The sequence below is a fragment of the Segatella copri genome (assembly GCF_026015295.1).
GTDB classification, from domain to species: Bacteria; Bacteroidota; Bacteroidia; order Bacteroidales; family Bacteroidaceae; genus Prevotella; species Prevotella copri_C.
Window position 1 is genome coordinate 519,043 of sequence record NZ_JAPDUW010000001.1, and the last position, 57,671, is coordinate 576,713.

At 44.0% G+C, this 57,671-nt stretch carries 54 protein-coding genes (2 of these 54 only partly in view); 37 read left to right on the top strand and 17 right to left on the bottom strand.

The annotated features are described in order from the left end of the window. From ONT18_RS02020 to ONT18_RS02050, 7 genes are all read left to right on the top strand, one after another. Positions 1-1,541, top strand: the 3' portion of a protein-coding gene (locus ONT18_RS02020) for an RNA-binding domain-containing protein (RefSeq protein ID WP_264903819.1). The gene continues 136 nt to the left of window position 1, outside the view; 1,541 of the gene's 1,677 nt are visible here — the last part of the coding sequence; the start codon falls outside the window, past its left edge; it ends in the stop codon at positions 1,539-1,541. Between the two features lie 5 nt (positions 1,542-1,546). Further along, a complete protein-coding gene (locus ONT18_RS02025) occupies positions 1,547-2,695 on the top strand; it encodes a helix-turn-helix domain-containing protein (protein ID WP_264903820.1) in 1,149 nt (382 codons plus the stop codon). A 116-nt stretch (positions 2,696-2,811) separates the two neighbouring features. Beyond that, a complete protein-coding gene (locus ONT18_RS02030; protein ID WP_234563777.1) occupies positions 2,812-3,075 on the top strand; it encodes a hypothetical protein in 264 nt (87 codons plus the stop codon). Between the two features lie 101 nt (positions 3,076-3,176). Then, the gene (locus ONT18_RS02035; protein WP_264903821.1) at positions 3,177-6,716 is read left to right on the top strand and encodes a hypothetical protein; all 3,540 of its coding nucleotides are present in this window, start codon (positions 3,177-3,179) and stop codon (positions 6,714-6,716) included. 12 nt (positions 6,717-6,728) lie between these two features. Beyond that, positions 6,729-6,854 carry a hypothetical protein gene (locus tag ONT18_RS02040; protein ID WP_264903822.1) on the top strand — a complete coding sequence of 42 codons (126 nt, stop codon included), beginning with the start codon at positions 6,729-6,731 and terminating at the stop codon, positions 6,852-6,854. Positions 6,855-7,163: 309 nt separating this feature from the next. Further along, the gene (locus tag ONT18_RS02045; RefSeq protein ID WP_119238345.1) at positions 7,164-7,346 is read left to right on the top strand and encodes an RteC domain-containing protein; all 183 of its coding nucleotides are present in this window, start codon (positions 7,164-7,166) and stop codon (positions 7,344-7,346) included. 133 nt (positions 7,347-7,479) lie between these two features. Then, positions 7,480-7,641 (top strand): hypothetical protein, encoded by a 162-nt coding sequence (locus ONT18_RS02050; protein WP_171479883.1) that lies wholly within the window; start codon positions 7,480-7,482, stop codon positions 7,639-7,641. Between the two features lie 272 nt (positions 7,642-7,913). Here the strand turns inward: ONT18_RS02050 and ONT18_RS02055 are convergent, their stop codons facing one another. Together ONT18_RS02055 and ONT18_RS02060 are read right to left on the bottom strand one after the other, a co-directional pair. Beyond that, positions 7,914-8,123 carry a DUF4248 domain-containing protein gene (locus ONT18_RS02055; RefSeq protein ID WP_006846942.1) on the bottom strand — a complete coding sequence of 70 codons (210 nt, stop codon included), beginning with the start codon at positions 8,121-8,123 and terminating at the stop codon, positions 7,914-7,916. A gap of 304 nt (positions 8,124-8,427) precedes the next feature. Beyond that, a complete protein-coding gene (locus tag ONT18_RS02060; RefSeq protein ID WP_264903823.1) occupies positions 8,428-10,476 on the bottom strand; it encodes a VapE domain-containing protein in 2,049 nt (682 codons plus the stop codon). A 177-nt stretch (positions 10,477-10,653) separates the two neighbouring features. On the opposite strand from ONT18_RS02060, the gene ONT18_RS02065 reads away from it, so the two are divergent. Beyond that, entirely contained in the window at positions 10,654-10,791 is a 138-nt protein-coding gene (locus tag ONT18_RS02065) for a hypothetical protein (protein WP_264903824.1), read from the top strand. Positions 10,792-11,160: 369 nt separating this feature from the next. After that, positions 11,161-11,382, top strand: a complete 222-nt coding sequence (locus tag ONT18_RS02070; protein WP_117727012.1) for a hypothetical protein — start codon at positions 11,161-11,163, stop codon at positions 11,380-11,382. Positions 11,383-11,904: 522 nt separating this feature from the next. Here the strand turns inward: ONT18_RS02070 and ONT18_RS02075 are convergent. Then, on the bottom strand, positions 11,905-12,711 hold the full coding sequence (locus ONT18_RS02075; protein ID WP_264903825.1) for a tyrosine-type recombinase/integrase: 807 nt from the start codon (positions 12,709-12,711) through the stop codon (positions 11,905-11,907). Positions 12,712-12,772: 61 nt separating this feature from the next. Between ONT18_RS02075 and ONT18_RS02080 the strand changes: the two genes are divergently transcribed. After that, positions 12,773-14,161: a restriction endonuclease subunit S gene (locus ONT18_RS02080; protein WP_264903826.1), complete on the top strand. Its 1,389-nt coding sequence runs from the start codon at positions 12,773-12,775 to the stop codon at positions 14,159-14,161. On the opposite strand, the gene ONT18_RS02085 is transcribed toward ONT18_RS02080, so the two are convergent. The 4 genes from ONT18_RS02085 to hsdR all read right to left on the bottom strand — a co-directional run bounded on the left by ONT18_RS02085 (position 14,141) and on the right by hsdR (position 20,874). Continuing rightward, positions 14,141-15,706 carry a restriction endonuclease subunit S gene (locus tag ONT18_RS02085; protein ID WP_264903827.1) on the bottom strand — a complete coding sequence of 522 codons (1,566 nt, stop codon included), beginning with the start codon at positions 15,704-15,706 and terminating at the stop codon, positions 14,141-14,143. The genes ONT18_RS02080 and ONT18_RS02085 overlap by 21 nt on opposite strands. A gap of 70 nt (positions 15,707-15,776) precedes the next feature. Further along, the gene (locus tag ONT18_RS02090) at positions 15,777-16,874 is read right to left on the bottom strand and encodes a PDDEXK nuclease domain-containing protein (RefSeq protein ID WP_119229385.1); all 1,098 of its coding nucleotides are present in this window, start codon (positions 16,872-16,874) and stop codon (positions 15,777-15,779) included. Between the two features lie 117 nt (positions 16,875-16,991). Next, positions 16,992-18,503, bottom strand: coding sequence for an N-6 DNA methylase (locus tag ONT18_RS02095; protein WP_218458434.1), 1,512 nt, complete (start codon positions 18,501-18,503; stop codon positions 16,992-16,994). Between the two features lie 16 nt (positions 18,504-18,519). Next, positions 18,520-20,874, bottom strand: a complete 2,355-nt coding sequence (hsdR, locus tag ONT18_RS02100; RefSeq protein WP_264903828.1) for an EcoAI/FtnUII family type I restriction enzme subunit R — start codon at positions 20,872-20,874, stop codon at positions 18,520-18,522. Between the two features lie 92 nt (positions 20,875-20,966). Here hsdR and ONT18_RS02105 point away from each other — a divergent pair, with 92 nt between their 5' ends. After that, entirely contained in the window at positions 20,967-21,383 is a 417-nt protein-coding gene (locus ONT18_RS02105; RefSeq protein WP_106812837.1) for a helix-turn-helix domain-containing protein, read from the top strand. After that, positions 21,380-21,976 (top strand): IS630 family transposase, encoded by a 597-nt coding sequence (locus ONT18_RS02110; RefSeq protein ID WP_232823346.1) that lies wholly within the window; start codon positions 21,380-21,382, stop codon positions 21,974-21,976. Before ONT18_RS02105 ends, ONT18_RS02110 begins: the two co-directional genes overlap by 4 nt. 209 nt (positions 21,977-22,185) lie before the next feature. Here ONT18_RS02110 and uvrA read toward each other — a convergent pair whose 3' ends face one another. The 3 genes from uvrA to ONT18_RS02125 are packed head-to-tail and all read right to left on the bottom strand — an operon-like array spanning position 22,186 to position 25,936. Then, positions 22,186-25,083: an excinuclease ABC subunit UvrA gene (gene uvrA, locus ONT18_RS02115; protein WP_264903829.1), complete on the bottom strand. Its 2,898-nt coding sequence runs from the start codon at positions 25,081-25,083 to the stop codon at positions 22,186-22,188. Between the two features lie 25 nt (positions 25,084-25,108). Next, positions 25,109-25,579: a 23S rRNA (pseudouridine(1915)-N(3))-methyltransferase RlmH gene (gene rlmH / locus ONT18_RS02120; RefSeq protein WP_022120940.1), complete on the bottom strand. Its 471-nt coding sequence runs from the start codon at positions 25,577-25,579 to the stop codon at positions 25,109-25,111. Between the two features lie 18 nt (positions 25,580-25,597). Next, entirely contained in the window at positions 25,598-25,936 is a 339-nt protein-coding gene (locus ONT18_RS02125; protein ID WP_118189898.1) for a DUF4491 family protein, read from the bottom strand. 242 nt (positions 25,937-26,178) lie between these two features. Between ONT18_RS02125 and ONT18_RS02130 the strand changes: the two genes are divergently transcribed. Then, positions 26,179-27,930, top strand: a complete 1,752-nt coding sequence (locus ONT18_RS02130) for a phospho-sugar mutase (RefSeq protein ID WP_264903830.1) — start codon at positions 26,179-26,181, stop codon at positions 27,928-27,930. A 65-nt stretch (positions 27,931-27,995) separates the two neighbouring features. Here the strand turns inward: ONT18_RS02130 and ONT18_RS02135 are convergent, their stop codons facing one another. Then, entirely contained in the window at positions 27,996-29,264 is a 1,269-nt protein-coding gene (locus tag ONT18_RS02135) for a ComEC/Rec2 family competence protein (RefSeq protein ID WP_264903831.1), read from the bottom strand. Between the two features lie 134 nt (positions 29,265-29,398). Between ONT18_RS02135 and ONT18_RS02140 the strand changes: the two genes are divergently transcribed. From ONT18_RS02140 to ONT18_RS02205, 14 genes are all read left to right on the top strand, one after another. Further along, a complete protein-coding gene (locus ONT18_RS02140; RefSeq protein WP_264903832.1) occupies positions 29,399-30,838 on the top strand; it encodes an amidophosphoribosyltransferase in 1,440 nt (479 codons plus the stop codon). Positions 30,839-31,038: 200 nt separating this feature from the next. Beyond that, a complete protein-coding gene (locus tag ONT18_RS02145; RefSeq protein WP_264903833.1) occupies positions 31,039-31,329 on the top strand; it encodes a hypothetical protein in 291 nt (96 codons plus the stop codon). Further along, positions 31,320-31,649, top strand: a complete 330-nt coding sequence (locus tag ONT18_RS02150; protein WP_264903834.1) for a type II toxin-antitoxin system RelE/ParE family toxin — start codon at positions 31,320-31,322, stop codon at positions 31,647-31,649. The genes ONT18_RS02145 and ONT18_RS02150 overlap by 10 nt, the downstream gene beginning before the upstream one ends. A 79-nt stretch (positions 31,650-31,728) precedes the next feature. Beyond that, complete coding sequence (locus ONT18_RS02155; RefSeq protein WP_264903835.1) at positions 31,729-31,986, top strand: DUF3791 domain-containing protein; 258 nt, start codon at positions 31,729-31,731, stop codon at positions 31,984-31,986. 22 nt (positions 31,987-32,008) lie between these two features. After that, positions 32,009-32,458, top strand: coding sequence for a Fic family protein (locus ONT18_RS02160; RefSeq protein WP_264903836.1), 450 nt, complete (start codon positions 32,009-32,011; stop codon positions 32,456-32,458). Positions 32,459-32,465: 7 nt separating this feature from the next. After that, a complete protein-coding gene (locus ONT18_RS02165) occupies positions 32,466-33,233 on the top strand; it encodes a hypothetical protein (RefSeq protein WP_264903837.1) in 768 nt (255 codons plus the stop codon). Further along, on the top strand, positions 33,211-33,654 hold the full coding sequence (locus ONT18_RS02170) for a helix-turn-helix domain-containing protein (protein WP_217327183.1): 444 nt from the start codon (positions 33,211-33,213) through the stop codon (positions 33,652-33,654). The genes ONT18_RS02165 and ONT18_RS02170 overlap by 23 nt, the downstream gene beginning before the upstream one ends. A 181-nt stretch (positions 33,655-33,835) precedes the next feature. Then, positions 33,836-34,060 carry a hypothetical protein gene (locus ONT18_RS02175; RefSeq protein ID WP_225451492.1) on the top strand — a complete coding sequence of 75 codons (225 nt, stop codon included), beginning with the start codon at positions 33,836-33,838 and terminating at the stop codon, positions 34,058-34,060. A 96-nt stretch (positions 34,061-34,156) separates the two neighbouring features. Then, positions 34,157-34,927: a hypothetical protein gene (locus ONT18_RS02180; RefSeq protein ID WP_264903838.1), complete on the top strand. Its 771-nt coding sequence runs from the start codon at positions 34,157-34,159 to the stop codon at positions 34,925-34,927. Positions 34,928-34,947: 20 nt separating this feature from the next. Further along, on the top strand, positions 34,948-35,841 hold the full coding sequence (locus ONT18_RS02185) for a FimB/Mfa2 family fimbrial subunit (RefSeq protein ID WP_264903839.1): 894 nt from the start codon (positions 34,948-34,950) through the stop codon (positions 35,839-35,841). Between the two features lie 28 nt (positions 35,842-35,869). Beyond that, complete coding sequence (locus ONT18_RS02190) at positions 35,870-36,763, top strand: fimbrillin family protein (RefSeq protein WP_264903840.1); 894 nt, start codon at positions 35,870-35,872, stop codon at positions 36,761-36,763. A 22-nt stretch (positions 36,764-36,785) separates the two neighbouring features. After that, positions 36,786-37,721, top strand: coding sequence for a fimbrillin family protein (locus ONT18_RS02195; protein WP_264903841.1), 936 nt, complete (start codon positions 36,786-36,788; stop codon positions 37,719-37,721). A gap of 75 nt (positions 37,722-37,796) precedes the next feature. Next, positions 37,797-38,690: a fimbrillin family protein gene (locus tag ONT18_RS02200; RefSeq protein WP_264903842.1), complete on the top strand. Its 894-nt coding sequence runs from the start codon at positions 37,797-37,799 to the stop codon at positions 38,688-38,690. Positions 38,691-38,693: 3 nt separating this feature from the next. Next, the gene (locus tag ONT18_RS02205) at positions 38,694-40,076 is read left to right on the top strand and encodes a leucine-rich repeat domain-containing protein (RefSeq protein WP_264903843.1); all 1,383 of its coding nucleotides are present in this window, start codon (positions 38,694-38,696) and stop codon (positions 40,074-40,076) included. A gap of 179 nt (positions 40,077-40,255) precedes the next feature. Here the strand turns inward: ONT18_RS02205 and ONT18_RS02210 are convergent, their stop codons facing one another. Beyond that, a complete protein-coding gene (locus ONT18_RS02210) occupies positions 40,256-41,203 on the bottom strand; it encodes an Rpn family recombination-promoting nuclease/putative transposase (RefSeq protein WP_264903581.1) in 948 nt (315 codons plus the stop codon). Positions 41,204-41,504: 301 nt separating this feature from the next. Between ONT18_RS02210 and ONT18_RS02215 the strand changes: the two genes are divergently transcribed. Beyond that, positions 41,505-41,648: a hypothetical protein gene (locus tag ONT18_RS02215; protein WP_153082491.1), complete on the top strand. Its 144-nt coding sequence runs from the start codon at positions 41,505-41,507 to the stop codon at positions 41,646-41,648. Further along, positions 41,635-42,132, top strand: coding sequence for a DUF6169 family protein (locus ONT18_RS02220; RefSeq protein ID WP_118117046.1), 498 nt, complete (start codon positions 41,635-41,637; stop codon positions 42,130-42,132). Before ONT18_RS02215 ends, ONT18_RS02220 begins: the two co-directional genes overlap by 14 nt. Positions 42,133-42,238: 106 nt before the next feature. On the opposite strand, the gene ONT18_RS02225 is transcribed toward ONT18_RS02220, so the two are convergent. Beyond that, a complete protein-coding gene (locus tag ONT18_RS02225) occupies positions 42,239-42,904 on the bottom strand; it encodes an ATP-binding protein (RefSeq protein WP_264903844.1) in 666 nt (221 codons plus the stop codon). 509 nt (positions 42,905-43,413) lie between these two features. Further along, entirely contained in the window at positions 43,414-44,721 is a 1,308-nt protein-coding gene (locus ONT18_RS02230) for a carcinine hydrolase/isopenicillin-N N-acyltransferase family protein (protein WP_264903845.1), read from the bottom strand. A gap of 272 nt (positions 44,722-44,993) precedes the next feature. Here ONT18_RS02230 and ONT18_RS02235 point away from each other — a divergent pair, with 272 nt between their 5' ends. The 5 genes from ONT18_RS02235 to ONT18_RS02255 all read left to right on the top strand — a co-directional run bounded on the left by ONT18_RS02235 (position 44,994) and on the right by ONT18_RS02255 (position 51,391). After that, entirely contained in the window at positions 44,994-46,007 is a 1,014-nt protein-coding gene (locus ONT18_RS02235; RefSeq protein ID WP_147347233.1) for a helix-turn-helix transcriptional regulator, read from the top strand. 153 nt (positions 46,008-46,160) lie between these two features. Next, positions 46,161-47,489, top strand: a complete 1,329-nt coding sequence (locus ONT18_RS02240; RefSeq protein ID WP_264903846.1) for a TolC family protein — start codon at positions 46,161-46,163, stop codon at positions 47,487-47,489. 98 nt (positions 47,490-47,587) lie between these two features. Beyond that, positions 47,588-48,700 (top strand): HlyD family secretion protein, encoded by a 1,113-nt coding sequence (locus ONT18_RS02245; protein ID WP_153137673.1) that lies wholly within the window; start codon positions 47,588-47,590, stop codon positions 48,698-48,700. Between the two features lie 29 nt (positions 48,701-48,729). Further along, positions 48,730-50,424: an MFS transporter gene (locus ONT18_RS02250; protein WP_264903847.1), complete on the top strand. Its 1,695-nt coding sequence runs from the start codon at positions 48,730-48,732 to the stop codon at positions 50,422-50,424. A gap of 103 nt (positions 50,425-50,527) precedes the next feature. Then, positions 50,528-51,391, top strand: a complete 864-nt coding sequence (locus ONT18_RS02255) for a helix-turn-helix domain-containing protein (protein ID WP_181976423.1) — start codon at positions 50,528-50,530, stop codon at positions 51,389-51,391. A 77-nt stretch (positions 51,392-51,468) separates the two neighbouring features. On the opposite strand, the gene ONT18_RS02260 is transcribed toward ONT18_RS02255, so the two are convergent. From ONT18_RS02260 to proS, 3 genes are all read right to left on the bottom strand, one after another. After that, positions 51,469-51,861 (bottom strand): hypothetical protein, encoded by a 393-nt coding sequence (locus ONT18_RS02260; protein ID WP_118085548.1) that lies wholly within the window; start codon positions 51,859-51,861, stop codon positions 51,469-51,471. A gap of 156 nt (positions 51,862-52,017) precedes the next feature. Beyond that, positions 52,018-52,440 carry a hypothetical protein gene (locus ONT18_RS02265; RefSeq protein WP_147347025.1) on the bottom strand — a complete coding sequence of 141 codons (423 nt, stop codon included), beginning with the start codon at positions 52,438-52,440 and terminating at the stop codon, positions 52,018-52,020. Positions 52,441-52,487: 47 nt separating this feature from the next. Continuing rightward, positions 52,488-53,969 (bottom strand): proline--tRNA ligase, encoded by a 1,482-nt coding sequence (gene proS, locus ONT18_RS02270; RefSeq protein ID WP_022120928.1) that lies wholly within the window; start codon positions 53,967-53,969, stop codon positions 52,488-52,490. 286 nt (positions 53,970-54,255) lie between these two features. Here proS and ONT18_RS02275 point away from each other — a divergent pair, with 286 nt between their 5' ends. The 3 genes from ONT18_RS02275 to ONT18_RS02285 all read left to right on the top strand — a co-directional run. Then, positions 54,256-54,945, top strand: coding sequence for an OmpA family protein (locus ONT18_RS02275; RefSeq protein ID WP_153082016.1), 690 nt, complete (start codon positions 54,256-54,258; stop codon positions 54,943-54,945). A 36-nt stretch (positions 54,946-54,981) separates the two neighbouring features. Continuing rightward, the gene (gene mtgA / locus ONT18_RS02280) at positions 54,982-55,716 is read left to right on the top strand and encodes a monofunctional biosynthetic peptidoglycan transglycosylase (RefSeq protein ID WP_022120926.1); all 735 of its coding nucleotides are present in this window, start codon (positions 54,982-54,984) and stop codon (positions 55,714-55,716) included. 75 nt (positions 55,717-55,791) lie between these two features. Next, positions 55,792-57,671 carry the 5' portion of an ATP-dependent helicase gene (locus tag ONT18_RS02285; protein WP_264903848.1) on the top strand. 631 nt of this gene lie beyond the right edge of the window, so only the first 1,880 of its 2,511 coding nucleotides appear in the window; it begins with the start codon at positions 55,792-55,794; its stop codon lies off the right edge, out of view.

Sequence of the window (57,671 nt, forward strand, 5' to 3'; positions counted from 1 at the left end):
TTGGTATAAAGGATAAGACCGGAGAAACCAATGCCTTGTCGTATTCTGAGGTACAAGAAACTACCAACTTATTGAGTGACATTGCTTCAGAAAACGTAGTGCCATCCATTCTGATAAAGATAGATACTGTTGAGGTCGAGGATGGCAACTTGGTTATTGCTACTGTGAAGGAAGGACTCAATAAGCCTTATCATGATAATAAGGGAATCGTATGGGTGAAGAATGGTGCCGACAAGCGTAAAGTGTTCGACAATGCTGAACTTGCAGAAATGATGACCGACTGCGGTAGTTTTGCACCAGACGAGGCTGGTGTTAGGGATGCAACTGTCAACGACCTTGATGCAACGACCATCAAGCAGTTTCTTGGCAACCGTTTTGATAGAGTGTTGGAAAAGAAAGGCTTGACAGGTGACGCTTTTAATGAAGCATCACTTGATATGATATGCTCTGCCATAGCTAAGGGGCATGACTGTGAGAAGATTCTTCGCAATCTGCGATTTATCCGTCCTGATGGTACACTAACCGTTGCTGCCATGCTTCTGTTTGGCAAATACACCCAACGTTGGTTGCCAATGATGACAGCCAAATGTATCTGTTTTGCAGGCAACAGTGTCGGCAGCAAGGTGTTCCGTGATAAGGTGAATGATGCAGATATGGAGGGGAATCTGCTTCATCAATATGACACGATCATGGATTTCTTCACTCGTAACCTGCATAATGTGCAAGTAGGAGATGAATTCAACAGCATGGGTAAGTTGGAAATACCTTACACAAGCTTGGTTGAGTTCACGGTAAACAGCCTTGTACATCGCTCGTTGAACATGAAAGCCCCTGTTCGCATTTTCATTTTCGACAATCGTGTTGAGATTCACAGTCCTGGTGCATTGCCTAACGGACTCACTATTGATGACATCAAAGCAGGAACTTCCATGCCTCGCAATATGTTCCTTTTTAACAATGCTATATACTTGCTGCCATACACTGGTGTAGGTAGTGGCATCACTCGTGCACTGGACGAAGATATCAATGTCACATTTATGAATAATGACAAGGCACAGGAATTCGTCATCACGGTTTGGAGAGAAGAAAGTAACCAAGTCGAGGGGGAAAGTAACCAAGTCGGTAACCAAGTCGAGGAAAAAAGTAACCAAGTCGAAGACCATAACACTGGACTTAGACACTCTAACACCGACTTAGACACCGACCATGACACTTTTGACGAAGACCATGACACTCAACTTAGACACTCTGACACCGACTTAGACACCGACCATGACACTTTTGCCGAAGACCATGACACTATACATAGTTACCATGACACTAAAAGAGTGCCATTGACGAATAAACAGAAGGATATAGTAAACTTCTGTAGCGTGCCAAGAACAAGTAGGGAAATTTTGGAAAGAGCCGGTGTTGTCTATCATACAAAAAATATAGCTAAATACATCACCTCCCTTGTTGCAGCAGGATATTTGCAGATGACCAATCCGGATAATCCTACGGCAAGCAATCAAAAATACAAGAAAGTAACAATAAAATAGTAAGAATGATAGACTCTTTATATTTCCTTCAGTTCGCATGTTTCATCTTCATGCTCATCAATGCCCTTATCCTCGGCATCACCCACCTGCACATGAAGTGGACCAACCGACGCTATGAGTGGTCACGCTGGATGATACTTGCAGGTATGATGGGACTTGCCATACAATATCTCTTGCAGATGCGCTTGGGTTTTCGTGCGAAAAGCGATGACTTGGGAGCTATTTTCAACATTCTTGTCTATACCCCATGTATCACCACTATCGCCATGGGCATATACAACATTGAGGCGACCCATGCCAACCGCCGAAAGATGAACATCGTCTGCGCTTGCATTTATGCCGCTATCATAGCAGTTTTCTGCATAGGCTACAGCAATAGCGGAAGTCTTAACATTGGCAACTGGCTCTATGCGATGCTCGTATTGTTCGGCACAAACGTAGCGTATTGCATCTATATGATTATGATTGAGATGCGGAAACGCAAGAAGATGTTAGAGCTGATGACTGGAAACGACATGCTGCCCTACGTGCGATATGCCCGAGCCAGTGTCTTCGCCCTGTTCTTCTCTGCCCTTACCATGCCTTTCGTCATCCTCTCTACCACCTTATTATATATAATAGGTCCGTTGGCTCTGCTCACTATCCTTTTCTTCAACCTGAGTTTCGTGGCATTGGGCTACAATTACGTTCCTACCGAGGAACTCTTGGATAAGGAGGAAGAAGAAAGCGCAGCCATAGCAGATGAAGAAACTGAAAACTCCGATGGGCAGGATGCAGAACCTATAGGCGATAAAGAAAATTTACAGTCAATTTCTCAGGAGCGTCAGATGTTCATCAAGGAGAAGCTCGACAAGTGGTGTGCTGATTTGGGCTACAAAGACACCACAGTAAACATGTTCACCCTGTCACGCTCGCTGAACATTTCCAAGAACGAGTTATCACGCTACTTCACATCATGCCTTAATTCCACCTTCCGCATCTGGCTTGCCGAGGTACGTTTCGAGGCAGCAAAGAAGATGATGCTCGACTATCCCGACTACAACAACGACATCATTTCTGCCGAATGTGGCTTCTCTTCACGCTCCTATCTCTATCGCATATTCAAAGAGAAAGAAGGTTGCTCACCAACTGTCTGGAGAGCAAAAATACAATAAAATCACGCCTTAGGTGTCTACTTCCCCCACCAAGTAGACACCTATTTTGTAGGAAGTAGACACCTAAGTGGGGCAAGTAGACACCTTTTTCCGAAGAAAAACACTATCTTTGCACCATGGAAAATATAATAGAAACTTTCATGAAAGAGGAACAGGCTATTCTTATTGTGGCATTGTGTCTTCTGTTGTTCGCCATAGTCATGGGCTATGCCATGGTTCAAGACTACAGGATATATCTTGATGAGAACTACAAGGCTCGCTACAGCTTCTGTGATTTCATCAAGAGAGAAAGATTCTATATCTATCTGTTTCTCGGACAGACTTTCGTCATCATCCTGGGATTTACAGTATATCTGATGGCAATGAGAGAAAATATGTAAGAAAGTAGAATAACAATAATAATTTACAGATATGAATAACAAAAAACAAAGAAACAGGCTATTCACGATGCTGCTGCTCGTGATGGCTATCCTCATACCTTATGGGGGGGGCATGGGCACAAACGCCGCCTTCCAAAGGTGATGGCTCAGCAGACAAACCTTATAAGATATCCACAGCAGCCGAACTGGCGTGGTTCCGCGACCAGGTGAATAGCGGTAATAATACTATTTCAGCCACGCTGACTAAAGATATTGACTTGTCAGAGTTCTGCCATGCGAAGGATGGCACCACGTATACAGATGAGCTCAGCTGGACTCCTATCAATTGGTATCAAGGTACATTTGATGGCAACGGGAAGACTATCAGCAATCTCTACATCAATGCCACCTCTAATTATACCGGTTTCTTCGGCTATGCTTATGTTGGCAGTATCAAGAATATCACTTTCGACAATGCGAGGGTGAAGAATACTGGTGGTTATAATTTTGGAATTTTGGCAGGAAACGCAGGTTCTTGTATTATTGAAAATATCAAGACCTTGGCAAACTGTTCGGTAGAAGGAGAAGACTACGTTGGCGGAATAGCAGGAGTTGCTAACGGCAACATCAGCAACTGCGAAAACCGTGCAACAGTGAAGGGTATAAGATCTCTCGGAGGAGTTGTAGCTGCCTATTTCGGTAATTCCATCACTTCATGCGCCAATTATGGTGTCGTAACAGGCTCGGGAGAGAGCGTTGGTGGCATTGCTGGATATTTTAACTCAGGAACCATTCAGAACAGTGCCAACTATGGCGATGTAACGGGAACTGATAATGTCGGAAATTTGATAGGACTTGCTGAAGAATGCAACCTGAACAATGTGCTTGGCACTGGTAATGTTACTGCTACTTCTGCAAAGCTTGCCGGTCTCCTTGTTGGAAACATAAGAAAATCCTCCAGCACCGCTTCTGGCATCTTGGCATACAACAGCAGCGCGAAGCTTACCATCAATGGAACTGAGCAGACAGGCGATGCCGTCAAGGCTATCGGAGGAGGCTCATTGACATCAGCTGAAAAGATAATGGCATTTACTGAAGAACAGTTGAAGAGCGGATTGGTTGCCAATCAGCTTCAGAAAAACGTATCAGGAAGTGCAAGATGGGGACAAAAACTGAACACAAACGATTATCCTTTACTTGGCTCTGCTGATGAGGTTTACTTGGATGGTAATCTGACAATGAATTGTTTAGGCGAGCTGGAAGGTACAGGTACATTTACCAATACCAAGCCTGCACAAGAGGGCACATTTACGTTTAAGCATGGCGATAGTCCCAAACATCACAAATTCGTGGCTGCTACCTGCACCACAGATGGCAACATCGAATATTGGGAATGTAATCTTTGTCATAAGTCTTTCTCGAACGAGCAGATGACACAAATGGTGAGCAGTCTTGTAGTAGTATCAGCTACCGGACATGAATATGATGAGAACGACAAGTGTACGAAGTGTCAACAGGAAATTCCTTTCTTGAAATTGGGCAACAATTCCATAACAATCGGAAAGGTGCAGGGCGAGCGGGAAAAAATCAGCGGTTACAATCTTTATAAATATACAGCTCCAGAAGATGGCACGTTGGAGGTGACGGCAAACAGCAACCGTAAAAATACCTATGGTACCCTGTGGGAGAGCCGTACGGCTGCATCTTGCTTGACTTCCGATAATTCTTGGCCTGACTTCAAAATCACCTATACTGTAACGAAAGGCACCACTTATTATATCGGCGCAAGAGAATTTTTTGGCAAAGCCATCGAAGGCGAAGTCAAGCTCAATGTAAAAATGAATGGTCTTGATCGGGAATTGCCAGCAGGTATGACTGGTAAAGGAACAGAGGCGGAACCATTTGTGCTGAAGACGGCAGATCATCTGGCGTGGTTCCGTGACTGCGTGAATGAATGTAACACATTAGTCTGCGCAAAGATTGCCGATGAGGTGAAAGAAATTGATATGAGCACAGTATGCCATAAGGCTGATACCGAAAAGCAGATAGCAGAGCTCAGCTGGACTCCTATTGGTAACTTTGATAATAAGTATCAAGGTACATTCGATGGCAACGGGAAGACCATCAGTAATCTCTACATCAATGCCACCTCTGCTTTTGCCGGTTTCTTCGGTCATCTTGCTGGTGGCAACATCAAAAACATCACTTTCGACAATGCGAAGGTGAATAGTGGTAATTATTATACTGGAATTTTGGCAGGATACGCAGGTTCTTGTATTTTTGAAAACATCAAGACCTTAGGAAACTGTTCGGTAGAAGGAGAAGATATAACTGGCGGAATAGCAGGAATAGCAGAGGGCAACATCAGCAACTGCGAAAACCATGCAGAAGTGAAGGGAATGGGATCTCTCGGAGGTATTTTAGGTATGTATTACGGTTCCGACAATTCCATCACTTCATGCGCCAATTATGGTGCTGTAACAGGGGGGTACAGACAAGTTGGCGGCATGGTTGGATATTTTGACTCTGGAACCATCCAGAACAGTGCCAACTATGGCGATATAACTGGAAAAGATAATGTCGGAAACCTGATAGGAGAAGGTGTTATATGCAATCTGAACAATGTGCTTGGCACTGGTAATGTTACTGCTACTTCTGATACAGAGCGTGCCGGTCTCCTTGTTGGAGGCATAAACAATTCCTCCAGTACCGCTTCTGGTATCTTGGCATACAACAGCAGTGTTAAGCTGACCATCAATGGAGCTGAGCAGACAGGTGAAGCTGTCAAGGCTATCGGAGAAGGCTCATTGACCTATCCTGAAGGCGTGAATGAAGCTGACGTGATCAAGGCATTCACCGCAGAGCAGCTGAAGAGCGGTGAGGTGGCTTATTTGCTTGCCGAAGGCAAAGTATTAGGCGAGCAGGTATGGGGACAGCAGTTAGGCAAGGACCAATATCCCGTTCCCGGCTCTGACTATAAAGTAATCAAGGCTGCACAGGGCGACAAGGATGCAAATGGCAACTATACATATTGGGCAACATTCAGCAATCAGACAAACGATGTAACCCTTTCTGTTCCGTCAGACAGAACGCTTAAGGTCTATAACGCAACGGTAAGCGGTGGCAAGATGACATTGACACAACGCAACGACAACCAAGTGGCAAAGGAAGAGGGTGTGCTACTGAAGACTAACGGAGAGTATGTCAATGCAAAGGCAAACGAGACAAATGACTTGACAAAAGCTTCCTCTTATGAGAACCACCTTGTGGCTACACCAGCTGAAGCTCAGACTGTAACAGCAGAAACTGGTTATAAACTTTATCGTCTCACATATAATAAAGCTGCAACAAAAGAAGGTCTCGGCTTCTACCTCAGTGGTAGCAATAGCAGCGACGGAACAAGCCTCAAAGCGACTCCAGGAAAGGCTTATCTGCAAGTATCTGAAAATGAAGCAAAAGACCCATCATCGGCAGCACTCGCCCGCAGCTTTGTATTCGGTGGCGGCAACGAGACAACAGGTATAGATGGAATCACCATTATGGGTACTGACGTGCAGCGTCATGGCACTATTGAAGGAATCTTCGACCTCCAAGGTAGAAAGATAAGCAATCCGACAAAGGGCATATACATAAAGAACAACAAGAAAGTAGTAATCAAATAAAAATAGCACAATATGAAGAAAGAATATATAAAACCAGAAATGCAGGTGCATGAGATAAAAGCCCAACAGTTGCTGGCAGGGTCGCAACCTGAGTTTAATAATAAAAGTCCAGAAGATGGAAATGAAGATATGTGGTAAAATCCTAAGCTGACAGGAATACCAATTATCTGAAAATAATTATCAATCCATACTTCGCGGTTGTTCCAAGGGTCTATACACCTCGACAAAAGGGTGTATAGACCCTTAATTATATGGTGATATTCGTAATCTATATCTCCGCTTTCAGCAGCTTTATATCCTCTGCCGTCATCCCCGTCATATCCATGATAGACGCTTCATCCATACCCTTTGCCAGCACATCTTCCTGGCAATTTCAAGGCTTCGCTGGGACATGCCTTCTTCCATGCCTTCAGCTCTGCCTTTTTCCATACCTTCTTCTATTCCTTTCTGGTACCTGTCATCCAGGAGGTACAGGAGCTTCATGGCATCAAAGCCAAGGACTGCTATCGTTTCTATACCGACATCAGAAGACGCAAAAACCATAGCCGTACTTACTTCCTAGACAGAATGCAGGAGAAGTTGAACGACAAAATGCGAAAGGATGATGAATTGAAAAGAATGAGACGTTAAAATGGCATGAAGTTGGTATTTGGAATTTTTTCGTAGAAATTCAACAGAAAGTTAACAAAAAGTTTGGTAAAGTGAAAATAAAAGCATAATTTTGCAAATTAAATAAGTACATAACATTAAAAACAAGAAGATTATGGCAATAGAAATTAAAACAATACCTGTCCTTCATGGTGAGGCAGCAGCTCGTTTCGTTGAAGCGGCTGATGAGGCATTGGAAAAGCGTGGCTCCATTGATTTCTCCAAGCAAGTAGCCAAGGCACGTGCTATATTAAAACGTTCAAAACTGTACATTTAAGGAAATTAAAGCAATCGGCTGCAATCAATATACTCTTGATAAGCTAAGAAGTGCTATAGTTCCAAGGGTCTATACACCTCGACAAAAGGGTGTATAGCCCCTTTTTCCTATTGTATGATGTCTTCAGGTAGAAGTATCTTAGCTTCTTCGTTATTATATTCCATCATGTTATGCTTTATTATTATCGTTCACAAAGATAATCTTTCTGAACGATAATTCCAAATATTTGAGTAACAATTAGTTGGCTCATTTTCAGATGAGGCGGAACTGGGTTAGGGTTCACCGAGGAAGTAGAGGATGTAGGAGACTTGCATCGGGGTGAACTCCTTGCAGTTCTTGCCGTAACCGGTGGCGGCGAGCTTCTGGAGAAGGTCGGGGATGCGCTGGATCCATCGCATCAGGTGAGCACTGGCTACCGCTGGAGTAGCATCGGGAAAATACAGGAGAGCTAGCTCTTGCTTGGTATAACTTCTTAAATCCATAGTTTTGTTTGATTTTTATGAGGGTTATGAATGAGTTGCGGTTCATAAGCTACTGACTTTTGCACCCTAAGTCTCTGACTTTTGCACCGTAAGTCTTTGGTTTCCGTTTCGGAAGTAACTGGCTTCTGGGTGACAGAGTGACAGGGGTGACAGGGAATTCTGAAGATTTACTCTCGCGCGGGCAGGCAGGAAAAATCAGGCCGAAAGTTCCTGCCTGCCCGCGTGCGAGGCGAAATGTTGAAAAACTCGTGTCACCGTGTCACCCTGTCACCCTGAACCGGATGAACCGATGGCTTGGGGACGGCTAGAAGGGGGCATCATCATCGCATTGCGGCGGGTTGATACAGACGGATACCTGGTAAGCCTTGATTTCCTCGGCTGTACGGACGATTGCCCTGTAACCACGGCTGTGCTTGGTGCGCATCTTTTCGAATCCGAGATCATTGAAAGCCTTGCCCAGTTTCGAACTGTTCAGCTTCTGAGAGATGTTGCAACTGATGATCTGCATCGCTCTGGCTATGGACACGAACTCCCCTGTCTCCGCCTCCGTTGGCTTTCGGAAGTAGAGATCCACAAGTTCCTGTTCTAGTCTAGGCGCCTCAAAAGCGCGGTTGTGCCGGTTCTGCTTTTCTATCTCCTCATCGGTGAACCAGTAGCGGAAATCACTCTTGTAGAGGGCGTAAGCCTGGGCGTAGATGCCTTCGTAATTGAACGGATGCTCACGGGGCGAGAGGATGCTCTCTATCTCGTAGGGCAGCCAGCGACGGTTACCGGTAGGGTCGCTCAAAAACTCGGGATTGTTGCCCGTGCCGCAGAAGGTGTTGATATGCTTGCGCTGCTCGGCATAATGGCCGTATGCCGCCCTTTCGTTGGTATACTGCATCGTTACCACAGCTTTCAGCTGGTTCAGTTCCGATGGACTCATCGTGTCGAGCTCTTCATAACAGATGAGTGCATACTGCGAAAGGGCGATGATATCATCCTTCGTCATGCGCCTGGCATTCGCCTTCGTATAGAAGTATTGCTTCAGTTCCGGCGGCAGGAGATAGTTGAACCAGGTGGTCTTGTAGGCGCCCTGTCTGCCGATGAATACCAGGATGACATTGTTGACGGCACCTTCGTCTATCCATCCTGCTATCATCGCCACGAGCCATTTCCTGAGGGCTTCACAGAAGGGCATCACGGGGTCTCCCTTCATCTTTACCGTGGCAGCGAGTTCGGCAATATAATCCTTGTCACCTTCCTGCCAGGGTGGGAGATTCTCCAGATAATCGGTGAAGGGATTGTAGGGCGGGGTATAGTCGCTCTCGATGACATTGATCATGTCGCTCTTGCTCACCCTTGCGGTTAGCGACATGTTGCTCCATTGCGTATTCAGATCGCGGTCCTGGAGGATTCGCCATTTCCCCTTCAGATACTCGTAGCGCAGGGTGATGAGGTTGAAGCGGAGTTTGATATGCCCGTCGAGGAAGTCTTTGATTTCATCTACGGTGGCATAGGGAATCTTTCCGGTTTCTGCCCTCGCCTTCTGTGGGTGAGTGGTGTTGTCGTAGCACGATTTGAACACCTGTTCTACACTGTCGTATTCGGGAAACTGCCTGATAGCCCACTGGGTGGCTTCTTTCCTGTCGTACCGTTTCTTTGCCATCATGTAGCCCACCCGCATCACATACTGGTTGTGGTTGCCGGGTTCGTACCTGATTTTTTCGTTTTCCAGCTTGGGTTTGACGATCTGCTCGTAGTAGTCGGCGATGCGTTCCTGTTTCTTTTTCTTCTGTGCGGTCTTGAGCGTAGCTGAATGGAAATGGCTGATTTCCTCGGCGCTGAAGGCTGTGGCTTCGGGATTGAAATAGACTTCGGGGTCGTAGGCGAGTCCGCTGAGCCTTGTGATGTTCTTGCAGAGCGGATCGCTTTCCTTGCCGATGAGATGCGCGTAGTAGTCGTTTCCCATGGCGAAGGCGGCGGGATAATCATCGCCTTCGTAGCGGTAGATGACGCGCAGTCCGTTGCCGCTCATGGTAACGTAGCAGAGCAGGGTGTGGGCATCGTGGCAGATTCTCTCTTTGAGCGAGTGCAGGGTGCCGTCATCCGGTTTTTCTGTGATGTGGTCGAAGTCGACCAGTGACAGATGTGTGAGACTCCGGATGTTGTCCTTGCCTTTTCCGCCTTCGAAGATGCAGGCTACGGCGAAGAGGGGTGCATCGTGTTTGTACGACTTATTCCCCGTTTTCCGGTAAGACTCGGTGAAAAACCTGAGTTTCTCATCTTCCTTCATGAAGGTTACCAGGCCTTCCAACTGGCCAGGTGAAGGAATCTTGCTGGCCATGTTAATGAATGTACTGATGTTCATCATCTCCTAAAAAAATTATATTGTTATACAATATATGTATCAGTTATTCGTTTTATTATAGGTAAGCAGATTGTTGAATCTGTTTTACACGATGCAAAGATACTAAAAAGAAAATAAAAAAGAGTTCCCGTAGTGGGAACTCGTATACAATAATTACAAACAATTTAAAAAAATTAAGCAATGAAGATTGTTAATTTTCTTGCAGACAACAGCCGTTTCGGTGTTGTTCTGAGTGAAGTGATGAAGAACCATCATGTATCTGGTTCTGATCTGATGTTTTATGCTGGGATGCATAAGGAAAACATTTTTGCAATCTAAAAGGGTAAGGGCGATTATCGGCTCAGTGTTTATGTAAGGATTGTTTCTGCTCTTCGGTACTTTATCGAAGACTCGGCAGAATACGCCCGAGTGAAGCAACGCCTTATCGAAGCAGCCTTCGATGATGGTTACTTTTTTAACAGATAATTCTTTTGAATTGGATTTTTAAATTAAAAAGTGGAATCCGGCGGTTGTCGGATTCCACTGATATCGTATTTTCACCCTGTGCGGGTGGAATTTCGCAGATACAGGAATAAGGTTAGGCAAACTGATTTTCGGGGGGATTGGCAGATTTATTGCAAATTTCTTGGTGGTTTCGAGAAAAAGCGTATTTTTGTGGCGAAAAGTTAAACGTTTAAATTAAAAGTTATGGAAACAACAATGTTTAATCCGGTTCAACAACATCTATTAAAGATGTTTGCTTTTGATGGTTCTGAAGAAAGGCTTTCTGAGGTGAAAACTGTTTTGAGTGATTACTTTCGTAAGAAAGCTGATACATGTTTGGAGGCACTTTGGGATTCAGGCAAGCTGAATCAGGCAAAGCTTGATGAACTTCGCCATCAGGACTTACATGCAATGCTGAAAAAGTAGTTTTATGGAAAAAATAGTTCTAGATACTAATTGTCTTGTACAGAGTATATCACCAAGAAGTCCATATCGTAGAATTTGGGATAGCTTTTTTGATGGTACTAATCTGTTTTTCAATTCGCAGATGACGCTGATATCTTTTTAGTTCTTTTATGTCCCACACGCCCTGAACCAACGGTCGCCGGCGCGTAGTGGAATTGAAAATGCTGGTCGAAGGGTAAAGCAAAGGTAAAGGGCTAGGCTTCAATGATGTGATGAATGACATATTGGATGATTATCAGGAACAAAGGTATTTTGGACGAAAATAAAGTTGTATATGCAATAGTTTCTTTCCGTTAGGCGTTAGGGAGATACGCAAGTCCGCTAGGCGTTCCTAACGCCTAACGGACTTGCGAGCTGTTGATTTATGACACACCCTCTTGTGGAGATATATGCATGTCATATGACAAAACGTTTTACATGGATAGAGTAGAAAGAGACCTGCATTTCTTTCTACTCTTATTCCTATAAACCTTTATTGGCATTTTACCAAGTGATAACCTTATCTACGATTTCTTGTTGCTCAATGCTGCTTCTTCGCAGATAGATACGTGTCGTTTCGATGCTTTCATGCCCCATAAGGTCTGCAAGCAGGGCAATGTCGTTGAACTTCTCCAAGAAATTCTTGGCATAACGATGGCGGAACGAGTGAGGGTACACCACTTTTTCATTCAAGCCATACTTCATCGCATAGTTCTTCAACTGCTGTGATATGCCTCTTGTCGTGATGCGCTCGCCAAAGCGATTAAGAAAGAGATAGCCACTTGTGCGGTTGAGTGTCTGCAACCACTTTTCTGTTTCCGTGCGCAATGTCTTGGGGATATAGATACGCCGTATCTTGCCACCCTTGGTGTAGATGTCGTAATAGCCTACTTGCACGTGCTCAACCTTGATTTGCACAAGTTCGCTCACTCTGGCACCAGTCGCAGCTAAGAAACGCACCACAAAGTACCACTCCAAGTTGTCTTCCTTCTTCAACTTGTTTTTCAAGAAGGTGTAGTCGGCATTGCTGATGACATTCTCCAGATAAGAACGTTGCTGCACCTTGACCGACTTCAAGCGGAGTTTCGTCTTGCCCACAGATACAAGGTACTTGTTCAACGCCTGAATACGGAGGTTCACCGTCTTTGGTTTGTAAGTCTCAATCAAGTAGGTCTTGTAAACCAACAAGTTTCTCTTGTTCAACTCTTTGTGTCGAGAGCCAAACTCCTTCACGGCATACAGATATGCCGAAATCGTGTTCTTAGCCATATTGCCTTGGCTTAGGAACTCTTCAAATTTGTCTAATTCCATTTCTGTTCTTTTATTAGTGAAACATAAAGTTGTCCTAATAAAATAGACATAAATTTGTTCTATGAGTTCCTATTATGAGAAGATACTTGCTACGGGAGAGGTGAAATGCATTGATGAGGAAGTGCCGTTTGAGATACCGCAGGGGTGGGAATGGGAACGCATTGGTAACCTTTTTGAGACAACAAGCGGTTCCACACCTCTAAGCAGAAATCCCGACTACTACCAAAATGGCAGCATTAATTGGGTTCGCACGACAGACTTAAATAATGGAGTTTTATGCAAGACGGAGATACAAATTACGGAAAAAGCTTGTTCAGACTACAACCTTACCATTCTCCCACAAAACTCGGTATGTATTGCGATGTATGGCGGTGCAGGAACGATTGGAAAACATAGCATTCTACAGTTCGATACAACCATCAATCAGTCAGTTTGTGCCATTAAGCCAAATGGATATTGCAATATGGATTATCTTCATATTTTTATCGAATATCAAAGACCTTATTGGATGGATTTTGCTGCTGGATCGAGAAAAGACCCGAATATAAATCAACTCATTATAAAGCATTGTCTATTACCTATCCCACCACAAAAGGAACAGACACGCATAGTAGAGAAGTTGAGCTTACTCCATCCATATATAACCCAATATGGAGAATGTCAAATAAAACTTGACTATATAAACAAAGAGATATTGGATAAATTTAAAAAGTCCATTTTACAGGAAGCAATTCAAGGAAAACTTGTTCCGCAACTTACAGAGGAGGGTACTGCTCAAGATTTGTTGGAGCAGATTAAGATAGAGAAGCAGAAACTCGTTAAGGAAGGTAAACTAAAGAAGTCTGCCCTCAATGACTCTGTTATTTTCCGTGATGACGATAACAGGTATTGCGAGAAGATAGGAAAGTCGGTGCAGTGCATTGATGAAGAGATTCCGTTTGAGATACCAGAAAGCTGGGTGTGGTGTAAATTTCAAGACATAGCAAATAGCGAACTTGGAAAAACGATGAATAAGGCTTCTGACAAAGGAAGCGAAGTTCCATATTTATGCTCAATAAATGTATATTGGGATAAAGTAGATTTATCTAATGTAAAAGTTGCTCCCTTTTCCATTGCAGAGAAAGAAAAGTATTTATTACAAAAAGGAGATTTGCTTATTTGCGAAGGTGGCGAGGTTGGAAGATGTGCAATATGGAGTAATGATAAAACTATGTATTATCAAAATGCATTGCATAGAGTAAGATTTTATGGGAACATCAGTTCCAAGTTTATACAAAATGTTATAAGGAGCTATAAAACTATGGGCATCATAGATAAGAATAGTAAAGGAATGACTATTAAGCATTTTACAAAAACGGCATTAAATAGCTTGTATATTCCCTTGCCACCCTTTCAAGAGCAACAACGCATTGTTGCTCAAATAGAAAAACTATTTGAGCAACTGCATTAATTGCTCTATCTTTTCAACAATGCGTTGTTGTTCCTCTATTGGAGGCAATGGGTATAGATAATTTTCTATATGACAGTTGTTTATGGAGGGTGAGTTGTCGCCCTTCATAAACGAATTTAATCCATCAACCACATAATTTGATAGCATCAAATAATACAGGAACATAGGATAATACCCTAAACTTGGGGTAATGACATAGAATCCTGTACTTGCAATGGCATCTTTATATATATCATCAACCAAAGCTATATTTTTCAAGTAGGGACGAACCATTGAAAACAACAAATCGTTTTTATGAAGTTTTCTCGTTGCTCGACTTGGAGCATTTTCAATTCTTACCTTTTTAGGTTTGTCTATAATGTTTAGCCTATTATTGACGGCATCTACATCTATATAAACGAAATCAGATGATGGCTTTGTTGATTCCATAGGCATAAATACAGACTTGCCTCTTGCCCAACTCCAAGAATCGGGCAAATCAAATGGTATTTGCTCTGTTATATCCACGTACTTTTTCCCAATCTTCTCATAGTACCTGTTATCGTCACCACGGAAAACAACAGAATCGTTGAGGGCAGACTTTTTGAGTATGCCTTCTTTGACGAGTTTCTGTTTCTCTGCCTTTATCTGTTCAAGCAGTTCTTGTGCAGTTCCTTCTTCGGCTATTTGTGGTACAAGCTTGCCTTGTATAGCTTCTTGCAGAATGGATTTCTTTAAGTCTGTTACTATATTTGCATTAAGTAGGTCTAATTTATCCTGCGAAGAACTATATCTTTCTACATATGACAAAATCAAATTTAACCTGTTCTTAATTCTTCCTTGTTCTTCTAATGGCGGAACAACCATTAACGTTTTTGATACCGCCGACAATACCCAATTTTTATTTCCTACTCCTCTTGTATTTTCTTTAGCCTGTTCTTGAACCAATGGTGATTGAATCATAAAGACTAAGAACTCTCTATTTATGTCACATTGTATGAGTTTTATTAACGCTACACTTACAAAAAGACTAAACTCTCTATCTGTTGTAACCATGGCAGGTATTCCTGTAGTTCCAACTTTTGACAACAACAAATCTCCTTTTTGGGGATGGCATCTATCAGAAAGCTTTTGGTGTTCTTCTTTGGATATATATTTTGTGTTTGAAAAATCAATAACTCCAGAACTCATATCCTTTACAGAGATAAAAGGAATACCTGAAAGTGTATATTTAGGTGTAGAATGAGTTCCGTCTGTTAAAGATAGATACAAACTTGAAAATCTACACCATTCCCACCCCTTAGGCACTTCAAATGGAATCTCCTCATCAATGCATTTCACCTCTCCCGTAGCAAGTATCTTCTCATAATAGGAATTGTCCTCACCACGGTAGATAATAGATGCGTTCTTGTCACGCTTGATTTTTTTCTCCTTAATCAAGCGTTCTTTCTCTTGACGAATCTTATCAAGCAAAACGCTTGCAGGTTCGTCATTAGGGTCTTGCGGTACAAGTTTGCCTTGTATCGCCCATTGTAATATGCTATTCTTTAATTGCTTTCCATTCATTGTTCTCTTTATACTGTTTAATTCACCACAAGTTGGTGACGAATTTGTGAGACGTGTCTCACAAATCCTTTTAACCTATATTGTTTTCCTCAAACTCTGCAATCCATTCCTTTACCTTGGCTTGCAGCAAAGCCTTGTCTGGCAAATATAATTGATACGCAGAAGCATATACATGAGAGTCTTTCGGCAAAGTTAACTCTACAAGTGCATCGTTCTTACTCTCACAAAGCAAAATGCCGATGGTTGGTTTCTCGAAGTCTTGCTTCACAAAGCGGTCATAATAGTTGACATACATCTGCATCTGTCCAAGGTCTTGATGAGAAAGCTTATCTGTTTTCAAATCAATAAGGACATAGCATTGCAACAATCTATTATAGAAGACCAAATCTACATAATAATTGTCTTCATCAAAGGTGAAACGCTTCTGGCGTGCCTCGAAGAGGAAGCCTTTGCCTAATTCGAGTAGGAACTGTTGCATCTTGCTGATAATGGCATTCTCCAACTTCGACTCAGAGTAAGCGGCATCTGGCTTCAAGCCCAAGAATTCCAAGGTCAAAGGACTTTTGATAACATCAGAAGGTTTCTCTACAGTTTGACCTTCCTTTGCCAAACGCATCACCTCATCTTTTTCACGGCTCAAAGCCAATCGCTCATAGAGGCAACTGCCCACTTGACGACTCAGCTGTCTTTTTGACCATTGCTGTTGGACGCACTCTATTTCATAGAAAGAACGAGCGTCTGGATTTTCCACTCGCATCAGAATCAAATAATGACTCCAAGAAAGCTTAAACATCTGATTATCACTATCTTTCGAATTTGCTAACCACTGGTTAGCATTTTTGTTTTCAAAAGGGAAACCAGTGGTTGACCTTTTTGCATATACAATATAGAATTGCCTAATATTGCGGAGATTTGGATATGACCAACCTGCCCCAAAACGAGCAGTCAAACTCTTTGACAATTCTTGCAAGACTTGCTTTCCATATTGCGCACGAACATTCCCTTCCTGTTCATACTCCACTATATACTTGCCTATATAATACTTGGTATAGACCTCAGCAGTATTGACCGAAGTCTTCACGTAAGTCCTTGCCTGTTCTATAAGACCAGACACCTTATCAAGTAGGTCTTCAATATTATCCGAAGTCTTTGTTATTTCGTTTGCCATAATTCTGTATTATTATCAGATTTTGGGGACACGTCCCCAAAATTCCTATTTCAAATAAGTGAGACAATGTCTCACCTTTTTATATCAATCTGAATTTGCGGGACACCGTCCCACATATTACAATTCGTCCACATTCACCTCAATCCCCAATATACGTTGTATCTCCGCCAATGTCTTATCTATTTCATGATCAAGAGCCTTGCGCTTCTTGAAATAGTCGGCAAGCAGTTCGGCAGGAGGCAAGATTTCTTCATCCTCTTTCGGGAACTTGCACAAGTCGAAGTTGCAATCGGTGGCGATAAGGTCTTCAACCGAATAGCAACGAGATTTCTCGTCACCATCAGCAATAATAATCTCCTTACGGTCGTTCCACCACTCACGGATTGGGTTGCAATGTTCCGACTTCATGGACTTTGTCTTGGAGAAATGCTTGTAACCCTCTGGCATATCCAAACGATAGAACCACGTTTCCTTTGTAGAATAACCTTCTGGAGCACCCTCCGCACTGGTATTGTCGAAGAACAAAATGTTCGTGGCAATCGAAGTGTAAGGTGCAAAGATACTGCCAGGCAAACGGATAATGGTGTGCAAGTTGAAATCCCTGAGCAACTTTGTCTTAATGGCAATCTTTGTGTTATCTGCTCCAAAAAGGAAACCATCAGGAACAATGACAGCAGCACGGCCATTTTTCTTCAAGCGATACATGATAAGCACCATGAAGAGGTCGGCAGTCTCGCTACTGCGCATATCAGAAGGAAAGTGAGATTTCACGTCGGCCTTTTCATTACCTCCGTATGGTGGATTCATCAAAACAACATCAAACTTGTCTCCGTCTGTATAGTTGAGAACATCTTTGGTAAGCGAGTTGTCGTGATATACCAATGGCGTGTCGATACCATGCAGCAACAGGTTTGTCACACATAGCATATACGGGAATTGTTTCTTTTCTATGCCAAATACAGACTGATTGTACTCTTTGCGGTCTTCAGCAGTCTTTACCTTCTTGTCCAATTCACCCAACCAACTTGTGATGAAACCTCCTGTACCACAAGCGAAGTCTGCCATTTTCTCACCAATCTGCGGATTGACTATCTCTGCCATAAATTCGGTCAAGGCTCTTGGGGTGTAGAACTCACCTGAGGAACCTGCCGACTGCATTTCTTTAAGGATAGTCTCATATATCTCACCGAAAGCATGACTCTCTTCATAGTCACCAAGATTCAATCCGTCTATCACATTAAGCACCTGGCGGAGCTGAACGCCATCTTTCATATATTGGTTGGCATCCTCAAAAGTTGTCTTTACTATTGCCTGACGAATTGGGGTATCAGGTGTAACCTCTATGTTTTTGAGTTCAACAAACAAGGTGTTGTTGACAAACGAAAGCAGTTCGTCACCAGTCAAGGCATTGCCACTTCCATCATCATGTGCCCAGTTGCGCCAACGGCATTCTTCTGGAATAATAGACTTGTAATCATCATCGTCCAACTCCCAATCATTCTCTTTCTCGTCATAGACTTTCAAGAACAGCATCCACGCCATTTGTTCTATGCGTTGCGCATCACCGTTGATACCGGCATCATTGCGCATGATATTGCGTACTCGTTTTACGAAATTAGATAAACTCATTTTATATTGTTTCTTTTTATGCTATATTATATATTGATTGCTCCAACTCTTTTACGGCCTTCAGATACTCTCTCTTGCCACCGAAGAACTTTACTATATTTGCCTTAGAGCCCAATCGGCGGAAAGGATCGTTTTCAAGCACAGTAAGACTTTCAAGTTCAGAAATGCCTTCTTCCATGTACTTCTCCAGCAAATTCTCAAGTACCAGCCGTGCCTGCTCACCATACTTGGTAAATATATCACGCTTTTTCACTTGCTCAGCACGTTCCCGCCTCGTCAGGGTCTTCTTTCCGTATGCGATATGGCAGATGAAATCAAAATCATCCACATTGCTCATTTCCTGTGAAGTTTTTAATTCTGCAAGATCTATGCCTCTTTCTTTCAGCATATCAGCAATGTCTGACTTTTTCTTTATTTCATTCCATTTGGAGGTAAATGTATCAATGGTAGCAAACGAATCAAGGATATTCTTCTTCGTGTAGTTGGTAATACTCTCCGTGCGAAGCAGCTTGCCATCGGCATCGTAAACGGACACTACCTTATTGACAACCATTACCTGGCAGCCATCTTTATCTACAAGAGGCTTTGGACGAGTGATAGGATCACCAACTATTGGCGGTGTATCATCTACAGGCAGAACTGGAGTTTTTGCCTCTCTGGACTTTATAGGATAATCGGGATCCATCTCGATAGGTCCGTCCCAATCTGGGTCAGCAAACAAGCGTGTTACATTTCGAAAGTCCATCACCGTGAAATTGGTCTTTCCCTCATTCTCACGAAGACGGGTTCCGCGTCCTATAATCTGCTTAAACTCCGTCATGGAACCAATCTGTTGGTCAAGCACTATCAGCTTTACCATCTTGCAATCCACACCGGTAGAAAGCAGTTTGCTGGTCGTTGCAATGACTGGATATTCCGAAGATACTGAAATAAAGTAATCCAACTTGCTTTTACCATACTCATCGCTACCTGTTATGCGAACCACATAGTCAGGATTTTTCTTGCACATATCAGCATTGGCATTGGTCAATGCCAGACGCATACGCTCCGCATGTGTTTCATCAGCACAGAACACTATGGTCTTAGCCATGCGGTCAGTGCTTTTCAGATAGTTGGTTATCTCTTGCGCAACTTCCCTTATACGGTCTTCTATAATAATGTTATAATCATAGTCACTGTTGTTATAAATGCGGTCTTCTATCTCGTTGCCGTATATATCCTTTTGTCCCTTTGTCGGTCTCCACTCATCGCCAATGTTGGTTGTGATGTTGATTACCTTGAAAGGAGCTAGGAAACCGTCCTCAATTCCGTTTTTAAGACTATATGTATATATAGGCTCACCAAAGTAGCCAATACTTGACTGGTACTTTGTTTCTTTTGGTGTTGCTGTCATACCTATATGAGTAGCCGAAGAAAAGTATTCCAAGATGTTTCGCCAGTTGCTATCATCCTTTGCGCTACCTCTATGACACTCATCAACGATAACAAGATCAAAATAGTCTGGATTAGGAAACAACTCCTTATAGTTTTTGGCATCATTCTGTCCAATCAACTGTTGATAGAGTGCAAAGAACACTTGATAAGACCCCAATTCTTCCAAGTGGTTCTTGTCTTTTGAGTAGTCTATCTTGTGCGTTACCTTTTCTAATGGTTTGAAGTCTTGCTGTATGGATTGATCAACCAATATATTGCGGTCTGCAAGATACAACACTTTCTTCTTCAAACCACTTTTAAGTAAACGCCATACAATCTGAAATGCAGTATATGTCTTGCCAGTGCCAGTTGCCATGACAAGGAGCACACGGTTTTGTCCTCTCGCAATAGCATTGACAGTGCGGTTTACTGCATTGCGCTGATAATATCGTGGCGGGAATATATTCTGACCAGTGCAAAAAGGCTGCTTTATGATAGCCAGCTCTTGTTCGTTAAGTCCGTTTCCATCGTTAGCCTCATTTTTATATCTTTCGATAAGTTCTTCTTTTGTTGGAAATTCGTCCATAGCAAAAGTGCGTTCCTTGCCTGTCAAGAAGTCATGTTCGGCAAACCCTTCACCATTTGAACTGTATGCAAACTTCACATCAAGCATTTGGGCATAGGTCATGGCTTGTTGCAATCCATGTGAAACAGAATGATTGGCATCCTTTGCTTCTACAATAGCAATGGGTGTTGCCTTATTTGCATAAAGTACATAGTCGGCAAACTTCGGTTTCTCTCTATGCACAAGATTACCATGAAGGCTAATTTTACCGTCAGTAAATTTAACCTTCTGTTCCATGAATATACTATCCTTTGACCATCCCTTGCTTGTGATGGCTTCGTTGATATAGCGGAACTTGATGTCCTCTTCTGTTAAATCTTTGCTTATGCCCATATTCAAATAATATTTTAAGTAAGTGATCTAAATTATTTATATATATCAGTACTAATATGGTTCATTTTCCGTTTTATAGAAAAAGTAGAATTATGAAACCAATAAAAGTACTTGAATTATCAGAGGTTGATCGCCTCAAATTAGAGAAAGGCTATCATAATGGCCCTACTCATAGTTTTCGTATCAGATGCAAATCCATATTGCTGAAGTCAGAAGGTAAATCAGCTCCCAAAATAGCAGAAATGCTTGAGGTGACTGTACCTACTGTCTACGCATGGGTAAAACGTTATGAAGAAAATGGCATCAAAGGCTTGGAGACACGTCCTGGTCAGGGTCGAAAGCCTATTATGGATTGTTCTGATGAAGAAGCAGTCCGCAAGGCAATTGAGGAAGACCGTCAAAGCGTGTCTAAAGCACGTGAGGCATGGCAGAATGCGACTGGCAAAGAAGCCAGTGACATTACCTTCAAACGTTTTTTAGAAACATTGGTGCAAGATATAAGCGTATAAGAAAACGCCCAAGGGGCAAACCCTCACCGCAGCTCTACGCATACAAGAAAGAGAAGTTGCAAGAACTTGAAGAACTTGATTCCAAAGGGGAACTTGTGCTATATTATGCCGACGAAAGCCATGTCTGTACAAATGGATATGTTCCATATGGCTGGCAATTCAAGAATGAGGATGTTTACATCCCATCCGAGAAAGCTGCCCGGCTTAATATCTTTGGTATGATTACCAAAAGGAACCAATATAAAGGCTTTACCACAAAAGAGTCCATCAACGCAGACAAGATTGTGGACTATCTTGACAGATTCTCTTTCAATGTCACGAAGAAGACTGTAATTGTCTTGGACAATGCTTCTGTTCATAGAAATCGGAAGGTGAAAGAACTGAGGAAAATTTGGGAGAATAGAGGATTGTTCCTCGTCTATCTTCCACCTTATTCTCCAGAACTTAATCCTGCCGAGATTCTTTGGCGTATACTTAAGGGCAAATGGATAAGACCGATAGATTACGAGACTACGGACTCGCTTTTCTATTGTACGAACAGGGCCTTGGCCTCTGTGGGTACGAACTTATTCGTGAATTATTCATATTTGTAAAATTAATTTCGAACAGTTACTTATTATCAGAAGTTCTACAACATACTTGCTGAAATCCCCTTGCTGTCTAAGACATCTTTTATCTTGTTTAGTTTCATAAATTCACCGAATTTTGCTGCAAATATACATTAAAATTTGCGATAATCATTATAAATTAAGCTATTTTATGTAAATTACTGAACCACATGCGAAAGTTCAGTCTCCAGCTCTTAACGCAAGAACTTTCCGGTAAGGCTTGCCTTGCAGGCAGCTACTTCTTCCGGAGTTCCGGCAACAACGAGATTGCCGCCCTTGTCGCCGCCTTCCGGACCGAGGTCGATGATATAGTCGGCACACTTGATGACATCCAGATTGTGCTCTATCACTACCAGCGAATGGCCCCTTTCTATCAGGGCATTGAAGGCATGGAGCAGGCGCTTGATGTCGTGGAAGTGAAGACCCGTGGTAGGCTCGTCGAAGATGAAGAGCGTAGGCTCCTGTTCCTCCTTACCTATGAAGAAGGCGAGCTTTACACGCTGATTCTCACCACCCGAAAGCGAACTTGAATTCTGACCGAGCTTGATATAACCCAGACCTACATCCTGAAGCGGCTTCAGGCGGTTTACGATGATGCGGCAGTTGTCGAAGTCGCCCTCGTTGCGCTGCAGCTTTTCATCGCTGAAGAACTCGATGGCCTCGTTTACCGTCATGTTCAGCACATCATTGACGTCTTTTCCGCCATAGCGAACCTCCAGGATATCGTGCTTGAAACGCTTGCCCTTACAAGCCTCGCAGGTCAGCGTGAGGTCTGCCATAAACTGCATCTCGATGGTAACATATCCCGCACCCTTACATTCCTCGCATCTTCCGCCTTCAGTATTGAAAGAGAAGTACTGGGGCGTGAATCCCATCTGCTTAGCCAGTGGCTGGTTGGCAAAGAGGGCACGTATCGCATCGTATGCCTTCAGATAAGTGGCAGGGTTGCTGCGGGTACTCTTTCCGATAGGGTTCTGGTCAACAAACTCTACATGACTGATGCTCTTCCAGTCGCCTTCCATAGATGCATATTCGCCTGGTGCATCTGCTACGAGGTCCAGACGGCGACGCATGGCAGGATAGAGGATTCCCTTGATGAGCGAACTCTTGCCTGAGCCTGATACACCGGTTACGCAGGTGAATACGTTGAGCGGTATCTTAACGTCGATGCCGCGCAGATTGTTCATCCGGGCTCCCTTGATTTCGATATACTGGTTCCAGGCACGGTGGCTCGTTGGCACCTTTATCTCCTCGTTGTGGGTCAGGTATTTGATGGTATAACTCTCCGGATATTCAGCCAGCAGCTTTTCCTGTTCAGCCTTGTCGGTGGTTGAATATTCTGATGACGGACCGGCGTAGACCACTCTTCCGCCCAGTCTGCCGGCATCCGGACCGATATCGATGAGATAGTCGGCTGCCCGCATAATCTCTTCGTCGTGTTCTACCACAACCACCGTATTGCCCAGTTGCTGCAGTTCTTTCAGCACCTTAATCAGTCGGGCAGTATCGCGGCTATGGAGTCCGATACTAGGTTCGTCGAGGATATATACGCTACCCACGAGCGATGAGCCCAGGTTGGTGGTCAGGTTGATGCGCTGACTCTCACCGCCGGAGAGGGTGTTGGAGAGTCGGTTGAGCGTAAGATAACCCAGACCAACATCCAGGAGGAACTGCAGACGGTGGGTGATTTCGGTGAGCAGACGCTTGCTGATTTCCTTCTCATGCTCCGAGAGTTCCAGTTTCCTGAACCATTCGCTCAGGTTCACAATCGACATCTCAACCAGTTCGGTGATGCTCTTTCCGCCAATCTTCACATAGTTGGCTTCCTTCTTGAGTCGCGTACCATGGCAGTCAGGACAAATCGTCTTTCCACGGAATCGGCTCAGCATCACGCGGTATTGTATCTTGTACTGGTTCTCCTTTACCATTCTGAAGAACTCATCGATGCTCACCCTTTCCTGCTGTTTACGTTTCTTTTCGCCAGGCAGACCGTGCCACAGCCAGTCCTTCTGCTGCTGAGTCAGTTCGAAATAAGGCTTGAAGATAGGGAAGTCGTATTCTGCAGCTCTGCGGATGAATTCCTTGAGCCACATACCCATCTTTTCGCCTCGCCAGCAAACCACACATCCGTCATATACGCTCATCGAAGTGTTCGGGATGACGAGTTTCTCATCGATGCCTATTATGCTGCCGAAACCTTCGCAGGTAGGGCAGGCTCCGAGAGGAGAGTTGAAGGCAAACATGTTGTCGGTAGGCTCTTCAAACTGCATGCCGTCAGCTTCGAACCGGGTAGAGAAGTCGTAGCAGATGTTGCTTGGCAGGAAGACGAGGCGGCAGGCTCCATCTCCCTCATAGAAGGCTGTTTCGGCAGAATCCATCAGTCGGCTGATGTCATCCTTCTCATCGCTTACCGAAGCACGGTCGATGACGAGGTAAATCTCCTTTCCCTGTTGTCCTATGATTTTCTTGAGGTCTTCTCCGCTAGCTTCCAGCAGTTGTTTGTCGGCAGATTCCAGAAAATCTTCGATGCGGACAAACTCATTATTTACCATGATGCGAGCATAGCCTTCCTGCATGTACATCTCCAGTTGCTTGCTGAGGTTTCTTCCTTCGATGACATGGATAGGAGCGAGGATGACATACTTGGTACCTTTCGAATATTGACGGGTACAGGCTAATACATCCTCTGTGGTATGGCGCTTCACTTCTTGTCCGCTGATTGGCGAATAGGTTTTTCCGATGCGTGCGTAGAGCAGTCGCAGGTATTCGTAGATTTCGGTGTTGGTGCCCACGGTAGATCGTGGGTTGCGCGAAATCACCTTCTGTTCGATGGCGATGGCAGGTGGCAATCCCTTGATGAAATCACATTCCGGTTTGCTCATACGTCCCAGAAACTGGCGAGCGTATGAAGATAGCGACTCCACATAGCGGCGCTGGCCCTCAGCATATAAGGTATCAAAAGCCAACGATGATTTTCCCGATCCGGAGACACCCGTAATGGCAACAAACTTGCCCTGAGGTATCTTCACATCGATATTCTTGAGGTTGTTGGCTCTTGCCCCTTTTATTTCTATATATTTATCTTTTGGCATATTCTTTTTTTTTACCCTTTTACCTTTATTCATGGTGGTAAGGTTCACCTTTTATAATAGTACATGCGCGATAGAGCGCCTCGGTAAAGATAAGGCGAACCATCTGATGCGAGAAGGTCATCTTGGAGAGGGAAATCTTCTCGTTGGCGCGGTCGTAGACTGACGGTGAGAAACCGTAAGGACCGCCGATGACAAAGACGAGCCTGCGGGCAGTGGCCTGCTTGCGCTCTATCCATTTGGCAAACTCGATGCTTCGGAATTCCTGTCCATGTTCATCCATCAGCACCACCGTATCCGAAGGCTGGAGGAGTTTCAGAATCAGTTCTCCTTCCCGTTCCTTCTGCTGCTGTTCGCTGAGACTCTTGGTGTTCTTGAGCTCAGGAATGGTTGTTATGTTGAAAGGCATATAATGGGTGATGCGCTCGGCATAATCCTTGATGCCCGCAATGAAATGCTTGTTTACGGTCTTTCCGACCAGAATGAGTTCTGTCTTCATTTCGTTGGCGTTTTCTTCCTATACACTTTCATGTTTACTCTTCGCTTCGTCCCTGTAATATCCTGTTCCTATTCTTTTCGGATTCTTCGGGAACCAGCCTTTCTCGCAGCGTTGTCTCTGTTCGAAGAGTTCACCGATGCTCCAAAGGCATGAAGCACCTACTACGCCCAGTATGGCAGAGAAGAGCACGTTGGCAACCAGGAAGGCAGCTCCGATGCAGATGATGCCTGCAACGAGGAAAACCCACCAATAGCGGGTGCCCGTATAATATTCCGTCTTCATGACGATAGGGTGAAAGATACCTATTATTAAAAAAGTGGATACGGCGATGATGACGCCCGTGTAATATACTTCCATATTCTATTTTTTTATATTTTGTTCATTCAACTTTTGCTATCTTACCAATACAATATTGCTAAATATTAGCCTTATTCTATTTTCAATTCCATTTCAATGTGCAAAAATACAAAAAAAACTTCATTCTTGCTTGGTTTATCAAAATTTTTATATAACTTTGTACGCAAATAGAGAAATTATGCATTGTTTTCGTGCACATCCTTCTCGATAAGAATTAATTAATTACATAATATAATCAAACTATGGCTAATAACGCAGAATTGATCAAGCAGTGTGAAGAAAGAGCACAGCAGTGGCTCACACCTGCTTTTGACGAAGAAACCCGTAAGGAAGTAAAGGCAATGCTCGACGCAGAGGATAAGTCAGCTCTCGTTGATGCATTCTATCAGAACTTGGAGTTCGGTACTGGTGGTTTGCGCGGTATCATGGGCGCAGGTACCAACCGCATGAACAAGTATATCGTTGGTATGGCTACACAGGGCTTTGCTAACTACATCCTCAAGGCTTTCCCAGGTGAGGAGAACCTTTCTGTAGTGGTAGGTCACGACTGCCGTAACAACTCCCGTCTCTTCGCTGAGACCGTAGCTGCCATCTTCTCTGCCAATGGCATCAAGGCTTATCTCTTCGAGAGCCTCCGTCCTACACCAGAGATTTCTTTCGCTATCCGCGAGCTCGGTGCAAAGGCTGGTGTCAACGTAACAGCTTCTCACAACCCTAAGGAGTACAACGGTTACAAGGCTTACTGGAGCGACGGTGCTCAGGTTCTGGCTCCACACGATACAGGTATCATCGAGGAGGTAAACAAGGTTACTATCGACCAGGTGAAGTTTGAGGCTAACTGGGATAAAATCAAGATTATCGGTGGTGAGATGGATTACGACTACATGACAGCCGTTCATTCTGCTATGATTGACCAGGATGTCATCAACCGTCAGAAAGACCTCAACATCGTTTATTCAGCTATGCACGGTACAGGTCGTGTCATCGTACCTCTCTGTCTGCGTTCTTGGGGCTTCCAGAACATCAATGTAGTTCCTGAGCAGATGGTTGTAGATGGCAACTTCCCTACAGTGGTTTCTCCTAACCCAGAGAATGCAGAGGCTATGACCCTCGGTATGAAGCTCGGTACCAAGTTGAACGCTGACCTCGTTGTAGCTACTGACCCAGATGCTGACCGCCTCGCTATCGTTTGCCGTGACGACAAGGGCGAGTGGATGATCATCAACGGTAACCAGACAGCCATGATGTTCTGCTACTACATCATCGAGAACAAGAAGAAGTTGGGCAAGTTGAAGCCAACAGACTTCCTCGTGAAGACCATCGTAACAACAGAAGTTATCGCTGAGATTGCCAAGAAGAACAACGTAGAGTTGCGCGACTGCTACACTGGTTTCAAGTGGATTGCACGCGAGATTGCTATCTCTGAGGGCAAGCAGCAGTACATCGGTGGTGGTGAGGAGAGCTTCGGTTTCTTGCCATACGATAAGGTACGCGATAAGGATGCTCCTGCATCTATCTGTCTGATTTGCGAGATTGCAGCATGGGCTAAGGATCAGGGCAAGACTCTCTACGACCTCCTGATGCAGATTTATGCAGAGTATGGCTTCAGCAAGGAGTTCACTGTAAACGTAGTTCGCCCAGGTAAGACCGGTGCTGACGAGATTAAGCAGATGATGGCAGACTTCCGTGCCAACCCTCCACAGGAGTTGGGTGGCAGCAAGGTGGTAACCTGGAAGGACTATCAGTCTTTGGAGGTTAAGCATGCTGACGGCAGCGTAGAGAAGCTCGATATGCCTGCTACAAGCAATGTGCTCCAGTGGTTCTGCGATGACAACACCAAGGTAAGTGTCCGTCCATCAGGTACAGAGCCTAAGATTAAGTTCTATATTGAGGTAAAGGATCCTTCATTCAAGTGCGCTGGCTGCTACAACCGCTGCACAGCTGCTGCAATGGATAAGATCGAGGCTATCAAGAAGAGCCTGAATTTGGATTAATGAATGAAAATTGATAGGGAGATGCCTTTTGAGGTATTCTCCCGACAATCCTGTTTTTTTGAGCATTATCTATAATTTGTAAATAATGCATTTTCCAGCGAGAAGTCTTCCTGACTTCTCGCCATTTTGTTTCTTATCCTCTTCATTTTTATCCAGCCTGCATATACTAATCCCAGGGCGGCATAGATGATGAAAAGGATAGGGAGGGGAAGGTGGATTCCATCGATACTGGCACCGGGAGCCAGGGAGGTGAGATGGAAGGCGGTGTTGGCAAAATGAGTGATGACTACCAATGCCTTTGCCACCCAGGTTATCAGCCAGGAGAAAAGAGAGACTGTTGGCGACAGGAGTAGGAAAGGGCTCATCAGCATCAGCATGCAACAGAGATAAAGAATGCCCATGGCTGCTGGAATTGCAATGAAAGTAGTAAGAAGGGAATAGCACGAGATGCGCCCGAAATAGTAAGTGATGAGAGGAAGAGTTCCTATCTGTGCTGCTGCCGATACGCAGAGCATCCCCCAGATCCATTGGGATAAGCGATGGGTAGGGTGATAAAGTGAACAGAGCAACGGAAGGAATACGATGATGGAACCTACTGCCGCAAACGACATTTGGAAACTGAGGTCGAAGAGATAGAGCGGATTACACAATAGCATGATGGTAAAAGCGATGGATAGCGAACGGAGCGAATCCTTGTTTCGCCGGGTCATGGTAACAAATCCATAAACACTCAGCATGGTGGCTGAACGAACGGCACTCGCTGGCATGCCTATGAACAGGACATACATCCAGATGGCTACAAGCGCTGAGAGTATAACGAAGATGTGGCGGCGATTGCCTCCCAGTAACATGATAAGCAGTTGGAAGATGATGCTGATATGCAGTCCGCTTACGGCTAATACATGGCTTGCTCCAGCTACGGAATAAACCTCTTTCGTGTCCTTGTCCAGTGCCGTCTTATCGCCCATTGCCATTGCAGCAATGACCCCAAAGTCTTCATTCTCAATACCTAATCCCTTCAGCTTCTGTTCTATTTCCGCTCTCCGTTCTTGCGCTGTTGTCAGAAACCGGTCCTGTTCCGACAGTTCATCCATCGTAAAATAGGTAACAGGCTTTCGGTTGCGGCATTCTTGATAGGAAGTGAGAAGACCACCCAAAAGAAACAGACAGATATAAAAAAAAATGCATTGACTTTGTATCCATTTCCGCAGGACAATAGCCATGCTTGTCATGACCAGCAGGAGAATGAGCCATAGGGTCGGGTTCATCTGGTCATAGCCATATCTGGTCATGATGATACCCGTGCTCAGTATGATGCTCATTCTGATATTCATGTGCAAAGTCATCTTATGTTGAGCGCAAAGATACATTAAAATTCTGAAAATCGACTATTTTTTCTTGCATATTTTACATCTTTTTATTACCTTTGCACCCAATATTACAAACAATAACATAGAATTATACTCTTATGGGAGGTATTTTCGGAACTATTTCCAAGAAAAGTTGTGTCGCAGACTTGTTCTACGGCACCGATTACAACTCACATCTCGGCACACGTCGAGGCGGTTTGGCAACCTATAGTAGTGAGAAAGGCTTTGTGCGCTCAATTCACAACCTCGAAAGTTCTTATTTCAGAACGAAGTTTGAACCTACACTCAACAAGTTTGAGGGAGCGACTTCTGGTATCGGCGTAATCAGCGATACGGATGCGCAGCCATTAATCATGAACTCACATCTTGGCCGATTCGCTATTTGTACTGTAGCTAAGATTGTAAACAAGGATGAACTGACCCAGCACCTGCTAGACAAGAACATGCACTTTGCAGAGATGTCTTCAGGCAGCACCAACCCAACCGAGTTGGTTGCATTACTCATTATTCAGGGCAAGACATTCCGCGAAGGTATCGAGAATGTATTCCACCACATCAAGGGCTCCTGTACCATGATGATTCTTACCGAGGATGGTATCATCTGTGCCCGCGACAGTTGGGGACGTACACCTATTATTATAGGTAAGAAAGAAGGTGCCTTTGCTGCTTCCAGCGAGACCACCTCGTTCCCTAACCTCGATTATGAAACAGAATATGAGCTGGGTCCGGGCGAAATCGTCAAGATTACTGCCGACAAGATGGAGCAGCTTCGTCCTGCCAACAAGAAGATGCAGGTTTGTTCTTTCCTCTGGGTTTACTATGGTTTCCCTACATCTACCTATGAGGGCAAGAATGTAGAGGAGGCTCGTTTTACCAACGGTTTCAATCTCGCCAAGAGTGATGATGTTGAGGTAGACTGCTGCAGCGGTATTCCGGATTCTGGTACTGGTATGGCGATGGGATATGCTGCCGGCAAGGGTGTGCCTTATCAGCGTTGTATTGCCAAATATACTCCTACATGGCCTCGTAGCTTTACTCCAAGCAACCAGAGCATGCGTTCATTGGTAGCCAAGATGAAGCTGATTCCTAACAAGGCGATGCTCAAGGGCAAGCGTGTGTTGTTCTGTGATGACAGTATCGTTCGCGGTACCCAGCTTCGCGACAACGTGAAGGTGCTTTTCGACCAGGCAGGCTTGAAGGAGTGCCATATGCGTATTGCATGTCCTCCATTGGTATATGGTTGTCCGTTCATCAACTTCACTTCTTCAAAGAGTGATATGGAGCTGATTACCCGTCGCATCATCGAGAAGTTTGAGGGCGATGCCAACAAGAATCTTGAGAAATACGCTACCACCGGTTCTCCTGAGTATCAGAAGATGGTAGATGAGATTGCTAACCAGTTGGGCTTGACTACATTGAAGTTCAATACCATCGAGCAGCTTGTTGAGGCTATCGGTCTTCCAAAGTGCCAGGTATGTACCCACTGCTTCGATGGCAGCAGCGCATATACTCTTGATGAGTTTGCTGATGAAGACTAAATCATCTTTTTGCGAGATAGATAAATATGTAAGTGGCGAAATGAGTAGGCTGACAGTCTGCTGGTTTCGCCATTCTTCGTTTGTTCTCTTCTGGATAAGCAAATACTTTGTGATACATTTTTGTGTTAAAATATCGAATATTCTTTGAATTATCAGATAATTACCGTATTTTTGCAGAAAGGTTTAAAATAGAGTTGTTTATGAAAATATCAGATTATAGCAATATAACATCGACTCCTGTTTGGAATGAAGTGAAAAACTGGAGTGACGATGACAAGAATGAGCTTATTACATTGCTTTATACAACAATGGATAAGGTAAATCCTTATGTCGTTCCTGAGCCTGATGAGATAGATGCTTTTGTGAACGAGATTCCTCGTGAAGCCTTGGCAGCTAGTGTGGAGATGGCATTAAAGGATTATGAAAATGGTAATACCATTTCCCATTCAGAATTAATGAGTCGTATAAAAGCGGAACGAGGATGGAAATAGAATGGTCATTGCTTGCTTCAAGACAATTGAACGATGTTTTAGATTTTGTAGAAACAGAATATGGTTCTATAACAGCAAGAAAAGTGTTTGATAAGTTCGATGCTAATGTTAATAGTTTACTGAGAAATCCAAATCGTGGCATATTAGATTCTGATTTGTCAGATACTCAATTTACTGTTAGACATTTGCAGCTATTCCCTAATGTGCTCTATTATGTAGTGAAAGGTGATTCCATAATAATTTCAGCCGTAATGCATTATAAGCAGTCTCCTCAAACTGTGTATAAAACAGTTATGCGATCATTAGAAAGGTATAGATAGAGCTGAGGGTGTATTCTTATTAGAGAAAGCTCATGTAAAATCAACTATGTGTGGCTGAGCCACAGAAAGGAGAATAATAATGAATACAGAAAGCAAGGCTGTATTTGTGTCATTCTGCATAGAACAATATGCTAAGGCAAAGAATATGTCTACAGAAGATGTAGTGAATTTGTTTGAACAGTATGGCATAGCTGAGCATTTTAGAAATCATACAGTAATGAGTGCAAAAATAACACAAGACAATCTTTATATGTTGTTGCCATTGAAGATTGGATGGCTTGCTCCTTGGCTCTCGGAAGGGTATAAGTCTTACAGATGCCATCAATCGTATATATGACGAAGACATCAATGTCACGTTTATGAATAATGACAAGGCACAGGAATTTGTCATCACGGTTTGGAGAGAAGAAAGTAACGAAGTTGGTAACGAAGTCCATGATAAAAGTAACCAAGTCGAAGACTTAGATACTGGACTTAGACACTCTAACACCGACTTAGACACCGGACTTAGACACTCTGACACCAACTTAGACACCGGACTTAGACACTCTGACACCGACTTAGACACTCAACTTAGACACTCTGACACTCCAAAAGTGTCATTGTCTAACAAGCAAAGGGACATAGTAAATTTCTGTTCAGTTCCTCGAACCACCAAAGAGATACTTGACAGAATTGGTGTCAGTATGCATTCCAAGAACCGTGAGCGTTACATCACCTCCCTTGTTGCAGCAGGATATTTGCAGATGACTAATCCGGATAATCCTACGGCAAGTAATCAAAAATACAAGAAAGTAAACAAAAGATAAGAAGCGTATGGATTCATTATTTCTACTTCAGTTTGCATGTTTTATATTCATGCTCATCAATGCCTTCTTCGTGGCACTCTCTCATCTGCATGTAAGATGGGAGAACAAGCGGTATGAGCGTTCTCGATGGATGATCGTTGCTGCCCTGATAGGACTGGCGATACAATATGTGCTGCAGATGGGGTTCGGCTTCCGTGCTATGCACGATAATTTAGGGGCGGTCATCAACATCCTCCTCTATACCCCCTGCTTCTCGCTCATCTCCATAGGAATCTACAACATAGAAACCACCCGTGCTAACCTCAGAAAGATGATACTGATGTGTAGTGGCATTTATGCTGCCATCATTGTGGTCTTTTGCGTGGGTATCAGTCTTCATCATAGCCTGTATATCAGAGAAGGACTTTATCTGATGCTGACTCTGTTTTGCGTAAGTGTTTTCTATTGCATATACATGATTATTCAGGAGATGATTAGGCGTAAAAATATGTTGGAGACAATGGCGGCAACGGACTTGTTGCCTTACGTAAGATATTCGCGTGCAAGTGTAATCATTCTATGGCTCGCAATTCTCGCTATGCCAGTTGCCATCTTTTCTACTACCTTATTATATATAGTAGGTCCAGCCGTATTGCTTGCCTTGCTGTTCTTCAATCTTACGTTTATCGCTCTCGGCAGCAGTTATATCCCTACCGAAGAACTCTTGGATAAAGAAGTGGAAAACTATGCCTTAGTGGGAACAAAATATAGATATGGGGGGGGCACTTTCTGCTAAACAGCAGACCTCTGCTGATAGTAGAACAGAATCTTTACAACCACTTTCCGATGAGCGCAGAGATTTCATCCAGAAAAGTCTTGATGCATGGTGTGCGAATTTAGGATATAAGGACAGTACTGTGAATATGCTTACCCTCTCTCGCACACTTTGTATCTCCAAGGATGAGTTATCTGTATTCTTCGACCAGTATCTGAAAACTACATTCAGAATATGGCTTGGTGATATACGTTTCAATGCGGCAAAGAAGATGATGTTGGAATTTCCAGACTATAGTAATGACATTATTTCTGCCGAGTGTGGCTTCTCTGCCCGTACCTATCTGTACCGGATATTCAAGTCAAAGGAAGGTTGTACGCCTACCGAATGGCGAGAAGAACAAGTTGCAAATGCAGCCCCAGATGATAAAAAACAGGATTAACCATTTTTCAATAAACACCAGAAAAACGCATAATAAAAGGGAATAAATCGTTAAAATGGGTGTCTACTTCCTACGAAGTAGACACCTAAAACATAGGAAGTAGACACATTGACAGGGGAATGCGCCACCTTTTTTTGATGAAAAACACTATCTTTGTGCCATGAAAGAAATAATAGAAACAATGCCAAGGATTGAATTAGCCCTGATCATCATCGGGGTGTTTGTACTCATATTAGGTATTATCTTGGGATATGCCATGATACATGAGTACAGGATGTATCTTGAGAATCATTGGAAGGCTCGCTATAGCTTTCGTGACTTCATCAAGAGAGAACGCTTTTATATCTATTTGCTGTTGGCATCCATATTTATCTTCTTAACAAACCTCTTGTATTTCCTGGAGTGACTTTCGGATAGAATGGATGAATTAGCTTTATGATGGATACCTGTCTTGTAATTGGAGACAGATCCTTACCTTTACGATAAAAAATAAATGAATGATATGGCAAATTATTTGACAACAAAAAATCGGTTACTGGTTGCAGCACTTGCTTTAATTCTTCCATTTTCTTTCGCGAAAGCAGAAGTAAGAGAAGATGGAAAGACCGGTCAGCAAGGCTGGTATGTAGGTATTGAGGGTGGAATGCCTTTCGGTTTCTCTACTTTCTCAAGTTTCGGACACGACAAGACGCACCTCGGTTGGGCTGCTGGCTTATATGGGGGCTATCGTTTCAACTCCATATTCTCGGCTGAGTTATCTGCCAAGTATGGAGAAATGAACTTGTCTGCACAAGACTGTTGCGTAGAATGTAACTATTGGTTGGGTAGCGACGGCGTGCTCTACAAGGCAGGTGTCTTAGGCATGGATAGTTGGGAGTATGCCAATCTGAAAAGCCATGTCAGAATGGGCAGATATGGGGCAAGAGTGAACGTTCATCTCCTTGGACTGTTCCATCAAACAGCTAACAGCCGATGGGATTTGGCTGTTTCACCTCATATATATGCAGTAACGACCAAGGCTGATATTCAGACTATAGCCGATGATGCTAAGGTGATGAAAGGTTCTACCAACTGGCATTTGGGTTATGGTGCAGACTTGCAGGTTGGTTATCAACTGACTTCATGTCTGAAATTGGGCATCTATTCCGGTCTGACTCGTCTTACTGGCGAACGTATGGACGGAATGCCTGAGCATCTGCATAAGAACAACTTTGTTTGGGAAAGTGGAGTAAGGTTGGGATTCAGCTTACCTTTCAACAATCATCAACAGTAACCCATAAAACAAGATAGAAAATGAAAGCAAAAAGAAGATTTAATATTTGGTTATGGGTGCTGCTATGCGTCCCATGCCTGTTGGCAAGTTGCGACCATAATGTTCATTCTGATGAGGAAGAAAGTGGCTTGTCGGTATCGCTCACTTGGGCAGATGAAGCTGACCAAGGTACCGAAGTGAAGGATGTGAAGCTCTGGATATTCAATGCCGATGACGGTTCGCTTGTAGAGGAAAAACATGGTGGCAGTGCTCAGGAGTTGGCAAGCCAACGCTTCGCTCTTCCTGAAGGGCATTATCAGATATTGGCTATTACCAATCTCATAGAGCCATTCTTCACCACTGACCAGACCAGGGCTTTGACCAACTGGAACAATATCCAGATAGGCTTGACCAATCCTAAGGATGTAAGGAACAATGCCTATTTCGGAGTTGCCGATGTGAAGATAGATAACAAGGAGGGCAGCTATGTGGTGCAAAACCCTATGAAGAGCGTGCTTTCGGAACTGACCATCATCATAGAGAATGTGCCGAAAGGCACAGAGATGAGTGGCAAGGCATTAGATGCAGCCTGGTGTCTGTTCCCTACACAGAAGAATGGTGATGGAGAATACGGTTTGCCGAGCATAGAGCCAACGGAAGTAGAAATACCTACTATCCTGGCTACGGAATCAACCCTGAAATCGGAAGTCATTCGGCTGATGCCGACCATACAGGGAAGCCCCGCCTCTCATGTTTATCTCCGCCTCGTGCTCCCTGACGAGACCTTGCAGGAGTATGACATCACCGCCCCTGCGATGAAGGTTGGAGGAAAGTATGAGTTGCGGCTCAACTACAACCAAATGCAGCCAAAGATGAATCTGGAAGCTACCATCAACGGTTGGACGAACCTCAACAATGAAGTAGAAATCAAATAATAATAATAACATTTAAAATATTGATAAAATGAAAAAGATGACGAAGTTTTTCGCCCTTGCACTCTTGGCAGGTGCAATGGTTTCATGCAGTACAGAAGACACCGCACCTTCTACCCAGAACGATAAGGTAGCCGTGCAGTTTACTGGTGGTATCAGCGTAAACACCCGTGCTGCCGGTCAAGCCTGGGCTGTTGGTGACAAGATTGGTATCTTCATGACAGAAGCAGGCAAGACACTCTCTGCGGATGCAATCAAAGAGGGTGTTGACAATGTTTGCTATCAGTCAAATGGAAGTATAGCCTTTTCACCTGTTTCTGGTGGTAAGACTGTTTTCTTCCCGATAGATGGAGATGTGGACTTCTATTCTTACTATCCACAGGCCACTGTCAATGACTACAAGGTTGCACTTGATGTAACAGACCAAACGAAACAAGAAACTATCGACTTCATGTATGCCAAGACAGAAGGCTGCAACAAAGCTACGCCACAGGTTGACTTGAAGTTCTTCCATAAGTTAAGCAATCTTATTTTGGATGTTCAACCAGGTAACGGTCTCACGCAAGAAGACCTTAAGAAAATGACTGTGACAGTGAAAGGCCAGAATACCAAAGCCACTTTCAATCTTGTGGATGGAACTATCTCTGGTGAAGAAACTCCTGCGGACATCACGATGAAAACTACCGAAGCTGGCAAGCTGTATGAGGCAATCCTGCTCCCTACAGAAGAAGCAAGCCGAGTGATAGAGTTTGACCTCAAGAATGGTTACGACGCTCCTTTTGTATGGACAATGCCTGTAAAACTTGAGGGTGGCAAAAGATACCACTATACAGTAGTAAAATTGAGTCGTTCTGCCGTAGATATTTCTGGAACCATTAAGCCTTGGACAGAGGCAGGAGACAATAATGAACATATAGCACAATAACAACACTTAAAATATAACGTTTATGAAGAAGTTTAAAATCTTATACATCGCAGCCGCAGCATTGCTGTTTGCAGCTTGCGCTAACGAAGAAGACGGTATCGGCAACAATGGTCCTGTTGCTGCTACCGTACAGGCGGATATTGTTAAAAACATCACACGTGCCACCACTGACGATACATGGTCTAAGAATGATGCCATTGGCGTAAATGTCACATCAACAGGCAATACAACAGGAGACAACAAAAAGTATGTAACAACAAATGGGGATGGTACTTTTGAAGCTGCTGACAATAACAACATCATCTATTTCAAGGACAACAAAGAGACAACATTTAGTGCATACTATCCTTATAACAAATTCTTAACTGATGGTAAAATGAATTGGAATATAGCTGAGGTAGTAGCAAACCAACCTTGTAAGGCTGATGTACTTTTTGCCTCAGGAGCTACTGCAAGCAAAGCATCTCCAATTGTGAATTTTACAGATATCGAACATCGCTTTAAGCATTGTATGAGTTTGGTTGAATTCAAAATTAAACCAGGGCAGGGTGTCAAATATAACAATTATAAATTCAATAGCTTGAATATGAAAGGAATATTTACAAGCGGTAAATTTGACACAAGAACAGGTTCGGTTGAAACTATTGGTGACAGAGCTACTCTTACTCATCCTTTTTATGATGTACCTTTTGAAAACGAAGAAAGTTTTGCTTATATCATGTTGCCGCAAAGCCTTGAAAGCAATAAAATGGATATAGAGATTTACTTGTTGTTGAATGATAGCGAAGTAAAATACACAACCTCTATAACACCATCCACCAATGGACAATTTGAAGGTGGCAAAAAATATACATACAACATAACTGTTAAAAATACTGGGATTACTATAGAAAATGCTAACATAGTTCCTTGGGGAAATGGTGATTCAAGTGATTTAGATGCAGAAATAGAACAATAAAGTACTGAAAATAGGAAATACAGGGTTAGTGAGCTTGGCCGCTCACTAACTCACTAACAATAAAAACTGAAGATTATGAAGACGATAAAACAAAGAATTTCCTATGCGGTAATGGGCCTTATGGCTATGGGCTTTACTGCATGTACGCAAAATGAAGATATGGCTCCAACGCTGAATGGGCAGGAAATCAATGCAACTTTCTCTGTTGGAGGTATGCAGACTCGTGTCAATACATTAGGGGCTGGCAACATTTGGGAGAATAAGGACCGAATAAGGGTACTGCAAATTTTCGGTGATGAAACAACTAAAACTGGTGAATATAAATATGTGGAAGAAAATGGGTTATACCGTTGGGAACCTACCGTAAGACTTCGTTGGGAAAAAGTAGGAAAGCGTGATTTGATTGCTTGGTATCCTTCTGATATAGACATTCCTCATATCTATAATTTGCATACAGACCAAAGTGATGAGACTAAGTTGAAAGCTGCAGATTTAATAAACGGATATTGGTACGATGTCCCTAAAGATTATGTAGATATTCCAATGAAGCATCGTATGTCTATGGTTACAATAGTATATCATGTTGGTACTGCAGATTATCCTAATATGGATATGAGTGAACCACAAGTGTATTCTAAACACAACAGTGTTAGATTTGACAGAGACCAAATCCATGGGCAATTTGAAATGAGTACACCTACAGGTAATCCAGATTGGGTACAAGCCTGTAAGCATGACGGCGATATGTTTTCAGCAATCGTTATCCCTGGTTCATACAAAACTGGCGAGATTTTCGTGAAATTCAAGATAGGCGATAAAAACTTCCATGCAAAAATGAAGTCAGATACAGACTTTGAAGAGGGTAAACGCTACACCTACAAACTCGATGTAGGAAAAGACAAAGTTGAACTGACAAGAATCAGCATAGATGATATGACTGGTTGGACAAACGAAGATGAACTCAAATAAACAATGGAGGATATAACTATGCGCAAGATATTTCAATACATCATGCTGGCAGTCGTTACCATAGTAATGGCGTCATGCACAAGTGATATAGAAGAAACAACCGCAGCAACAGGCAAGAGCAACGTACAGTTAGTTGTAGGTGAATTTCCTGCATTCGGAGATTCACAGACTCGTGCTATTGGTACACCTGATGAAGGCAAGACTTCATGGGCAGAAGGAGATGAGTTGCTTCTGGAGATGACCAGTAAGACTTTAGGGACTAAGTATGCTGCTTTTAAATATAATGGCAGTAGCTGGGAATTGACAAGTGGCGAGTTGTCTTATAAAGAAGACGAAGTGCCAACCTTTCCTCATGTATATTATGCCCCTAATTACAAATGGGAAGCCGGCAAATTAGTTTTGAAAGAAGGTAAGGCTGCTGGAACCGATGAATACATCGAGGGAAAAGCCAATATCACCCCTAATGGTCAGGCTATAACCGTAGAATTTTCCAAGGCAACACGCAACTATTCACGCTTGCGCATTGCGACAAATTATAGTGAGGACATTACTGTTACAGTTAGTAATTTTAGTCCAGGCAATACTGTTGCCCTAACAGACAACACCTATACCTTGACTCCAGACAATAACGGTAATGTCTATTTGTATGGTCATTTTACTGTTCAAACCTCTATTGGTATAAAATTGAAAGAGTATTCTTTACTTAATTATACATTTAGAGAAAGTACGATTGATGGCAAAAGTTATGCTTTGGATGCAAATGTTGTCTTTGCAGACAACATGGAGGCTGAAGATCTTGGGAAAACTATTAAGGAGCAATTGGATGCAGGAAAAACGAATATTAAACTCATACTTGCTTCTGATGCAGGAGAGAATGTATTTGCCATAATTAAAGATGCTTTATATGGTGGAACAGCAGGTAGCATAAACCTTTCTTTAATAGGATGCAAGGAGATTCCGACAAAAGGATTGAGTAATTGGGACGGCAAGTTAGATGCTTTAAAATCCATTTATTTACCAGATATTACAAGAATTGGAGTAGAAGGTTTAGCCTATTGTGTATATTTGGAAGAAATAAATACTCCAAATGTAACTTCAATACACGAGAATGCTTTTGGGGGATGTACAAACTTACAAAAAATTACTTTTGGAGAGCTAACTGAAGTGAAAGGGCTATCTCATGACTATGACGGAATCCTTGACCCTGGGGTAGACACTGAACGTATAAATTTAGTTTTGTCAGAGAACCAAAAAGTTATGACAAAAAACAGGCAAGGAAATGAATATTTTTGGACTCCGACAAAAGAATATTATAAAGGGAGCGTTGAGTATGGCATCCCATCGTTTCTCGAATATAAATTCAATTCCGTGAGCTTAAAAAAATAAGTTCGTAGTTTTTAGTACTAGTCCACATTCTATTATGTAGAATTTGGTTGCTTTTATTAGAAATTACCTATACTGGTTTGCATTGTGTGCTCTTTTCTTAATCGGGAAACGACAAGGGTCTATATGCCACGATGAAAAGGTGGCGTATAGACCCTTGATTATATGGTGATATTCGTAATCTACATCTCTGCTTTCAGCAGCTTTATCTCCTCTGACGTCAGCCCCGTCATATCCATGATAGACGCTTCATCCATACCCTTTGCCAGCATCTTCCTGGCAATTTCAAGGCTTCGCAGGTTCATGCCTTCAGCTCTGCCTTCTTCTCTACCTTTCTCCATACCTTTTTCCATACCTTCCTTCATACCAATTTCCTTACCCTCAGCTATACCTTCACGCTTAGCAGTGTCTACGGAATTCTTGATGTCGCGATATGCCATCTTGCTGGTCTCGTACTCCCTCATTTCCTGCGGAGTAAACTTGGCTATCTCGGCTTCCTCGAAGAGACGGTCGAAGACCTTGTCGCACAGTTCTTTAGGGCGCTGGGTAAGTTTATAGAGATTCTTCAGTGCATAGAGCCACTTCTCGTAGAGCGTATCCAGTTCTTCCAGGGATTTGTTGAACTTGGAAATCTCTACATAGATATATTCGAGTTTGTCGTAAAATACTTTGTGGGTAGCTGTGTCGCACAACTGCACATGATGGCGGATTTTCTCCTTGTCGAATGCATCCTCGTTCATGCTGAAGTTGAGCAGGGCAATGGTATAGATATGATTGAGCTTGAAATCCCACTCATTCCCCTTGGGCGCCTGTTCTCGGATAGGGAAGGTGGAGTAGAAGAGGGCGCGATCCTTGAAATACGTCTGGTAGGCATTCTGCATTTCAACGATGAACTTCTCGCCGTTTTCGCCCTCGCAATATACATCAAAGATGGCTCTGCGGTCGGTATATACATCTCCCACATGCTCTGGATTCAGATACGACACGTCCTTCACAACCTGTCTGCCATTAAACAAGCTGTTGAGGAAGCAAATGAGCAAATCCTTGTTCATTGCTGTTCCGAAAATTCGCTTGAAACCGAAGTCGGTCAGCAAGCTGATATATCTTTCTTCTACCTGTTTCATAATCATCTGTATTAAAAATCCATGCCGCAAAGTTACGACTTTATTTTCAAACCCGCAAGAGATTTCAGTGAAAAGTTTATGAAAAAGTAAGAGATTGCGTTTCTTATGTGACAGGACAAGGGTCTATATGCCACGATGAACAGGTGGCGTATAGACCCTTCATTTGTGGCATGGAATGGCTATCTTTTATCTTTTAAAATACGGGAATCCAAATTTTCCCGAAACTTTTCTCCCGTTTTCTTTGCACTTTCAAAATAAAAGCTTATCTTTGCAACCAACAAGAAGTAGAACTTTAAAATGAATAAGTATGGCTTTAAAAATTAAAACTCGTGAAGAAGCAATTGCTGTATTACGAGATATGGTTAGACGTAAAAAAGAAATGGAAGCAAAGGCTCAAATAGACTTTGCTAAAGCACGAGAGGAGGCTGCAGACTGTTATGCATGCCTTTAACTTAACTCGCCTCAATTTTCATTCTCCTTATAAGGTCTGGATAGATAATGGATCATATAAGTTCTTAACAGATTATGGTGTTCAGTATCGAATAGAATTTGTAGAAAACAATAATATTTGGGAGGATGAAAAAGCGTATGAATTCGGCATTCTCAATGAAAACAAGAAGAATTCTCCTAACGATTCTAAAGTTAAAGCAACTATACAATGTATTATAGAGGAATTCTTTCTTACGAATCCAGATATACTTCTATATCAATGTGAAACGGGTGATAGCAGACAGGCTATGCGAGCTCGCCTTTTTACCAGATGGTTTAACGAATTCGATAAACGAGATCGTTTTTGTGTCAAGGTTTCTATTCTTAGGGATGAAGAAGTTGACAATTACATAGCCATTATAGTTCAAAAGAGTAATCCTAAGTTGAATGACATTCTTCGAGATTTTGATGAGTTTATCGGTTTCTTTGATACAAAGCCCGAATAATATAGTAAATCTGCAATTAACTTGGTTGGCAAGGGTCTATATGCCACGATGAACAGGTGGCGTATAGACCCTTGATTATATGGTGATATTTGTAATCTACCTGGCATCAAACCAAAGTAGTCATTTTCAGAAAATCTCGCAGATGAATGTGCTTAATGCCATCAATATTGGTTTGACCATAAAGCCTATCCATAGAAATCACGTATTTGGGATGACTGTCTTTTATCAGTTTCAAATTGCCGAATTCACGCTCTACCGTTTCCTCAGAAGCCAGCAGATAGGTAACTTGCACATACGCCACACTATCCGCTTTTTCGGCAACAAAATCAATCTCAGCCTTATACATCTGACCAACATATACTTTATACCCCATCCTGCACAAATGGATATATACAGCGTTCTCCATCACCTTTTCGATATCAAAACGCCTGTTGCCACCTATAATATGATTCCTGATTCCCAGGTCTTCGAAATAGAACTTGTCGCCTAACTCGAAAAGTCGCTTGCCATGAATGTCGTATCTGTTAACTCGATCGATAATAAAAGCATTGCTTAAATACTCCAAATACGTGAGAATCATCTTGGCAGACGTTTCGGTGTTCTGGCTTTTCAGAAATTTTACAATACTCGTTGCTGAGAATTGTTTACCGATATTATCACTCACAAACTTCAGCAGCGTTCGCAACAATGGTATGTTTCTGATGTTTTCTCGCTCTATGATATCACGAAGTACTATCGTATTATACACATTGTCAAGATAATCTTCTACCAAATCCGTATTTTCCAATCCAAAACTGCGCAACTGAGGGAGCCCGCCATACTGCAGATACAGGTTCAAGGAAGCATCATCATTCCACGTCCAAACATGCGTTCGATACGATTGGAATACCCTAGTCTTTCTAATATTTTTTGTTTCATACGAGTAAAACTTTTCGCAAAGATACTCTTTTTGTTTCACATAAGTAACAAAAACGATAGGTTTTTTGTTTTTATTACTTATAATTAACAGGTTTGGTGCACATTGCGCCTCACGGGAAAACGACAAGGGTCTATATGCCACGATGAGAGGTGGGCGTATAGACCCTTCAGTCAAGCAGCTCGGCTCTTGATGCTGGTGCTGAGGTTACAGCAGGTTTGAAAGTGGGTCCATTCCACATGGATGCCAAAATGAACTGAAGAAAGAACTATAAGAAGATAGGTCTAGCGACCCCGCAAAGAGCGGTGTAGCTAGACCTGTTTTTATATTATTTCTCGGCAAAATCTTCTTTTGCATAAAATGTGTTATTTTGCATAGAACGTAAACTTGTTCTTGTAGTCTCTGTTCACGCAGACGGTTGCCTTGCGCTGGGAGAGATTGTATACCACCGACCACTGGGTATGGCTCGTTGGATTGCCTGGAGTTTCTGCCTGACTCACACCATTGAGCAGATTCATGGCTCCTTCCTCTGACAACTGGTTACTGTTCTGCTTGATGACGAATTCCATTATGTCGTAGCGGGTCTTGCCGTGGTTCGAGAGTTTCGGACCTTTATCTGAACATGCCATGGTTTCAGATACATAGAAGTTGCTGGCATAGCGCTTTTCTATCACCTCGCGGGTGTTTGGCAATACGTCAGGATATTTGAAATGAGTCTTTCCGTCTTCACCCGTATATTCATCGTCGATGTAAATCTTGCTTTGGTGATCCTTGTCATATACGAATTCTACGATGGCATAACGGCCCGTGGCATCTGCCATGTAGAAATGATAGTTGCCGTCATTATCCGGTATCCAGAGGTCATATCCGTCCAGAATCTTGAGAGCTTCATCTACCGTCTTGGCATGATCCAGCATCATGCGTAAGGCCAGGGTTGTAGTCAGTTTCTTGCCCGTGCTTGCCTGCTGGGTTGGTTTGCCGTCAAGATGAAGAACGGAAACGGCAAAGCCTGCCTCGTTCATGCCGTCCATCAGAAGATATGGGAATGCCATGATATAGGAAAGGTCTTGTGTCTTATACTTCTCAAACTGTTCCTTGTTATATAGAATGTAATGCCAGAGATCCTGTCGGTAACCTATCCAGTAGGCATCCACCATGCTGATGGATTTCAGTCCACCTTCTGGAGCCGTGCGAACCAGGGCTGCTGCAATCGGTTCATTATCGTGAGAGTAGTCAAAGTTGCGCCCCATCAGATAATCACCAGTATCTGGTGTCGTAACAGCAAAAGCACTGCAGCCGGCATCCAGCTTGACTCTTGCCTTGAGCCAGGATGGTGTTTTGTCGCAGAGGGTTTTCAATACGGCACCAATCAGTTGGGTGTTGTCGGTAAGATTATAGCCTGATATGGTAGAGAGTTTGTAATCCTCCGTATAGTCAAGATAGAAGAATCTTCCGTCTTTCAAGTCCTGGATGGACCGGACCATCTCCAGTTTCTTGGCATCGGTCAGTAGACTGGCTGGTACGTCCTGATAGTGTGCCTGATAGTTTACTTCTTCATGGTCATCATCGCTGCATGAAGATAGCAGAAACATACAGAATGTGATGCTGAAACTTAAGCATAAAAACAGAAACCATTGTATGTGCTTACTGTTGAAAGTGATATTCTTTTTCATACCTAATTAGTATTAAATGATTGATAAATGATTTGAATTTTCAAATGCAAAAGTAATGGAAAACCACTCTCGGTAGGGAGAAAAGTACACTGAAAAATGCTGATTTTTCTGGAATTATAAAAAAATATCCCTCAAAATACATCAAAACCAATCCTTTTTATTATTTTTGCAAGAAGAAAAAGCGATTCGTCTGTCTGTGCAAAATGATTCGTCAGTCAGGGCAAACCTGCCTCATCTGTCAATACGAAATAATTTATCTATCCATTATGAATATGAAAGAAAAGAACGCAAAGAAATCTAAGATACATCAGTTAGGATTCTCTTTCCTGAAGAGAGAATCTAATTACTTGGACCGCCAACGTCAAGCTATCCTTGTGTGTTTCTCCGTGATGCTCTCTTTGGGCATCCTGTCAAATATCCTGGGCTTTTCTGGAGCCTTTGATCCGTTTTTTACCGTGTCTAACATCGTTTTTCTTATTGTCGTGTTATCCTCCTTCATGGCTTATCTCTTCGGGAAAATCCCAATGGTGAGGGCAATCGTTTGTATCGCTATCGCCACCCAGTGCTTTATTGGAGCCGATATCCTCTACAGTGCCTTTATGCCTACGCTGAAAGATAACAGAATGGTGATTCTCATCAATATGCTTATCCTTTCAGGCAACATGTTTTTCTCGCTGGCGGCTTATCAGGCGCGTCTCACACGCTGGCTGGTGGGAATAGCTTTTGGGGTTTATATATTGAGTGTGATTGTAACGGGGGATGAATCGCTCATGGATTATTTCTTCATGATGATGCTCATATTGCTTTTTATCAGCGTGCTGAGTCTGGCTGTTGCCAGAAACGGTGAGTATCTTGTCAATGCGAACAGAACGTTGCAGCGTGATGAGGAAGAACTGCTCCAGGTGCTGAAGATTAACAAAAAGCAGATTAAGGCATACGTGGCTCTGGCGAAGGAAAGGCATGATGTTAAACTTACCGCGCATTTGCTGGATCTTCTGGGTGAGGCTTCGCAGAAGAATGTCATAGACAATGTGATGCAATATCTCCAGACCCGCGAATTGAGCAAACAGAACATAGAACGCGTCTTTCCCGAGTTGAGTGCCTCTGAACAGGAAATCTGTTACCTTATCCTGCAGAACAGAAAGCTGAGTGAGATTTGCACGCTGCTCAACAAGTCGGAATCGAACATCACTACCCAGCGGGCCAACATCAGAAAGAAGTTGGGAATGGGCTCTGCTGATAACCTGAAGAAGGTTCTGGAGAAGCGCATAGCTGAAAGCCAGTAGGCCGATGAGGCTGATACTGAACCATATCCTGTTATTTTCGGAAATTTTGAACATATTGTGATAAGATGTGAATAGTCATTTATCACCGAAAAGCCGTACCTTTGCACCCAGATAATGAATGAAACGTAAATCAATAGAAATCATTAAGAAGAAATGAAGAAAATAATCATCTTATGTTTCGCGCTCGGAGCTTTCCATACTCTTGGCGCACAGGAGACGCTTACGCTCAGCCAGTGTCTGCAGATGGCAGTGGATAATAACCTGTCGCTCCAGAGCAGCCGAAACGAAATAGCTAAGGGAAAGTACGCTATCAGCGAAAATCAGGCTAAACTCTATCCGCAGATCAATGCGGTGGCACAGCTCAACGACAACTTTACGCCGCCTGTTTCGGTTACCGACGGCTCGGCTTACGGCAAGCCTTATAATGTAACCAAGACGTTGCAGTATAATACATCGGCGGGTGTACAATTGCAGATGCCACTGTATAACCAGATGATTCTTACCGCCATCGATATTACCAAGATTGCCGATAAACTCAACCAACTCTCTTATGAGAAGGCGCGTGAAGACCTCATCGTGCAGACTGCCAAGATGTATTACATGGCGCAGAACACATCTGAGCAGATTCGGCTGACGGATGACAACATCAAGCGACTGGTAGAACTCAGAAACATCACCCAGGCATTCTATGACAACCAGATGAGTCTGGAGGTCGATCTGAAGCGTGTGAATCTCAATATCGAGAACCTCACCGTGCAGCGCGATAACGCCATCGCCATGCTCGAACAGCAGTATACCATGCTCAAGTATGTGATAGATTATCCTGCCGAGAAGGAGATGAAGGTGACAGCCGTAGATCCGGGAAAGATTGAGATGGTGAAGGCTGACGGACTGGATACGGGACTCTACGAACTCCAGTTGCTGGAACAGAAGAAACTGCTCACCCAGAAGCAGACCAAACTAGCCAAGGACGGCTATCTGCCATCGCTCTCGCTGACCGGAAACCTGATGTATTCTGCCTTTACCGATAGGATTGATCACTGGATTCATTCGGGCGAATCAAACCACTGGTATGGGTCCAATGGTCTGGGCATCCAGCTGCGAGTGCCTGTATTCGATGGTTTTGAAAAGCGTTCTAAAATCAGAAAGGCGAAGATAGAGGAGGAGAATGCACGCATCGGTTACGAGGACGCCCTGAAGGGACTGCAGGCAAACTATATGAATGCGGTGAGCGAGGTGAACAACAGTCAGCGCAACTACAAGAAACAGTTTGATAATTATACCATGGCGCAGGATGTTTACAACGTAACAGCCGACCAGTATAAGGAGGGTGTGGCTTCGATGACAGCGGTGCTGCAGGACGAGATGCGCATGAGTGAGGCGATGAACAATTATCTCACAGCCTACTATCGCTACAAGGTTGCCAATCTCTCGCTGCTCAAGCTGACTGGACAGCTCAACCAGATTTCGGTTGCTAAATAACGGAGAAGAATAAATCATTAAAAAATATAATATAAACAGGAAAACGGGATGTAAAAAAGTTTACTTCATATTCCCTGATTCCAAATTACAATATAACTATGGAACAGAACGAAAATAAAAATGTAGAAACAGCAGAGGCTACACAGGTATCTCACGAAGAAACCAGGAAGAAACTCAAGAAACAGCGCGTAAGACAGATTGTTGCCAGTCTGATAGGTGTTGCTATTCTGGCTTTCGGACTCTGGAAAATCGTATGCCTCTTCCTCGATTATAACTCTAACGAAACGAGCAATGATGCTCAGATAGAGCAATATATCTCGCCGGTTAATCTCCGTGCATCCGGCTATATCGCCAAGGTATGCTTCAGAGAACATCAGGAAGTACACAAGGGAGATACCCTCCTTGTGCTCGACGACCGGGAGTATCGTATCCGTCTGATGGAGGCTGAAGCAGCCCTCAAGGATGCCAAGGCAGGAGCCAATGTCATCAACGCTACAGAGCAGACCACCGAGACATCAGCTTCTATCTATCAGGCATCTATCGATGAAATAAATGTACGACTTGCCAAACTTGCCAAGGACTGCGAACGCTATCGCAACCTGGTAGAAAAGAAGGCGGCTACTCCTATCCAGCTCGAACAGCTGGAGGTGGAATATGCAGCTACCAGGAAGAAACTTGAAGGGGTAAAGAAGCAGCAGGCTGCTGCCTATAAGGGAGTAAACGAGGTAACTACCCGCAAGCAGAATGTGGCTGCCTCCATCGAGCGTGCCGAGGCTGCCGTAGAGATGGCAAAGCTGAATCTCTCTTACTGTGTGGTTGTGGCCCCTTGCGACGGTAAACTGGGTCGCCGCTCTATCGAGGAGGGACAGATGGTGAATGCAGGAACCACCATTACCTACATCATTCCAACCAACAACAAATGGGTGATTGCCAACTATAAGGAAACCCAGATAGAGAATCTCTATGTAGGACAGAAGGTGCGTATGACCGTAGATGCCATCAGTAACAAGGAGTTTGAGGGTACGGTGACCGCCATTTCTGGTGCTACCGGTTCGAAATATTCGCTGGTACCTACAGACAATTCGGCTGGCAACTTTGTCAAGATTCAGCAGCGTGTGCCTGTAAGAATCGATTTCAACAACCTCAGCAAAGAGGATAATGAGCATCTTGCTGCCGGCATGATGGTGGTTGTCAAGGCTGAGAGAAAGTAAAAAACAGCTAGATGGAAATGAAGTAATATATGGAAGAAGAATATAAGAATTATCCGTTTTATGATTGGGTGCCCAAACCGCTCGGCATCATCTTCATGATCATCCTCTTCGTGCCGATGATTACGATGAGTGGCGTCTATTCTGCCAACAGCGGCGAGATGATGAGCGGGCTCGGCATCCAGTCGGAATACATCGCCTTTGCGGGCTTCTGTACCTCGATAGGAATGGCGGCTTTCTCGCCGTTCTTCTATGATCTGGTGTGCATCCGTAGAGAGAAGATGATGTGTATCGTGGGCTTCTCCATTCTCTTTATCCTCAGTTTCGTGTGTGCCCAGACCGACTCGCTGTTTATACTCGGACTGTGCAGTCTGCTGATGGGTTTTGTCCGCCAGACGTTGCTGATGGCGCATCTCTTTGTGCTCATCAGATACGGTTTCGGAATAGAGGCTACGAGGAATATCACGCCGGGATGTGAGCCTACTACCGAGGAAGCATGGGATGCGGTAGATTCGGAGAAGATGGTTTCGCAGCCGGTCATCTATCTCTTCTTCATGATTATCGGACAGTTGGGAACCTGGCTAACGGCATGGCTTGCCTATGCCTATGAGTGGCAGTATGTTTATCATTTCATGATGGCATTCATGCTGGCAGGCATCATCATCGTGTTCTTCACCATGCCTTATCATGAGTATCCGACGCCTAAGTTCCCGATAACGATGTCGAAGTTTGGCAATGTTACGGTGTTCAGTATCATGCTCTGTTCGTTTGCTTATGTCATGGTATTTGGTAAGACACTCGACTGGTTTGATGATCCTACCATCCGCTTCTCTTCGGTGGTCTGTCTTATCTTTACCGCCCTGTTCATCTATCTGGAGAAGACGAGGCGTTCACCTTATTTCATCATGGAGGTGTTCCAGCTCAGGGTCATCAACTACGGCATCCTGCTCTTCTTCCTGCTGATGGTCTGCAATTCGAGTGCCATGTTTGTCAACGTGTTCACCAATGTGAGTATGAAGATAGATAACTGGCAGAATGCCACGCTAGGCAACTGGGTGATGGTGGGCTACACCGTGGGACTGATATTCGCCGTCATCGCCAGAGCCAAGAATGTTCACCTGAAGTGGATGTACTGTCTGGGCTTCCTCTTTATCGGAGCCTATGCGCTATACATGTATTTCGAGGTACAGAACGACGGTATGTATGAGCGTATGAAATGGCCTATCATCATCCGTTCTACGGGAATGATGCTGCTCTATTCGCTCATCTCTACGATAGCCAACCAGCGCATGCCTTACCGCTTCATGTCAACCTGGGTTTGCATCATGCTTACCGTTCGTATGGTCATTGCCCCTTGCATCGGCTCTGCGCTCTATACCAATGTGCTGCAGCACAGACAGCAGTATTATGTAACCCGCTTTGCCCAGGATTACGACCGCACGAACATCGAGACGGCAAAGACTTACGACCAGACGGTGAGAGGCATGCAATATCAGGGCAAGAGTGTAACCGAGGCGCAGAACATGGCGGCCATGAGTACTAAGGGAAAGGTACAGGTACAGGCCACGCTGGTGAGTATCAAGGAGATGGCAGGCTGGACCTTCTACGGCTGTCTGCTGTGTGCCGGACTGATGCTCGTTCTCCCTTGGCGCAAGCGCAATATCGGGGAACTGACGCGTGAGTATCTGCTGAAGAATGTAGATGTGAAATCCCTGGGAAGAAGGTAGGGGAGTGCTAAAATATCATAAAAGATACAGGCTGCTCATCTGATGAATGGATATTTTTGTTATCTTCGCAGTTAAATCTGAAGATAACAGACCCATATTCATCATGAAAATAACAGATAATATCATCATATATGAGGCTCATGAGTTTCCTCAGCTGTTGATGCAGCCTTTCTACTCCGATTATGTCGGAATCGTAATCTGTCATCAGGGGATGTTCCGTTTCTGCGTAGACGGAACATCCTTTGTTGCATCTGAGGGTGAGACCGTTTTCCTCTCCAAAGGAGTGATGTTTCATGTGCAGGAAACGGGAAAGAACCTTAAATATACCCTTCTTTTTTACCGTGCTGAACAGATTCGTCACATGTTGGGCAATACCGTGGTTACCATGCGTCTTTATGCTACGATTTATCCCAAACCCTGCCATGTCAGGACGACGGGCTATGAGGATATGCTTACTTCTTATGCCCTGATGCTGAGGAAACTGGAGCTGGAAAAAGAGAAGAGTGGTGAATTGGATGCCTATTGTGTGCATGAGCAGAAACTGTTGCTGATGGCTGTTACGTACCGGTTGTGCAGCATCTTCTCGGCATCGTTCAAGGCTGCCGGCAAGGAGATGGAACGGAAGATTGCCATCTTTGAGTCGCTGGTGCTGTTGATAGAGAAGAACTATATGCGTGAGCGCAGTGTGGCTTTCTATGCAGATGAACTCTGTCTTACACCGAAATATCTGTCGGTACTGGTCAAGTCAGTTTGCGGTCAGACGGTCCAGCAGTTGCTTTTCAAAGCGATGATCCGTCGCAGTATCTATCTGATGAAGAACACCACGAAGACGATACAGCAGATAGCCAATGAACTCAGTTTTCCCAATGCTTCAGCCTTCGGAACCTTCTTCAAGAAACATACCGGTCTGTCGCCTAAGCATTACCGTAATTGGGAAGAGGGGAATGAACCGCCTTCTTTCAAATAAAGATTTCATCCTATACCTATAAAATAAAAAAGGGACAGAGGAATTGTGCTGTCCCCTGTCCCGAAACTGTGATATAACTAAAACAACTGAGCGAAAGCTTCGGCTGTCTTTCCTGTATAGGTCTTCATCTCTGTAACCGGCTTGTAACCGAAATCCTTGAAGGCAAGGAGTTGTGTGGCAACAAACTGGTGGTCGTCAGAGATGCAAGCCTGTAACTTCATATTACCCATGCTGATGGCAGAAACAGGGAAGTTGCTGATCGCTGTTTCTACATCCTTTGGGGCTGCGCTGAGGATGTTCTCAAGCTTTCTTCCATCCTCTGCAGAATATTCCTTCTCTTTTATCTTAATCACACTGTTGGTAGGTTGATAGATGAGCTTGACTGTCAAACCCATGAAACCTTTCTTTACCTGTACATCCTGGAGTGCCAAAACATCAGCACCCATCTCTAAATGATTAATCTTTGCCATAATTTTATACTGTTATTTGCTTATTCTTAATTCTTGAAAAATAATATATATTGAACTGTTTTTTGTTTTGAATAGGGGTGTAACCAGTCTTATCGCAAATCTTAGGAATGATGCGATAAACCTATATGAAATTTTAAAAAGAGAAAAGAATAAGCACTAACAGAGCAGATGTCGCAGGCAAATGACATAATACTTGCTGGCGACATCAAAGTGGATTGGGGCTGTTTCCTGTCGGAAAGGCTCCATGCCACCTTCTATAGCTGATAAAAGGGATGATAAATAACGGATTCTATTTGTAAGCAATCTACTGGCAGTCTGACTGTTGTGCATGTTGCCACTTGGCAATAAGCGCTGCGGACGGCTGCTACAGATGCGGTAAGCAAGCTGTGAGGCGTTTTCAAGCTGTGCCTCAGGCTGGCTCTTGTCATACTCAACCTTCGCCAAACCATCTTTCTTATGGCTTGCATCTTCGGTATAAGAATCCTCGGGAGTAAAAGAAATAGAGGCAGCAGATACCTCTCCATAGCCTGAGAAGACCATGGACACCAGAAAAAGGATGTATAGTATCAACTGCCTCATATTAAATATATTATAGTGTCAGGATGAACTCCCGACACCGGGGATGATTAATAGCTTCTTGCGATGATGACACGGGCTACGGCTGGCTTGCCGCTTACCATATCTACACCTGGAGTCTGCTCGTAAGCGAAAGGTACGCAGCGGATGGTAGCCTGAGTCTCCTCCTTGATCTTAGCCTCGGTCTCGGCTGTACCGTCCCAGTGGCAGAGGAAGAAACCACCGTTCTTCACACGCTCCTTGAACTCTTCGTAGTTGTCGCACTCGTAAACGTGAGCATCACGGTAAGCACGAGCCTTCTCGAAGATATTCTTTTGGATGTCTTCCAACATATTCTTTACGCGCTCAACGATACCGTCGAAGCTTACGTTCTCCTTCTCCAAGGTATCGCGACGCATAATCTCGATGGTGTTGTTCTCCAAGTCACGGCCACCCATAGCCAGACGTACAGGAACACCCTTCAACTCATAGTCAGCGAACTTGAATCCAGGACGCTTGGCAGGGTTGTCATCATACTTCACGGTGATGCCCAACTCGCGGAGCTGGTCGATGACAGGCTGCAACTTAGCAGTAATCTGAGCCAACTGCTCGTCGCCCTTGTTGATAGGAACGATAACCACCTGGATAGGAGCCAGCTTTGGAGGCAATACGAGACCGTTGTCATCGCTATGAACCATGATGAGGGCACCCATCAGTCGGGTAGAAACACCCCATGAAGTAGCCCATACATACTCAGGCTTGTTCTCCTTGTTCAAGTATGTTACATCGAAACTCTTGGCGAAGTTCTGACCCAGGAAGTGAGAAGTACCGCTCTGGAGAGCCTTGCCATCCTGCATCATTGCCTCGATGGTATAAGTGTTCAGGGCACCGGCGAAACGCTCAGTCTCACTCTTCACACCCTGCAATACAGGAACACCCATGTAGTTTTCTGCAAAATCAGCGTAAACCTTGAGCATCTCCTGAGCCTTTGCCTCAGCCTCTTCCTTAGTGGCATGAGCGGTATGACCCTCCTGCCAGAGGAACTCAGAAGTACGGAGGAACGGACGGGTACGCATCTCCCAACGCATTACGTTACACCACTGGTTGCAGAGGATAGGGAGATCACGCCATGAATGGATCCAGTTCTTATAGGTGTTCCAGATGATGGTCTCAGAAGTAGGACGGATGATGAGCTCCTCATCGAGCTTTGCGTTAGGATCAACCTCAACCTCTTTGCCATCCTCTGTAGAACGGAGGCGGTAGTGGGTAACTACGGCACACTCCTTGGCGAAACCTGCCACGTGCTCAGCCTCACGAGAGAAGAAACTCTTCGGGATGAGGAGAGGGAAGTATGCGTTCTGTACACCTGTCTGCTTAAACATCTTGTCGAGCTGCTGCTGCATCTTCTCCCAGATAGCGTAACCGTATGGTTTGATAATCATACAACCACGAACTGGTGACAACTCAGCGAGATCAGCCTTTACTACCAAATCATTGTACCACTGACTGTAGTTGTCAGCGCGCTTGGTTAAATTCTTGAGTTCTTTAGCCATATTGCTTTATTCTATTTATTTTGTTTTTTATTTCTTCTGTTACTTATATATTAAGGTATAAGCATGAGCCTTCATCATCTGCTGACGGCAGTTCATCTGTCTGCAGGTGTCTGAAATCCTACTTTTAGGGATTTTCCACCCCCAAATAGGTGATTTCCTAGCTCTATTTCGACAAATACCCTTAAATTTGCATGCAAAAATACAAAAAAATATTAGAAAACTCTCCATTATGGAGAAAAAAGAGTTATCTTTGCAATTAAATAACATAAATATAGGAGATTTTAAAATGAAAAAGACTAATTTTGCAGTTGCAGGCCTCTCTTTGTGCTTGCTTTTCTCAAGTTGTGGAACCAATCAGAAGACTGGTACAGCTGTAGGTGCCGGTTCTGGTGCAGCTCTGGGTGCTCTCGTTGGTGGATTGCTCAACAATAGCCATCGTGGTACAGGTGCTCTTGTAGGTGCTGCTATCGGTGCAGCTGTTGGTGGCGGTGCTGGTAACCTCATCGGAAAGCACATGGATAAGGTGAAGGCTGAGGCTGAACGGGTGAAGAATGCACAGGTTGAGACTGTAACAGATGCCAATGGCTTGTCTGCCGTTAAGGTAACATTTGCTTCTGGTATCCTCTTCCCAACTAACGGTTCTACTCTCAGCAGCAGCGCAAAGACTGATTTGGCTCAGTTTGCCGGCGTATTGAAGAACAATACCGACTGCGAGGTTTCTATCCAGGGTTATACCGATGCTACAGGTAATGATGGTATCAACTTGCCATTGAGCCAGAAGCGTGCTGAGGCAGTTTACAACTATCTTGCTTCTTGCGGTGTTACCAGCCGTCAGGTAAAGAATGTTCAGGGTTTTGGTTCTGCTAACCCTGTTGTTAATACTACTGCTGCTTGCGCCCAGAACCGTCGTGTAGAGGTTTACATGTATGCTAGTCAGGCTATGGTTAACGCAGCCAACAACGGTACATTGAAGTAATAAGTTTCATGCTCCCGGAAGGGAAAAACTAAATAGATGATTTTGAAGAAAATCAAGAATATAGTAAAATGGGTGGTGGTGCTGTTTTTCAGTACCACCATTCTTGCTGTAGTGGCATATAGGTTCATTCCTGTATATGTCACTCCTCTGATGTTTATCCGATGCTTCCAGCAAGTAGCTGATGGAGAGAGTATTACCCTGCATCATCATTGGGTTTCGATGGATAAGATTTCGCCTCACATGCCAGTGGCGGTAATGGCGAGCGAAGATGCGAGATTCCTGAAGCATCACGGTTTCGACTTCAATGCCATCGAGAGTGCGGCGAAGAATAATGCACGTGGTGGAAAGGTGCATGGAGCCAGTACCATCAGTCAGCAGACTGCTAAGAATGTCTTCCTGTGGCCTGGCCGTTCATGGACCCGCAAGGGATTTGAAGTCTACTTTACCTTCCTCATCGAAATGATGTGGAGCAAGCAGCGCATCATGGAGGTTTATCTCAACAGCATTGAGATGGGACCGGGTATCTATGGTGTGGATGCGGTTGCAGAATATCATTTCGACAAGAAAGCGAAAGATCTGTTTCGTGGCGAGTGTGCGCTGATAGCAGCTACACTTCCTAATCCGCGCAAATTCAGTTCGCTGCATCCTAGCGCTTATATGAAGAAGCGCCAGCGACAGATAGAACATCAGATGAGATTTATCCCTACCTTCCCTCGTGAGGGCGAAGATTTCGACCCGGGCACGGCTGTGGGAGGATATAGGGGAAAGTAATACTTAGTTGATAGTTTATAGTTTATAGTTGATAGGGGTGACCTTAAAATAGTTTTTTGCCTCAAATATTGATTCATGGATTTACTGAAAGACTTGAACGAAGCGCAGCGTGCTGCGGTAGAATATATTGACGGACCTTCACTGGTGATTGCCGGTGCAGGTTCGGGTAAAACGCGTGTGCTTACTTATAAGATAGCTTATCTCCTGAGCCAGGGCATGAAACCCTGGAGCATCATGGCGCTCACCTTTACCAATAAGGCGGCAAGGGAGATGAAGGAACGTATCGGAAAACTGGTGGGAAATGATCTCGCCCAGCATCTCTATATGGGTACCTTCCACAGCATCTTCTCCCGAATCCTGAGAGCGGAGGCTGAGCATATCGGCTTCAACAACAACTTTACCATTTATGACGAAAGTGACTCGCGCTCGCTGATCAAGGCGATAGTGAAGGAGATGGGGCTGGATGATAAGAAGTATAAGCCTGCTGCCGTTCATGCCAAGATTTCGATGGCGAAGAACAACCTGATGAGTGCTGCGGCTTATGAGAGCGATGCGGCTATCTTCGAGCAGAACAAGCGTGCGCAGATGCCTGAGGTTGGTAAGATTTTCGTGGCTTACGTGCAGCGCTGCAAGCAGGCCAATGCCATGGATTTCGATGATTTGCTGACACTTACCTATCAGCTCTTCAGGGAACATGAGGATATTCGCCACAAATATGCCGCCCGCTTCGATTATGTCCTGGTGGATGAGTATCAGGATACCAACCACGTTCAGATGTCTATCGTCATGCAACTCTGTCAGGAGAAACAGCGTGTTTGTGCCGTGGGTGATGACTCGCAGAGTATCTATAGTTTCCGTGGTGCCAATATCGATAATATTCTCAACTATCAGCGCCAGTTTCAGGGCACGCGTCTCTTCAAACTGGAACAGAACTACCGCTCTACCCAGACCATCGTTGAGGCGGCTAACAGTCTGATCAAGCATAACCGCAACCAGATTCCTAAGGATGTGTTCAGCGAGAATGCGAAGGGTGAGAAGATTCAGTATAAGCCTGCTTACAGCGACAAGGAAGAGGCGGCGATTGTGGCGAAGGACGTGAAGCGTATCCGGCGCGAGGATGGATGCCAGTATAGTGATTTTGCCATTCTCTACCGCACCAATGCCCAGAGCCGCAGCTTCGAGGAGGAGTTCAGAAAGCAGGGTATTCCTTATCGCATTTATGGCGGACTGAGTTTCTACCAGCGCAAGGAAATTAAGGATATTATTGCTTATTTCCGTCTGGTGGCGAATCCGGATGATGAAGAGGCTATCAAGCGTATCATCAACTATCCGGCACGTGGAATAGGGGCTACTACGGTGCTGAAGATTGCTGACTGTGCCCATCAGAACCAGGTGAGTTTCTGGGAGGTAATCGGTGCCCCTGAGCGGTATGGACTGGCGGTTAACAAGGGTACGATGAACAAGCTGGAAACCTTCAGATTGCTGATTTCTTCGTTTATCGAACGGGCTCAAACTACAGATGTCTATGAATTGGGTGATGCCATTATCAAGGAGAGTGGTATCAGTCAGGATATCATGTCGGGCAAGGATGCCGATGATCTGGCACGTCAGGAGAACCTGGAGGAATTCTTGAGCGGTATGTCGGCTTTTGTGGAGGAACGCCGTGAAGAGGGTAGGTTCGATGAACTCTTCCTGCAGGATTATCTGCAGGATGTGGCACTGCTTACCGATGCTGACAGCGATGGTGATAAGGATGAACCTCGTGTTTCTCTGATGACGGTTCATGCTGCCAAGGGTCTGGAGTTTCCTACGGTCTTCGTGGTTGGTTTGGAAGAGAATATCTTCCCGAGTCCGCTTTCTGCTGCTTCGCTCAGAGAACTGGAGGAGGAACGGAGATTGCTTTACGTTGCCATTACGCGAGCTGAGAAACATTGTATCCTGACGAACGCCAAGAA

Excerpts from the sequence above, each read along its gene's own strand:
- ONT18_RS02185 (WP_264903839.1), top strand. The coding sequence starts at position 34,948 with ATGAAAGCAAAAAGAAGATTTAATATTTGGTTATGGGTGCTGCTATGC.
- rlmH (WP_022120940.1), bottom strand. The coding sequence starts at position 25,579 with ATGAAGACAGAACTCATTCTGGTCGGAAAGACCGTAAACAAGCATTTC.
- ONT18_RS02160 (WP_264903836.1), top strand. The coding sequence starts at position 32,009 with ATGAATAATGACAAGGCACAGGAATTTGTCATCACGGTTTGGAGAGAA.
- ONT18_RS02235 (WP_147347233.1), top strand. The coding sequence starts at position 44,994 with ATGAAAGAAAAGAACGCAAAGAAATCTAAGATACATCAGTTAGGATTC.
- ONT18_RS02245 (WP_153137673.1), top strand. The coding sequence starts at position 47,588 with ATGGAACAGAACGAAAATAAAAATGTAGAAACAGCAGAGGCTACACAG.
- ONT18_RS02125 (WP_118189898.1), bottom strand. The coding sequence starts at position 25,936 with ATGGAAGTATATTACACGGGCGTCATCATCGCCGTATCCACTTTTTTA.
- ONT18_RS02070 (WP_117727012.1), top strand. The coding sequence starts at position 11,161 with ATGGAAACAACAATGTTTAATCCGGTTCAACAACATCTATTAAAGATG.
- ONT18_RS02155 (WP_264903835.1), top strand. The coding sequence starts at position 31,729 with ATGAATACAGAAAGCAAGGCTGTATTTGTGTCATTCTGCATAGAACAA.
- ONT18_RS02195 (WP_264903841.1), top strand. The coding sequence starts at position 36,786 with ATGAAGAAGTTTAAAATCTTATACATCGCAGCCGCAGCATTGCTGTTT.
- hsdR (WP_264903828.1), bottom strand. The coding sequence starts at position 20,874 with ATGGGCATAAGCAAAGATTTAACAGAAGAGGACATCAAGTTCCGCTAT.
- ONT18_RS02040 (WP_264903822.1), top strand. The coding sequence starts at position 6,729 with ATGAAGAAAGAATATATAAAACCAGAAATGCAGGTGCATGAGATAAAA.
- ONT18_RS02055 (WP_006846942.1), bottom strand. The coding sequence starts at position 8,123 with ATGGATTTAAGAAGTTATACCAAGCAAGAGCTAGCTCTCCTGTATTTT.
- ONT18_RS02180 (WP_264903838.1), top strand. The coding sequence starts at position 34,157 with ATGGCAAATTATTTGACAACAAAAAATCGGTTACTGGTTGCAGCACTT.
- ONT18_RS02220 (WP_118117046.1), top strand. The coding sequence starts at position 41,635 with ATGCATGCCTTTAACTTAACTCGCCTCAATTTTCATTCTCCTTATAAG.
- ONT18_RS02050 (WP_171479883.1), top strand. The coding sequence starts at position 7,480 with ATGGCAATAGAAATTAAAACAATACCTGTCCTTCATGGTGAGGCAGCA.
- ONT18_RS02265 (WP_147347025.1), bottom strand. The coding sequence starts at position 52,440 with ATGAGGCAGTTGATACTATACATCCTTTTTCTGGTGTCCATGGTCTTC.
- ONT18_RS02095 (WP_218458434.1), bottom strand. The coding sequence starts at position 18,503 with ATGAGTTTATCTAATTTCGTAAAACGAGTACGCAATATCATGCGCAAT.
- ONT18_RS02240 (WP_264903846.1), top strand. The coding sequence starts at position 46,161 with ATGAAGAAAATAATCATCTTATGTTTCGCGCTCGGAGCTTTCCATACT.
- ONT18_RS02175 (WP_225451492.1), top strand. The coding sequence starts at position 33,836 with ATGCCAAGGATTGAATTAGCCCTGATCATCATCGGGGTGTTTGTACTC.
- ONT18_RS02085 (WP_264903827.1), bottom strand. The coding sequence starts at position 15,706 with ATGAATGGAAAGCAATTAAAGAATAGCATATTACAATGGGCGATACAA.
- ONT18_RS02190 (WP_264903840.1), top strand. The coding sequence starts at position 35,870 with ATGAAAAAGATGACGAAGTTTTTCGCCCTTGCACTCTTGGCAGGTGCA.
- ONT18_RS02105 (WP_106812837.1), top strand. The coding sequence starts at position 20,967 with ATGAAACCAATAAAAGTACTTGAATTATCAGAGGTTGATCGCCTCAAA.
- ONT18_RS02075 (WP_264903825.1), bottom strand. The coding sequence starts at position 12,711 with ATGGAATTAGACAAATTTGAAGAGTTCCTAAGCCAAGGCAATATGGCT.
- ONT18_RS02210 (WP_264903581.1), bottom strand. The coding sequence starts at position 41,203 with ATGATTATGAAACAGGTAGAAGAAAGATATATCAGCTTGCTGACCGAC.
- ONT18_RS02140 (WP_264903832.1), top strand. The coding sequence starts at position 29,399 with ATGGGAGGTATTTTCGGAACTATTTCCAAGAAAAGTTGTGTCGCAGAC.
- ONT18_RS02030 (WP_234563777.1), top strand. The coding sequence starts at position 2,812 with ATGGAAAATATAATAGAAACTTTCATGAAAGAGGAACAGGCTATTCTT.
- proS (WP_022120928.1), bottom strand. The coding sequence starts at position 53,969 with ATGGCTAAAGAACTCAAGAATTTAACCAAGCGCGCTGACAACTACAGT.
- ONT18_RS02205 (WP_264903843.1), top strand. The coding sequence starts at position 38,694 with ATGGAGGATATAACTATGCGCAAGATATTTCAATACATCATGCTGGCA.
- ONT18_RS02150 (WP_264903834.1), top strand. The coding sequence starts at position 31,320 with ATGGAAATAGAATGGTCATTGCTTGCTTCAAGACAATTGAACGATGTT.
- ONT18_RS02135 (WP_264903831.1), bottom strand. The coding sequence starts at position 29,264 with ATGAATATCAGAATGAGCATCATACTGAGCACGGGTATCATCATGACC.
- ONT18_RS02215 (WP_153082491.1), top strand. The coding sequence starts at position 41,505 with ATGGCTTTAAAAATTAAAACTCGTGAAGAAGCAATTGCTGTATTACGA.
- mtgA (WP_022120926.1), top strand. The coding sequence starts at position 54,982 with ATGATTTTGAAGAAAATCAAGAATATAGTAAAATGGGTGGTGGTGCTG.
- ONT18_RS02025 (WP_264903820.1), top strand. The coding sequence starts at position 1,547 with ATGATAGACTCTTTATATTTCCTTCAGTTCGCATGTTTCATCTTCATG.
- ONT18_RS02065 (WP_264903824.1), top strand. The coding sequence starts at position 10,654 with ATGAAGATTGTTAATTTTCTTGCAGACAACAGCCGTTTCGGTGTTGTT.
- ONT18_RS02255 (WP_181976423.1), top strand. The coding sequence starts at position 50,528 with ATGAAAATAACAGATAATATCATCATATATGAGGCTCATGAGTTTCCT.
- ONT18_RS02260 (WP_118085548.1), bottom strand. The coding sequence starts at position 51,861 with ATGGCAAAGATTAATCATTTAGAGATGGGTGCTGATGTTTTGGCACTC.
- ONT18_RS02080 (WP_264903826.1), top strand. The coding sequence starts at position 12,773 with ATGAGTTCCTATTATGAGAAGATACTTGCTACGGGAGAGGTGAAATGC.
- ONT18_RS02250 (WP_264903847.1), top strand. The coding sequence starts at position 48,730 with ATGGAAGAAGAATATAAGAATTATCCGTTTTATGATTGGGTGCCCAAA.
- uvrA (WP_264903829.1), bottom strand. The coding sequence starts at position 25,083 with ATGCCAAAAGATAAATATATAGAAATAAAAGGGGCAAGAGCCAACAAC.
- ONT18_RS02165 (WP_264903837.1), top strand. The coding sequence starts at position 32,466 with ATGGATTCATTATTTCTACTTCAGTTTGCATGTTTTATATTCATGCTC.
- ONT18_RS02200 (WP_264903842.1), top strand. The coding sequence starts at position 37,797 with ATGAAGACGATAAAACAAAGAATTTCCTATGCGGTAATGGGCCTTATG.
- ONT18_RS02035 (WP_264903821.1), top strand. The coding sequence starts at position 3,177 with ATGGGGGGGGCATGGGCACAAACGCCGCCTTCCAAAGGTGATGGCTCA.
- ONT18_RS02145 (WP_264903833.1), top strand. The coding sequence starts at position 31,039 with ATGAAAATATCAGATTATAGCAATATAACATCGACTCCTGTTTGGAAT.
- ONT18_RS02170 (WP_217327183.1), top strand. The coding sequence starts at position 33,211 with ATGGGGGGGGCACTTTCTGCTAAACAGCAGACCTCTGCTGATAGTAGA.
- ONT18_RS02130 (WP_264903830.1), top strand. The coding sequence starts at position 26,179 with ATGGCTAATAACGCAGAATTGATCAAGCAGTGTGAAGAAAGAGCACAG.
- ONT18_RS02275 (WP_153082016.1), top strand. The coding sequence starts at position 54,256 with ATGAAAAAGACTAATTTTGCAGTTGCAGGCCTCTCTTTGTGCTTGCTT.
- ONT18_RS02090 (WP_119229385.1), bottom strand. The coding sequence starts at position 16,874 with ATGGCAAACGAAATAACAAAGACTTCGGATAATATTGAAGACCTACTT.
- ONT18_RS02060 (WP_264903823.1), bottom strand. The coding sequence starts at position 10,476 with ATGATGAACATCAGTACATTCATTAACATGGCCAGCAAGATTCCTTCA.
- ONT18_RS02230 (WP_264903845.1), bottom strand. The coding sequence starts at position 44,721 with ATGAAAAAGAATATCACTTTCAACAGTAAGCACATACAATGGTTTCTG.